55 protein-coding genes (1 of these 55 only partly in view) are annotated in these 56,856 nt (G+C 59.9%); 19 read left to right on the forward strand and 36 right to left on the reverse strand.

Annotated elements, in window-relative coordinates:
* Positions 1–420: 420 nt before the first annotated feature.
* From FHT85_RS29075 to FHT85_RS29095, 5 genes are all read right to left on the reverse strand, one after another.
* A complete protein-coding gene (locus FHT85_RS29075) occupies positions 421–1,428 on the reverse strand; it encodes an amidohydrolase family protein (RefSeq protein WP_183774822.1) in 1,008 nt (335 codons plus the stop codon).
* Between the two features lie 136 nt (positions 1,429–1,564).
* Positions 1,565–2,254: a type 1 glutamine amidotransferase domain-containing protein gene (locus FHT85_RS29080; RefSeq protein WP_183774824.1), complete on the reverse strand. Its 690-nt coding sequence runs from the start codon at positions 2,252–2,254 to the stop codon at positions 1,565–1,567.
* 11 nt (positions 2,255–2,265) lie between these two features.
* A complete protein-coding gene (locus FHT85_RS29085; protein WP_183774826.1) occupies positions 2,266–3,315 on the reverse strand; it encodes an NAD(P)-dependent alcohol dehydrogenase in 1,050 nt (349 codons plus the stop codon).
* A gap of 94 nt (positions 3,316–3,409) precedes the next feature.
* A complete protein-coding gene (locus FHT85_RS29090) occupies positions 3,410–3,709 on the reverse strand; it encodes a superoxide dismutase (RefSeq protein WP_112401036.1) in 300 nt (99 codons plus the stop codon).
* Positions 3,710–3,734: 25 nt separating this feature from the next.
* Positions 3,735–4,304, reverse strand: a complete 570-nt coding sequence (locus tag FHT85_RS29095) for a flavodoxin family protein (RefSeq protein WP_112401037.1) — start codon at positions 4,302–4,304, stop codon at positions 3,735–3,737.
* A gap of 202 nt (positions 4,305–4,506) precedes the next feature.
* On the opposite strand from FHT85_RS29095, the gene FHT85_RS29100 reads away from it, so the two are divergent.
* A complete protein-coding gene (locus tag FHT85_RS29100; protein ID WP_183774828.1) occupies positions 4,507–5,421 on the forward strand; it encodes a LysR family transcriptional regulator in 915 nt (304 codons plus the stop codon).
* Positions 5,422–5,435: 14 nt separating this feature from the next.
* Here FHT85_RS29100 and FHT85_RS29105 read toward each other — a convergent pair whose 3' ends face one another.
* The gene (locus tag FHT85_RS29105) at positions 5,436–6,329 is read right to left on the reverse strand and encodes a LysR family transcriptional regulator (protein WP_183774831.1); all 894 of its coding nucleotides are present in this window, start codon (positions 6,327–6,329) and stop codon (positions 5,436–5,438) included.
* Between the two features lie 130 nt (positions 6,330–6,459).
* Entirely contained in the window at positions 6,460–7,254 is a 795-nt protein-coding gene (locus tag FHT85_RS29110) for a carboxymuconolactone decarboxylase family protein (RefSeq protein WP_183774834.1), read from the reverse strand.
* Here FHT85_RS29110 and FHT85_RS29115 point away from each other — a divergent pair.
* Entirely contained in the window at positions 7,214–7,351 is a 138-nt protein-coding gene (locus tag FHT85_RS29115) for a hypothetical protein (protein WP_183774980.1), read from the forward strand. The two genes, FHT85_RS29110 and FHT85_RS29115, sit on opposite strands and share 41 nt — an antisense overlap.
* A gap of 50 nt (positions 7,352–7,401) precedes the next feature.
* Here FHT85_RS29115 and FHT85_RS29120 read toward each other — a convergent pair whose 3' ends face one another.
* From FHT85_RS29120 to FHT85_RS29130, 3 genes are all read right to left on the reverse strand, one after another.
* Positions 7,402–8,385, reverse strand: a complete 984-nt coding sequence (locus tag FHT85_RS29120) for an aldo/keto reductase (RefSeq protein WP_183774837.1) — start codon at positions 8,383–8,385, stop codon at positions 7,402–7,404.
* A gap of 115 nt (positions 8,386–8,500) precedes the next feature.
* Positions 8,501–8,878: a DUF2255 family protein gene (locus tag FHT85_RS29125; RefSeq protein ID WP_112401042.1), complete on the reverse strand. Its 378-nt coding sequence runs from the start codon at positions 8,876–8,878 to the stop codon at positions 8,501–8,503.
* A gap of 245 nt (positions 8,879–9,123) precedes the next feature.
* Positions 9,124–9,492 (reverse strand): winged helix-turn-helix transcriptional regulator, encoded by a 369-nt coding sequence (locus FHT85_RS29130; RefSeq protein ID WP_112401043.1) that lies wholly within the window; start codon positions 9,490–9,492, stop codon positions 9,124–9,126.
* A gap of 159 nt (positions 9,493–9,651) precedes the next feature.
* Here FHT85_RS29130 and FHT85_RS29135 point away from each other — a divergent pair, with 159 nt between their 5' ends.
* On the forward strand, positions 9,652–10,770 hold the full coding sequence (locus tag FHT85_RS29135) for an alkene reductase (protein ID WP_246780146.1): 1,119 nt from the start codon (positions 9,652–9,654) through the stop codon (positions 10,768–10,770).
* A gap of 287 nt (positions 10,771–11,057) precedes the next feature.
* Here FHT85_RS29135 and FHT85_RS29140 read toward each other — a convergent pair whose 3' ends face one another.
* The 4 genes from FHT85_RS29140 to FHT85_RS29155 form a co-directional block, all read right to left on the reverse strand.
* The gene (locus tag FHT85_RS29140) at positions 11,058–11,804 is read right to left on the reverse strand and encodes a gamma-glutamylcyclotransferase (protein WP_246780147.1); all 747 of its coding nucleotides are present in this window, start codon (positions 11,802–11,804) and stop codon (positions 11,058–11,060) included.
* A gap of 35 nt (positions 11,805–11,839) precedes the next feature.
* Positions 11,840–13,153 carry an LLM class flavin-dependent oxidoreductase gene (locus tag FHT85_RS29145; RefSeq protein ID WP_183774840.1) on the reverse strand — a complete coding sequence of 438 codons (1,314 nt, stop codon included), beginning with the start codon at positions 13,151–13,153 and terminating at the stop codon, positions 11,840–11,842.
* 20 nt (positions 13,154–13,173) lie between these two features.
* Complete coding sequence (locus tag FHT85_RS29150; RefSeq protein WP_183774843.1) at positions 13,174–14,181, reverse strand: LLM class flavin-dependent oxidoreductase; 1,008 nt, start codon at positions 14,179–14,181, stop codon at positions 13,174–13,176.
* 62 nt (positions 14,182–14,243) lie between these two features.
* Positions 14,244–14,870: a GNAT family N-acetyltransferase gene (locus tag FHT85_RS29155; protein ID WP_183774846.1), complete on the reverse strand. Its 627-nt coding sequence runs from the start codon at positions 14,868–14,870 to the stop codon at positions 14,244–14,246.
* A 240-nt stretch (positions 14,871–15,110) separates the two neighbouring features.
* On the opposite strand from FHT85_RS29155, the gene FHT85_RS29160 reads away from it, so the two are divergent.
* The 7 genes from FHT85_RS29160 to FHT85_RS29190 all read left to right on the forward strand — a co-directional run bounded on the left by FHT85_RS29160 (position 15,111) and on the right by FHT85_RS29190 (position 24,453).
* Positions 15,111–16,112: an LLM class flavin-dependent oxidoreductase gene (locus tag FHT85_RS29160; RefSeq protein ID WP_183774849.1), complete on the forward strand. Its 1,002-nt coding sequence runs from the start codon at positions 15,111–15,113 to the stop codon at positions 16,110–16,112.
* 37 nt (positions 16,113–16,149) lie between these two features.
* A complete protein-coding gene (locus tag FHT85_RS29165; protein ID WP_312861373.1) occupies positions 16,150–17,787 on the forward strand; it encodes an ABC transporter substrate-binding protein in 1,638 nt (545 codons plus the stop codon).
* A gap of 37 nt (positions 17,788–17,824) precedes the next feature.
* Positions 17,825–19,447, forward strand: coding sequence for an ABC transporter substrate-binding protein (locus FHT85_RS29170; protein WP_183774855.1), 1,623 nt, complete (start codon positions 17,825–17,827; stop codon positions 19,445–19,447).
* Between the two features lie 63 nt (positions 19,448–19,510).
* Positions 19,511–20,527 carry an ABC transporter permease gene (locus tag FHT85_RS29175; RefSeq protein WP_183774858.1) on the forward strand — a complete coding sequence of 339 codons (1,017 nt, stop codon included), beginning with the start codon at positions 19,511–19,513 and terminating at the stop codon, positions 20,525–20,527.
* Positions 20,524–21,393 (forward strand): ABC transporter permease, encoded by an 870-nt coding sequence (locus FHT85_RS29180; protein WP_183774861.1) that lies wholly within the window; start codon positions 20,524–20,526, stop codon positions 21,391–21,393. The genes FHT85_RS29175 and FHT85_RS29180 overlap by 4 nt, the downstream gene beginning before the upstream one ends.
* On the forward strand, positions 21,387–23,054 hold the full coding sequence (locus FHT85_RS29185) for a dipeptide ABC transporter ATP-binding protein (RefSeq protein WP_409527361.1): 1,668 nt from the start codon (positions 21,387–21,389) through the stop codon (positions 23,052–23,054). Before FHT85_RS29180 ends, FHT85_RS29185 begins: the two co-directional genes overlap by 7 nt.
* Before the next feature lie 58 nt (positions 23,055–23,112).
* Positions 23,113–24,453: an NtaA/DmoA family FMN-dependent monooxygenase gene (locus FHT85_RS29190; RefSeq protein ID WP_183774866.1), complete on the forward strand. Its 1,341-nt coding sequence runs from the start codon at positions 23,113–23,115 to the stop codon at positions 24,451–24,453.
* Positions 24,454–24,537: 84 nt separating this feature from the next.
* Here the strand turns inward: FHT85_RS29190 and FHT85_RS29195 are convergent, their stop codons facing one another.
* From FHT85_RS29195 to FHT85_RS29205, 3 genes are all read right to left on the reverse strand, one after another.
* A complete protein-coding gene (locus FHT85_RS29195; RefSeq protein WP_183774869.1) occupies positions 24,538–25,728 on the reverse strand; it encodes a cystathionine beta-lyase in 1,191 nt (396 codons plus the stop codon).
* Positions 25,725–25,886: a hypothetical protein gene (locus tag FHT85_RS29200; protein WP_183774872.1), complete on the reverse strand. Its 162-nt coding sequence runs from the start codon at positions 25,884–25,886 to the stop codon at positions 25,725–25,727. Before FHT85_RS29200 ends, FHT85_RS29195 begins: the two co-directional genes overlap by 4 nt.
* Before the next feature lie 72 nt (positions 25,887–25,958).
* Positions 25,959–26,099 carry a hypothetical protein gene (locus FHT85_RS29205; protein WP_183774875.1) on the reverse strand — a complete coding sequence of 47 codons (141 nt, stop codon included), beginning with the start codon at positions 26,097–26,099 and terminating at the stop codon, positions 25,959–25,961.
* 391 nt (positions 26,100–26,490) lie between these two features.
* On the opposite strand from FHT85_RS29205, the gene FHT85_RS29210 reads away from it, so the two are divergent.
* Positions 26,491–26,805: a hypothetical protein gene (locus FHT85_RS29210; RefSeq protein ID WP_183774878.1), complete on the forward strand. Its 315-nt coding sequence runs from the start codon at positions 26,491–26,493 to the stop codon at positions 26,803–26,805.
* A gap of 170 nt (positions 26,806–26,975) precedes the next feature.
* Here FHT85_RS29210 and FHT85_RS29215 read toward each other — a convergent pair whose 3' ends face one another.
* From FHT85_RS29215 to FHT85_RS29265, 11 genes are all read right to left on the reverse strand, one after another.
* Positions 26,976–27,599 carry a helix-turn-helix domain-containing protein gene (locus FHT85_RS29215; protein WP_183774880.1) on the reverse strand — a complete coding sequence of 208 codons (624 nt, stop codon included), beginning with the start codon at positions 27,597–27,599 and terminating at the stop codon, positions 26,976–26,978.
* A complete protein-coding gene (locus FHT85_RS29220; protein WP_183774882.1) occupies positions 27,589–27,768 on the reverse strand; it encodes a hypothetical protein in 180 nt (59 codons plus the stop codon). The genes FHT85_RS29215 and FHT85_RS29220 overlap by 11 nt, the downstream gene beginning before the upstream one ends.
* A 179-nt stretch (positions 27,769–27,947) precedes the next feature.
* Positions 27,948–29,633: an ABC transporter ATP-binding protein gene (locus FHT85_RS29225; protein ID WP_183774884.1), complete on the reverse strand. Its 1,686-nt coding sequence runs from the start codon at positions 29,631–29,633 to the stop codon at positions 27,948–27,950.
* Positions 29,630–30,499, reverse strand: a complete 870-nt coding sequence (locus FHT85_RS29230) for an ABC transporter permease (protein WP_310234968.1) — start codon at positions 30,497–30,499, stop codon at positions 29,630–29,632. Before FHT85_RS29230 ends, FHT85_RS29225 begins: the two co-directional genes overlap by 4 nt.
* Positions 30,496–31,467: an ABC transporter permease gene (locus tag FHT85_RS29235; protein WP_409527360.1), complete on the reverse strand. Its 972-nt coding sequence runs from the start codon at positions 31,465–31,467 to the stop codon at positions 30,496–30,498. The genes FHT85_RS29230 and FHT85_RS29235 overlap by 4 nt, the downstream gene beginning before the upstream one ends.
* Complete coding sequence (locus tag FHT85_RS29240; RefSeq protein ID WP_183774887.1) at positions 31,427–33,058, reverse strand: ABC transporter substrate-binding protein; 1,632 nt, start codon at positions 33,056–33,058, stop codon at positions 31,427–31,429. The genes FHT85_RS29235 and FHT85_RS29240 overlap by 41 nt, the downstream gene beginning before the upstream one ends.
* A 238-nt stretch (positions 33,059–33,296) precedes the next feature.
* Positions 33,297–34,073, reverse strand: coding sequence for an ABC transporter permease (locus FHT85_RS29245; protein WP_183774889.1), 777 nt, complete (start codon positions 34,071–34,073; stop codon positions 33,297–33,299).
* 2 nt (positions 34,074–34,075) lie between these two features.
* Positions 34,076–34,894 (reverse strand): ABC transporter permease, encoded by an 819-nt coding sequence (locus FHT85_RS29250; RefSeq protein ID WP_183774891.1) that lies wholly within the window; start codon positions 34,892–34,894, stop codon positions 34,076–34,078.
* A 31-nt stretch (positions 34,895–34,925) separates the two neighbouring features.
* A complete protein-coding gene (locus FHT85_RS29255) occupies positions 34,926–36,002 on the reverse strand; it encodes an ABC transporter substrate-binding protein (RefSeq protein ID WP_183774894.1) in 1,077 nt (358 codons plus the stop codon).
* 14 nt (positions 36,003–36,016) lie between these two features.
* Positions 36,017–36,847, reverse strand: coding sequence for an ABC transporter ATP-binding protein (locus FHT85_RS29260; RefSeq protein ID WP_183774897.1), 831 nt, complete (start codon positions 36,845–36,847; stop codon positions 36,017–36,019).
* Positions 36,848–36,853: 6 nt separating this feature from the next.
* Positions 36,854–38,209 carry an LLM class flavin-dependent oxidoreductase gene (locus FHT85_RS29265; protein WP_183774900.1) on the reverse strand — a complete coding sequence of 452 codons (1,356 nt, stop codon included), beginning with the start codon at positions 38,207–38,209 and terminating at the stop codon, positions 36,854–36,856.
* Between the two features lie 309 nt (positions 38,210–38,518).
* Here FHT85_RS29265 and FHT85_RS29270 point away from each other — a divergent pair, with 309 nt between their 5' ends.
* From FHT85_RS29270 to FHT85_RS29295, 6 genes are read left to right on the forward strand one after another with little or no spacing between them, the layout of a single operon-like run.
* Positions 38,519–39,697, forward strand: a complete 1,179-nt coding sequence (locus FHT85_RS29270) for an acyl-CoA dehydrogenase family protein (RefSeq protein WP_183774903.1) — start codon at positions 38,519–38,521, stop codon at positions 39,695–39,697.
* 11 nt (positions 39,698–39,708) lie between these two features.
* Positions 39,709–41,064, forward strand: coding sequence for an LLM class flavin-dependent oxidoreductase (locus tag FHT85_RS29275; RefSeq protein WP_183774905.1), 1,356 nt, complete (start codon positions 39,709–39,711; stop codon positions 41,062–41,064).
* An 11-nt stretch (positions 41,065–41,075) separates the two neighbouring features.
* Positions 41,076–41,414: a DUF3088 domain-containing protein gene (locus FHT85_RS29280; RefSeq protein ID WP_183774907.1), complete on the forward strand. Its 339-nt coding sequence runs from the start codon at positions 41,076–41,078 to the stop codon at positions 41,412–41,414.
* Between the two features lie 14 nt (positions 41,415–41,428).
* Positions 41,429–42,649, forward strand: coding sequence for an acyl-CoA dehydrogenase family protein (locus FHT85_RS29285; protein WP_183774909.1), 1,221 nt, complete (start codon positions 41,429–41,431; stop codon positions 42,647–42,649).
* Positions 42,646–43,974: an LLM class flavin-dependent oxidoreductase gene (locus FHT85_RS29290; protein ID WP_183774911.1), complete on the forward strand. Its 1,329-nt coding sequence runs from the start codon at positions 42,646–42,648 to the stop codon at positions 43,972–43,974. Before FHT85_RS29285 ends, FHT85_RS29290 begins: the two co-directional genes overlap by 4 nt.
* Positions 43,975–43,986: 12 nt before the next feature.
* On the forward strand, positions 43,987–44,835 hold the full coding sequence (locus FHT85_RS29295; RefSeq protein ID WP_183774912.1) for an NADPH-dependent oxidoreductase: 849 nt from the start codon (positions 43,987–43,989) through the stop codon (positions 44,833–44,835).
* Between the two features lie 8 nt (positions 44,836–44,843).
* Here FHT85_RS29295 and FHT85_RS29300 read toward each other — a convergent pair whose 3' ends face one another.
* Complete coding sequence (locus FHT85_RS29300) at positions 44,844–45,854, reverse strand: LysR substrate-binding domain-containing protein (RefSeq protein ID WP_183774914.1); 1,011 nt, start codon at positions 45,852–45,854, stop codon at positions 44,844–44,846.
* Between the two features lie 315 nt (positions 45,855–46,169).
* Here FHT85_RS29300 and FHT85_RS29305 point away from each other — a divergent pair, with 315 nt between their 5' ends.
* Positions 46,170–47,786: an ABC transporter substrate-binding protein gene (locus tag FHT85_RS29305; protein WP_183774916.1), complete on the forward strand. Its 1,617-nt coding sequence runs from the start codon at positions 46,170–46,172 to the stop codon at positions 47,784–47,786.
* 62 nt (positions 47,787–47,848) lie between these two features.
* On the opposite strand, the gene FHT85_RS29310 is transcribed toward FHT85_RS29305, so the two are convergent.
* From FHT85_RS29310 to FHT85_RS29340, 7 genes are all read right to left on the reverse strand, one after another.
* Entirely contained in the window at positions 47,849–49,270 is a 1,422-nt protein-coding gene (locus FHT85_RS29310) for an FAD/NAD(P)-binding protein (RefSeq protein WP_183774919.1), read from the reverse strand.
* Between the two features lie 3 nt (positions 49,271–49,273).
* The gene (locus FHT85_RS29315; protein ID WP_183774922.1) at positions 49,274–50,509 is read right to left on the reverse strand and encodes an acyl-CoA dehydrogenase family protein; all 1,236 of its coding nucleotides are present in this window, start codon (positions 50,507–50,509) and stop codon (positions 49,274–49,276) included.
* 62 nt (positions 50,510–50,571) lie between these two features.
* Positions 50,572–51,630 carry an aldo/keto reductase gene (locus FHT85_RS29320; protein ID WP_183774925.1) on the reverse strand — a complete coding sequence of 353 codons (1,059 nt, stop codon included), beginning with the start codon at positions 51,628–51,630 and terminating at the stop codon, positions 50,572–50,574.
* A 14-nt stretch (positions 51,631–51,644) separates the two neighbouring features.
* Positions 51,645–52,580, reverse strand: coding sequence for an ABC transporter ATP-binding protein (locus FHT85_RS29325; protein ID WP_183774928.1), 936 nt, complete (start codon positions 52,578–52,580; stop codon positions 51,645–51,647).
* Positions 52,558–53,553, reverse strand: a complete 996-nt coding sequence (locus FHT85_RS29330; protein WP_183774931.1) for an ABC transporter ATP-binding protein — start codon at positions 53,551–53,553, stop codon at positions 52,558–52,560. Before FHT85_RS29330 ends, FHT85_RS29325 begins: the two co-directional genes overlap by 23 nt.
* Positions 53,550–54,554 (reverse strand): ABC transporter permease, encoded by a 1,005-nt coding sequence (locus FHT85_RS29335; RefSeq protein WP_183774933.1) that lies wholly within the window; start codon positions 54,552–54,554, stop codon positions 53,550–53,552. The genes FHT85_RS29330 and FHT85_RS29335 overlap by 4 nt, the downstream gene beginning before the upstream one ends.
* Entirely contained in the window at positions 54,551–55,540 is a 990-nt protein-coding gene (locus FHT85_RS29340; protein WP_183774936.1) for an ABC transporter permease, read from the reverse strand. The genes FHT85_RS29335 and FHT85_RS29340 overlap by 4 nt, the downstream gene beginning before the upstream one ends.
* 288 nt (positions 55,541–55,828) lie before the next feature.
* Here FHT85_RS29340 and FHT85_RS29345 point away from each other — a divergent pair, with 288 nt between their 5' ends.
* Positions 55,829–56,856: the 5' portion of an ABC transporter substrate-binding protein gene (locus FHT85_RS29345; RefSeq protein WP_183774938.1), read on the forward strand. The gene runs 577 nt beyond the window's last position; only the first 1,028 of its 1,605 coding nucleotides appear in the window; it begins with the start codon at positions 55,829–55,831; its stop codon lies beyond the right edge, outside the window.

Raw genomic sequence — 56,856 nt, forward strand, 5'->3', positions numbered from 1 at the left:
CTATAGAATCTTGCAAATGAAGTAATAACAGATATTATTATGTCGCGTTTCTAAATTGATTACTTTGTCTCATCTCTAAATAGCTGTGACATTAGCCGGCGAACTACTTACGGCCAATTTTTAAGTGAGATATGCTAATGATTTCAATGGTTTCACTTTGGAAACTTTGGCACGTCTCGATGCTATACGCAGATCACCCTCACCGATGCCTGCATCACTTAGCGGCGGCGAAAGTTTCGATAAACGAGATGGCCCGCCAACTTGGGTGTGAAGGTGGCCTATTTCCGCCCCAGGTACCTCTCAGTTGTCCCTTTTCTGAAGAGCCAAATCACGATCTCTGTGCTGTGCCTTTCGTTCAGCTCGACATGGATAGAGACGCATCAGGTTCAGTGCTTGCCTGACCGTCCGTATTGCTGTTAGTCAGATACCTGGATGGAGCGGAGCCCGAATCTCGGCACCGACCGCGGTCAAGCGCTCCCAGTTCCGATGGGCGAATTTCGCTTTGTTGGTATCATCGAACGCCAGCCCCGCTAGGAAACCGCGTGCATCACCTCCGGAACGATATTGGTAGGGATAATCCGTTGAAAACAGAATGCGATCGATGCCGACAACATCGACCGCCTGCTGTAAGTACGATGGGCTGAACATGCCGCTCGCGGTCACATAGAGATTGTTTCGAACGTATTCGATGAACGGCCGCTGGAGCTGGGACACCCGGTCAAGCATGACGAGCCGCTCAAGATAGAAGAGCACCAGCTCGCCCCAGTGTCCCAGAATTACCTGGAGGTTGGGATAGCGGTCGAAGACACCTCCCAGGATGAGGCGCACGAACTGGATACCCGCCTCGAAATGCCATCCGAGCGCGAAGGTGGACAGGGCGAGATCGACGGGAGCGCCGAAGCCCGTATAATAGGAGCCGCGCACGCTCGTTTGCGGAATTTGCGGGTGGATCAGGAGCGGCACATGGAGCTCGGCCGCGCAGGCGAATGTGGGTTCGAAGATCGAATGATCCAGATTCTTGTCGCCAACCCGTCCGAAAAGAACGGCACCCTTACAGCCGAGTTGCTCGACGGATCGGCGCAACTCCAACGCCGCCGCGTCTGCCTCTGCGGATGGCAAAGCCGCCATCGCCTGAAAGCGCGATGGATTGGCAGCCACTGCCCCCGCCAGCAGATCATTGGCACGGCGCGCGAGATCGACGCCGTAACTGCCTAAATTGTTGAGACCCGGTGTAGTCAGGGAGAGAACCTGAACATCGACGCCCGTCTCATCCATCAGCGCCAATCGCTGCTCTCCGAGATCTGCGAGCCGCTCGCCGATTACACCCGGATTGAGGGCGAGCGTCCCGTCATCCGCGCCGGGTATGGTCTTCCACGCATCCTTCACCTCATCGGGAAGGACATGCTCCTCGATCGCGATGATCTTCATCCCTGAAACCCTTCAGTTATTGTCATCTGCGGCGCCAGACGATGCGCCATGTTTCATCATGCCGCGTGGATGTGAGAATAAGCCAATCGCCTCGCGTAAGGGTTCCGTTGCTGGACCGAAGATACGGAGATCTGCCTTATTGCTTCACAGCCAACTGATCGACGAGAGCTTGGCCCACGCCATGGGCGGATGCCGGGTTCTGGCCCGTGATCAGGCGGCCATCGGTGACGACGTTCTCCGACCAGTTGGGCGCAGCCTGATGCAGCGCCCCGCGCTGCTTGAGAGTGGTGGCAAGGAGATATGGCACCACCTTGGTGTATTTGACTTCGGCCTCTTCCTCGTCGGTAAAGGAGGCAAGCTTCTTGCCAGCGACGAGATAGCTGCCGTCGGACAGTGTCGCATTCACCAGCGCGGCCGGGCCGTGGCAGACCGCCGAGACGATGCCGCCCGCCTCCCAGATTTCACGGATGACATTTTGCACGGCCTTGTCTTCCGCAAAGTCCCACATCGTGCCGTGGCCTCCGGCAAAGAAGACTGCCGAGTAGCGAGATGGATCGAGATCCTTCAGGATCAGCGAGTCGGCAAGCGTGCTGCGGAAGTCCTTGTCCTTCCAATAATGGGCGTTGGCGGCATCGGATAGATCGAAGAAGTCGATCGGCGGATGGCCACCACGTATCGAGGCGATTTCGTATGGGATTCCTGCATTATCGAAGACCTCGAGGGGATGGGTGAGTTCGACCATGGCAAAGCCGGTCGGTTCGCCGCTGTCACCACGGATCGGATGGCTGGTCACCACACACAGGATGGGCTTGATCGTGTTTGTCATATTGGGTTTCCTCAGGATTTGAGCGAAGCCATGTCGATGACGAAGCGATACTTCACGTCGCTCTTCAACATGCGCTCATAGGCTTCGTTGATCTTCTGTATGGGGATGATCTCTATGTCCGAGACGATGCCGTGCTGCCCGCAGAAATCGAGCATCTCTTGCGTTTCCGGCACGCCACCGATGAAGGAGCCGGAGATCGCGCGACGGCCGCGCACCAGCCCCCCGGCGTTTACCGGCGTGCCAAGTGGTCCGAGATAGCCAACGAGGACGAGCACGCCTTCCAGCGTCAATGTCGGCATGTAGGGATTGACGTCATGATCGTAAGGGATCGTGTCTATAATGACGTCGAAGTGACCGACAACAGCTTCCATCTGCTGCGCATCGCTTGACAGCACGACATGGTCCGCGCCGAGACGGAAGGCATCTTCCTCCTTCCCGGCGGAACGCGTGAACAGGGTGACATCGGCCACGAGCGCCTTGGCAAGCTTCAGAGCCATATGTCCGAGTCCGCCCAGGCCGATGACCGCGACCTTGCTGTCCTTGCCGACATTCCAGCGATGCAGCGGCGACCAGGTGGTGATGCCCGCGCAAAGCAACGGTGCGGCGCCCGCCGGATCGAGCCGGCCTGGCAACGACAATACGAACTTGTCCCGCACGACGATCGAGTCGGAATAGCCGCCATAAGTCGGCGTACCATCCTGACGATCACTGCTCGCGTAGCTAAAGGTCGGCCCCTCGACACAGTCCTGTTCCCAGCCTTTGAGGCAAGGCTTGCAGCGCTGGCAAGAATCGACCATGCAACCGACCCCGACCATGTCGCCAGCCTTGAAGCGGGACACGCCCGTTCCGACCTCACGCACCCGCCCGATAATTTCGTGGCCCGGCACGATGGGGTAGCTTGTAAAGCCAAAGTGGTTGCGGACCATATGGACGTCGGTATGACAGACGCCGCAATAGAGAACATCGATAACAACGTCATCCGATCGCGGCGCGCGACGTTCGAAGGCACAGCGCTCGAGCGGTTCGGTGGCAGATAGAGCTGCAAAGCCTATTGTGTTCATAATCGCTTGTTCCGAGTTGTCGTGCCGGTGCGCGAGCTATCGGTCCCAGCCCCTTGGTTTTTTGGCGCTCGCAGTGCCGGAGGCGCTTGCGGGGCTAGGCGTTGCCGGGGGCGAACAGCGATTCCCAGTTTGTAAAGGCACCGAGCGGGATTACTTCCCAATCGATCAGGCCGGCCTTGGCGAGGGGGAATTCGGCAAGTGCCGTTTTGGCTACATCAACGGAGGCGGCTTCCGCGATAATAGCAACACCGGGTCGGTCCTGCCGGAAATAGATGTCACGGATGATGCCGCCCTTATACATCTGCCACGCATGGCGCGCCTCATCCTGCATATGCGGCTGATATTTCTCCAGCGAGGCGCCGGGCTGCGGAACGTCGAGACAAAGCAATTTCATAGGGGACTCCTTAGTTACGTTATGATTAGGCCGGCTGAAACCGGCTGGCGGTCTCTGCCACGCGCCGGCCGAGGTACTGAGCCGTCTTCAAATCGCTATCGGTCAGAGCGACGTCGGGCGGCTGGTCCACGTTCGACTGGGTCATGACCCCCAGCCAGCTTCCCAGCCGGTTGAGGTCGTCCACGCTGCCGGTGCTGCTGCTGTTGCCCGGCATCATATCGAGGCCGACCCAGATCATGCCGTGCTGGGCCGCGAACAGCGCCATCGATATGAGCGAGTTCAGCTTGTCGCCGTGCTGAGCTCCGGAATTGGTAAAGCCGGCCGCGATCTTGTTGCGCCACTTCTGAGCCGACCACGCCGCCTTGGTCGAATCCTCGAAGAACTGCTTGAGCTTCGCGCTGATCAGGCCGTTATAAGTCGGCGATCCAAAGATGATGGCATCGCTCCGCTGAAGCGCTTCCCAGTCCATCGGCCCGTCCGCGACCGCAATCAGTTTCGCCTCGGCCCGTTCTACTTCACCAATCCCGGCCGCCACTGCCTCGGCAACGCGCGCGGTGTGACCGAAGCCACTGTCGTATACGATTGAAATCAACAACTTGCTTGCCTTCCTGCAAGGAGAATACGCATGACGACAGAACTATCAGTGCCGGGCGTGCCGAGCCTTGATGCCCTGAAAAGTCGCTTGCCTGATCTCTTCCTTACAGTAGAATGGCATTCAGCAGTGGCGATTGTTTTTCACTTGTTTATTTCCCAAAATTCCGCAATCGCGTCACGAAAGTGTCTGAAAAGGTTTCGCCATGCGAGACAGGTTTGACGGTATAGAAGTGTTTGTGGAGGCGGTCGAAGCTGGAGGGTTCAAACGCGCGGCCGATCGGCTCGCCCTCACGCCTTCGGCAGTCGGCAAAGCCATTGCGCGCCTGGAAGAGCGTCTGGGCGTCCGTCTGTTTCAGCGAACGACGCGCATGCAATGTCTGACGGAAGACGGTCAGCAATATTACGAGCGGTGCCTGCGCGCCATTGAGGAATTGCGCACGGGCGAATCCCTTCTGGAAACCGGACGGCGCGAGGTCGTCGGCAAGCTTCGCGTATCGCTGCCGGTATTGTTCGGCCGTTACTGCGTTGCGCCCATTCTGCGTGCCTATGCACGCCAGCATCCGAAGCTCGAACTCGAGCTCAGCTTCAATGATCGCCAGGTTGATATGATCGCCGACGGCTTCGACCTTGCGGTGCGCAACGGCGCGCTTGGCAATGGGACGTCGTTGCGCGCTCGGCGGCTCGTCGGCCAGCGCAAGGCGCTGTGTGCGTCTCCCGCATATCTTGCGGAACGCGGACAGCCGCATTCCCTTGCCGAGTTGAGGGATCACGACATGCTCGCCTATTGGCGCAACGATTATGCGTTACCCTGGCGGCTTCCGGACGTATCGGGGGACCTCGTTGATGTGCCCGTCAGTTCCAGACTCCGTTTCGATGATCTTGAAGCCATCACAGATGCTGCGGTCGAAGGCATGGGACTTGCGTGGCAGCCCCACTGGCTCATCAGCGATCACATACGCGCTGGCAGACTGGTTGAACTTTGGACGGACAGGCCAAGTGCGACGATCGAAGCCTATGCCGTCTGGCCGGCTGCACAGCATCTGCCGTTACGGTCCAGGCTAGCGATCGACGCTCTTGCGAGCGAATTGCCGAAACGGTTCGGTCAGGAGGCCGCTTAATTCATCCAGCCGCGTCAGCCAGAATGGCGTAACGCGTTCACCAGAAGGGAAAAGGCCGGCGAGGATTGACGGCGGCTGGGATAATAGAGGTGAAACCCCTCCCAATAGGGCGAATAGTCCTCGAGAAACCGATGAAGGCGCCCCGTCTTGAGATATGCCCTGGCGATATCCTCCGGAACATAGGCAAAACCGAAACCGTCGAGCGCCGCCTCGAGAACGTTATAGATCGTGTTGAAGACGAGTTGCCCGTCCACCCTGACCTTGATTTCGCGCCCTTCCTCCTCGAATTCCCAGGCGTAGAGACCGCCATATGTTGGAAGCCGAAGATTGATACAGCGATGCTGGGTCAACTCTTTTGGATGTCCGGGGATATCCCGAGAGGCAAAATAGGACTCCGCGGCGACCACCGCGAAGCGCACATCCGGGCCGATCCGAACGGAGATCATGTCCTTGGCGATCTGTTCGCCAAAACGTACCCCTGCGTCGTAACGATCGCTGACGATGTCCTGCAAACCGTAATTTACATCAAGTTCGAGCCTGATGTCCGGGTATTGACGGAGAAAGGAGCGAAGCTTCGGCCAGATGTAATGCTGGATCTGATAGTCCCCGGCGGTCAGCCGGACGGTTCCGGCAGGCCTTTCGCGCAGGGCGTTGAGCCCATCGATCGCCGTTTCGATTTCGTCAAAAAGCGGACCGATGCTGATCAGCATCCGCTCGCCGGCTTCCGTCGCCGAGACACTGCGCGTCGTCCTCGTCAGAAGCCGCACCCCGAGCCGCTCCTCGAGCTGACGGATCGTGTGGCTAAGCGCCGACTGCGAAACGCCGAGTTTAGCAGCCGCTTTCGTGAAACTGCGCTCTCTCGCTACCAGCAGGAACACCATCAGGTCATTGATGTTCTGACGTTCCACTCATGATTCCCTGTCATGACCGCATGCTCACTTATAAAACACATGGCCACAAAATAGTAGCAGCCCCGATTGGAACCGCGACGCGGCCGATCACCTTCGCCGTGCATACCGGCGGCCACCACTTCGGAATTCATTTCGCCCGGTTGCGCAGAACCTCGCCGACAACGGCCGTGGCGGAGAAAGCGTTTGGCCATCCGGCATAGAAGGCGGTGTGAGCCACGATTTCTCCGGCTTCTTCGGCCGTGAGGCCGTTATCCATAGCTCGGTTGAGATGATACGTAATTTGGGCGCTGTGCCCTAAGGCAATCAGCGAGCTTACAGTCACAAGGCTCCGGTCTCGTGGAGCAAGACCCGGCCGCTGCCAGAGATCACGAAACAGCGTATCGGCGGTAAATTGCACCAGTCCTGGCGAAATCTGCCCGATGTTTTTCTCGACGGCCTCGGCGCGCCGCTGCTCCACCTCCTCATTCAACGGCAGCAATTGCGGCGAGGCCGCAGGGAGCTGATCGGCGGCAATGTTCCCTGCAGAAAACACCTCTTTTGTCTCGGCGATCGCAGACATGGCGTTCGACCAACCGGAGTAGAAGGCAAGATGAGTGATGATCTCCGACAGCTCAGCCGGAGTAATGCCGTTATCGAGCGCGACATCTGCGTAGTGCTTGAGGTCGATGGTTTGGTTTCGGGCAATCAGCACGGAGAGCGTGACGATGCTGCGATCGCGCCGCGAAAGCTCCGGCCGCTGCCAAAGGTTTCCAATCACATCTTCGTCCGCATAGCGGGCAAGAGCCGGCGATACGGAGCGGATGTCGCTGAGCGATAGCGACGAAGCCCTTACCGGCATAGCTCCGCCTCCCCCACCTTCCTGAGCAAAGAGAGGCTCACCCATGGTGAGCGAGATCGCTGTGGCCGCCAAGATCCGTTTCATTGCCATTCCTTTCAATTCGATTGTTGTCGAGTATCGCGTCGAGCGCGTCTCCATCCCTGTGAACACGGCTTCGGCGGCGCTTTGCGATGCTCTTTGAGACCCGCCACATGTTCGACTGAGGCGGCTCGACATTCAGACCAATGACACCTAGAGCCCCGAACGGCGCAGCATGGCCTCAGGATAGCGGGCGCCCTGGATCACGATATTAGCCTTTTCGATCTCATCGAGATCGGACCTATCCAGAGCGACGTTCAACGCTCCGATATTCTCTTCGAAGCGCTCCAGCTTCCGTGTGCCGAACAGAGGAACAATCCAGGGCTTCTGCGCCAGCAGCCAGGCAAGCGCGACCTGCGCCGGTGTCGCACTGTGCTTCGAGCCGATCTTGCGGATCAGGTCGATCAGCTTCTGGTTGGCAGTGCGCGCCTCCTCGGAGAAGCGCGGTATGTTGGCCCGGATATCGGTGCTATCGAATGTCGTGCTGACGTCGATCTTGCCCGTCAAGAACCCCTTGCCGAGCGGGCTGAAGGGAACGAGCCCGATACCGAGTTCCTCGATCGTCGGAATGATTTCCTCTTCCGGTTCGCGGGTCCAGAGCGAATATTCGCTCTGCAGCGCGGCAACCGGCTGCACCGCATGTGCTCGGCGAATGGATTGTGCGCCGGCTTCTGACAGGCCAAACCACAGCACCTTGCCTTCGGCGATCAGGTCCTTCACCGTTCCCGCAACATCTTCCATCGGCACGTCCGGGTCAACCCGATGCTGGTAAGAGAGGTCGATATGGTCGGTGCGTAGCCGTTTCAGGCTCCCTTCGATGGAGCTGCGTATCTGCGCCGGCCTGCTGTTGACGCCGCCGCGATGCCGGCCGGTTTCCTGGTCGATATCCCAGCCGAATTTCGTCGCGATCTTGACCTTATCGCGAACCGGAGCAAGCGCCTCGCCCACCATCTCCTCATTGGTCCACGGGCCATAGACCTCGGCGGTGTCGAAAAAATCCATGCCGCGTTCGACCGCGGTTCGGATAAGAGCAATCATTTCCGCCCGGTCGGGAAGCTCGCGGGCTTTGCCGTAACCCATGGCGCCCAGCGACAGGGCGGACACTTCGAGACCTTGCCCCAGTTTGCGCTTAATCATGTTGCAGCTCCTTCCTTGGAGTTGGTGTTCGACGGCCGACATCATCAAGATGCGGATGAGGCGCCGTGCTTCTCAGGATTGCGCGCCACGAACGTTGCGCGACCCGACCACGTCCTCAGCGCTTCTCCTGGGGGTCGATCCTCATGGTCGCCGCGCGTGCCCGGGCGCTGATCATAGGCGCCAGATACGGGCTGTTGCCGTATTTTGCGCGATAGGCGTCGTCGATGCGGTCGTTGATCGGCCCGTCGACCGGCTCGAAGGCGACGTCCCGCGTCATGCCGGCGGCAATAATCCGGCCGGCTTTCTGATGAAGCGCGGCCTGATACCAGCGCGACTTCTGACCGTGGTAACCACGCACATAGAGACTGCCATCTACCACGACCTCCCAGATCCATGTCGGGGTGCCGTAGGTGGCGCCATCCTCGCGAAATGGTGCGATCTTCAGATCGTCCGCCTGATCGATTTTCCCAAGCTCTTCCTGTGACCAGTTCATGGCCATCCCTCATTAATTATTCGCCAGTCAACAACCGTATTCGCGGGACAGAAGCCCATGGAAGCCGTCGATACTCCTGCAGACGGCCGAGGCGGACTTGTTTTCGTCGAAGCCTCAAACCGCCCAATGATCTCGGCGTTCCACTCTCGTAGTCACGAGCCCAGTTGAATATAGCGCGGGTGCCATCGTTCGATTAGGCGCAGTAATTCGCATGGGCTTATGAGCGTGGCTAATCAATGGAGACTCTACGGGTGCTGATTGAAGTCAGCTCGCGCTTTGAGGACATCACCCTGATGCGTAAGGGACCACTCGATCAAGGTCATAACGGGGGTTATCAAGGTTTGGCCCAGCGGTGTCAGCTGATACTCCACCTTAGGAGGAATTGTTGCGAAGATTTTCCGGGAAACCAGGCCATCCTTCTCCAAGCTCCTCAAGGTCAAAGTCAGCATGCGCTGTGAAACCTGACCGATAGTACGCTTCAACTCGTTGAACCGCATGGGACCGGCGACGAGATGTGCGATGATCAACATGCTCCACTTGTCGCCTATGCGGCTCAACAACTCCCTTGTGAAGGGTGTGCAGTTGGGCTGCTGCCGGATGTTACTGAGTGACATGAATGTGCCTTCTTGCGGGGGCCGAAACGGTATGTAAGGTAGCCTCGGTTACTATCTGTAACTGAAATTCAATTAACCCGACAATGGGATCACATCGAAGGTCACAACCTCGGACCGCCGTCAGCGGTGCGGGGTCTGCCTGCGCGCCCGTTGCCGTGAATGGAATATTCCGAAGGAACGCAGATGCCCAACTCACTTCTCTCGCCATACGTCCTGGATGATCTTGTGCTGAAAAACCGGATGGTGATGGCTCCCATGACCCGAAGCCGTGCGATAGAGGGAAATATCAGCCATCCACTGGCACCGGTTTACTATGCACAGCGGGCGACTGCTGGACTGATCATCACTGAAGCCACCCAAGTCAGTCCGCAAGGGGTCGGTTATATAAAAACACCGGGAATTCATTCGGCGGAACAGGTTGCCGCTTGGCGCCAGGTCACGGAGGCGGTCCATCAGGCCGGTGGTAAGATTTTCGCTCAGCTCTGGCATGTTGGCCGTATTTCCCACACCGAGTTTCACGAAGGCGCGCCTCCTGTTGCACCGTCGGCTCTGCAAGCTGACGCTGAAGTGTTCATCTCGAGTGGACGCGTCGCTGCTTCCATGCCGCGCGCCTTGGAAACAGCGGAAATCTCCTCGGTCGTAGAGCAATTCCGCAAAGCAGCACGAAACGCGGATGATGCCGGTTTCGATGGGGTGGAGCTTCACGGTGCCTCTGGTTACCTGCTGGATCAGTTTCTTCGCGATGGATCCAATATCCGAGAGGATCGCTATGGCGGCACGCTAATCAATCGAGCCCGTTTCCCGATCGAAGTTGCCGCTGCAGTGGCGGATGTTCTCGGAAGCGGCCGTGTCGGTTATCGTATTGGACCGAATGATGGCGTCCATGGCATGAAAGACTCCGATCCAGTACGAACTTTTACTTACCTGGCCACTGAACTCGACCGGGTCGGAATTGCTTATCTGCATGTCGTTGAACCGATTGCCGGTGACGATGCTTTGCCACCGGACACCGTTCGGGTCGCACCTTATCTCCGGTCCGTATTCTCTCGGACTTTGATACTTAACGGCGGTTACGATTTTGCTCTCGGAGAAGCGGCGATCCGAAATGGTAATGCCGATCTAATCTCCTTTGGCGTACCGTTCCTCGCCAACCCGGATCTTCCCGAACGCTTTAAACGTAGTGCTCCATTGAACGCCCCCAACTACCCAACGTTCTATCAACCAAGTGAAGACGCGGCGGAAGGTTACACGGACTACCCGATGCTTGCCGTGCAGTAATGCTGCGGCTTCGATTTTTTCGAGACGCGCGGCTGACCTTGCCCCCAAAGTTTGGAAAATTCCAGTTCTAGATGGCTTAATTTAACGGGGCAAGTTCACAGCCAGCGAAAATCGAATCCTATGATGTGAAGGGATCTGAACGCATGACGCCGACCGGGACAGGTTAATTGCCTGATTGAACAGACTTTCTTGGATAAGGTTCTATTATGGAGCTTTCTTGCTTTTCTACAGGAGTTCAGCTCCGCCATCCGGTCAAATGCCTCCGATCCAACCGTGCCTACTCCCGCTCATGACGCGACACGGCTTGCTACGCCTTCCGCTGCGTGGATCATTCTAAGCTCGCGGGCAACCAGCTTTTGAAGCCTCCATAGGTTGAGGTCCCGAATCCCCCAAGCTTCGAGATGTTTCACTGTCAAATAGAGATATTCCGCACATGAGCCTCTGGCGCCGCAAGCACGTGCCAGGATACCAGCCACAGTCTCCAATGACAGCTTGGAAGTCACATAGCTTCCCCTTGGATCGGCCCAGAAGGCCAATGCTCGCACTGGACCTTGATCGGTCTGCGCCCGTACCCAGCGAATGGTGGCCGCGGCTTCAGGGGTTCCGATTTCACGACGAAGCATACGCTTGATCTGACCCAAGCGATCGCTGTCATCCAATCTGAAAGCAATCGCCTTGCAATATCCGCCCCGCTTCAATGCAAGCATGAGCCCCGGCTGTGTCAGCGATCCCCGCCAACGTGTCATTCGCAGGCAGAAGGAGCGATGCCACCCTTTGACGGCTGCCACACGCGCTTCTACGGCATCGAAATCAGGCTTCCAGATCAACGAGCCATAAGCGAAGACCCAAAGCGCATCGCCCTGCGACTCCTGATGGAGCCGCTCGGCCAGTTCGTCCAGCTCAGCTTCCGTGATTGGTATACGCAGCGGATCCGGTCCCGGATCGATCTCATTTCGCAAACTCAGAGCGACGAGCTCATCCGTCAAATCCATCTGGGATTGATCGATTACGGCTTTGACGCCACCGTCAATCATCTCTCATCCACCTCCGCGGCCGGCAATCCACCATTTCATCCCACCGCCGCCAAGCCGGTTGGCACTGCTTCCGATGACGGGCCGGCCAGACCGAGATTGGAACGCAGCGTTTCTCCCTGGTACTCCGTACGATAGACGCCCCGCTCCTGCAGGAGCGGCACGACTTTCTCGGCGAATTCATCAAAGCCGCCGGGTGTCAAATGAGGCGCAAAGACAAATCCATCGGCCGCATCGGCCTGTACATGCCGATCGATCTCGTCCGCGATGCTCTCCGGGGTTCCGACGAAATGCTGGCGCGCTGTGACGCGAATGGCCAATTGGCGAATGCTCAACCGATCGCGAGCGGCAATCTCACGCCAGTGGCGCGCTGTCTCCAATCGGCTTTTGATATCCTGATTGTTTGCGCGTCCCTGGGCCAGGCGCGAGCCGGAGACGTCGGGCTCGATCTCGGGCAACGGCCCATCCGGATCGTAGTTCGATAAGTCGCGGTTCCAGACCTGTTCGAGAAATGCGATGGCATTCTTCGGACTGACCTGCTGCAGGCGGATCGCGTGCAGCTTCTCCTCGGCATCGTTCTTCGTATCACCGATCACGAAATGGGCGCCGGGGAGAATCTTGAGGGCGTCGGGACTGCGGCCATATTTCGCCAATCGCTTTTTCACATCCGCGTAGAAGGCCTGACCCGCCTCGATCGAGCCGTGACGGGAGTAAATGAGGTCAGCGTGGCTAGCTGCCAATTCTCTGCCTTCATCCGAATCTCCGGCCTGTGCGATCACCGGGGTGCCTTGCGGCAAGGGCGCCAGTTGCGACCGTCCGGCGATATCGAAATGCTTGGAGTGAACCGAAAACGCACCGCCACGCCATATCGCCCGTGCCGCTTCGATGAATTCGCGAGCACGCTCGTAACGCTCACCATGCGGCAGGTGATCGCCGCGGCGAAAATTCGCGCCGGTAAAGGCGCCCGGCGAGGTCACGACATTCCAACCGGCGCGGCCACCGGACAATAGATCGAGCGTCGCCAATTGGCGCGCGAGCGGGTAAGGCTCGTTGAAGGTGGTCGTCAGCGTGCCGATCAGGCCGACATGCTCCGTAATGGACGCAAGGGCTGTCAGGATCGCCAGCGTATTAGGCCGGCCGGCCACGTCCAGCTCATGGAAACGACCCTTCTGCTCGCGGATGCGCAACCCCTCGGCCAGGAAGATGAAATCGAATTTGCCGCGTTCCACGGTCTCGGCGAAATGCCGGAATGACGAAAATTCGATCTGGCTTCCTGCCGCCGGATCGCTCCAGACGGTGAAATTGTTGACGCCTGGAAACTGGGCGCCGAGAATGACCTGCTTCTTCGCCATGAACTTCACTCCTTTAAAACTCAAGCCGCTGCCGTGAACCGGTTGGTCGCCGCCGGCAGAGCAAACCGATCTCTCAGTGAACCATTTGCGGGCGAACGGAGGAGAAGAGCCGCTCTCAAGACGGGCAGAAGCTCGTTGCTGAGATAGGCCACCTGTTGCGTGGGATCGCTAAGCAATAGGCGAATACCGCTGACGCCTGATCGGGCCAGCCCGGCGATTTGTGCGGCCAGATCAGCGGTTGATTGCCGCCCGGCTTCGAGGGTGATATCGGCAACAAAGACTACTGCCTTGCTGGCGGCGGAGCTGCGGATTTTCTCCACCGCGTCGCCGATACTTGCTGCCTCCAAGTGCAGAAAGACAACGTCAGCCGCAGCGGCGATGAGGGGATCTTCGTCCTTACGGTAGGTCACGGCGGTTACAGGCTGACCTTGCGGCGGCCGAGGTGTAATGGAGGGGCCGAGAATATTAAATTCCGCCCCTTCGAAATTGACGTAATGCAGCTTGGAGCCATCGAGAAAGCGCTGGCTCTCCCGGTCGCGGATGATCGCTCCATCCTCCCAGCTATCCCATAGACGCTGAATGGCCTCGATCGTATCCAGGCTGTCCCGCTCTAAAGCGGTGACTTGCGCTGGCGGAAAGCCATCAAGCTCGCCGAGAGTTCGCCTCGCCTGTGCCGCCTGTACCTCAGCATATCGCTGCACAAGCAGCCCTGCCCTCCCCTCGCTCACGAAGTCCAGGGTCGCGATCGCGGTCGAGACATGAAATGGTTCGAGGAAACTGACCGGTGCACCGGCGATGATGCCGATATTGCGGCTGCGTGGCGCAAGCCAGTTGGCAAGCAGCACAGCATCGAAACCATCGCCCTCGGCGCGGGCAAATCCATCCTCGAGCGTTACATAGTCAACCACATTGTCTATCCGCGCGATGAGTGCCTGCCAATGATCGCGCTGGAGTTCACGATTGCTGGCCGAACGTGTGGCGACATCAAACCCGATGCCGACAGTCAGGCCGTTTGCATTGGTAGTCATATAAGCTCCTGTCTGGTCATGATTTAAAGTCGGGCCGATCGTATCCCTGGTCTTCTGAGACCTCAGGCCGCGGAGGCTTGGTATGCCGCCAGCCGTTCGGTGATCTTCTGCTCCTGCCCGGCCTTCAGCGCCGACACGCGCGCTGTGGCCTCCTCGAAGGAGGCCGCGGGCGGGTAGATCGGCGTCGAACCGATCTCGCCTGCCTTCGCGCCGATCAGCTTTTCAAATGGCAGGGAGCGATAATAGACGGGATCCACGGTCGTATCGAAAAGCGGACGATAGCCGAGGGAGACATAAAGTGCGACCGCCTCAGGCTGGCGAAAGCCGGTCGACAGATAGGCGCGGGTATAGCCGAGTTGAGCGGCGCTTTCCTCAAGCGCAATCACGATTTGTCGAGCGAGCCCCTGACGACGTAGCGCCGGATGTGTCCATATGCGTTTGAGCTCGGCCGTCTCGTCATCATGGCTCATGAAGGCACCGCCTGCGATGGTTTCGCCATCGCATTGCAATAAGAGAAAATCGCCGAGCGGCGGAGAAAACAACGCGACTGGATAACGCAGGATTTCCGTGCGTGCGCCACCCGGGCGGCTGGCGGCGCCGTACCGGCCATCATACTCGCTGACAAGCCCTTCGATCAGCGGTTGAGCCGCCGGCTCCAGAAGAGAAGAACGGACGATGATATCGGTCACGGGGACGCCTCCAAATGATGGCCTGAAGGCTGCTGGAGATAGTCTGAATCGGGTCCGATCCGTTGCTCTCTCAATGCCGCTCAGTGTTTCGCGCACCTAAGATGCAGATTGCCGGAGGGCTTCGCACGGCATGATCTTTCATTGTGCAGCCGACGATTGAAACATCATTGCTCGATTCCATAGTCTATTAAAAATATAGATTATAGCAATTAACGTTGCCGTACATTGCCAAGAGGACAGATGTCTTACGCCCTGAGTTTTCTCGACAAGAGTCCGATTGATGGATCCGAGCGTGCGTCACAAGCATTGCAGCGTAGTTTGGCCCTTGCCAAGCGCGCTGAAGAGCTGGGCTACCGCCGCTTCTGGGTGGCTGAGCACCATAATTCCCCAAAACTCGCAAGCTCCTCACCGGAAGTATTGATCGGCCACCTGCTGGCACATACCAGACGCATCCGCATAGGTTCCGGTGGCGTAATGCTGCAGCATTACAGCGCCTATAAGGTTGCCGAGAACTTCAATCTGCTGGCAGCCCTGGCGCCGGGACGCGTCGATCTTGGGGTCGGCAAGGCGCCGGGCGGGCTTCCGCTTTCGACCGGGGCTCTCCAAAAAGCATATGATCCCGCGCGCAAGCCATCATTCGAAGCGCAATTGGCGGAGCTGGATGGCTTCTTGCGGCACGAACAGGGCGCGGAAGGCAAAGCAGAGGACCTTGCCGCTTTTCCCGCGCCCGACGAGCCGCCCGGCCGCTTCCTGCTCGGCGCAAGTCCCGACAGCGCGAGATTGGCCGCTCGTCTCGGCTGGGGCTTTGTCTATGCGGGTCACATCCATGGTGACGACGAAGCGATCTCGCAATCGCTGTCGGCGTATCGACAGGCGGGTGGCAAGACTGCGCTGCTCGCAGTTAGCGTAGTCACGGCGCAAACGACCTCGCTTGCCGAGGGTCTCGTGGGCGACACTCGCCGGTTCCACCTGGAAATCAAGGATGGACAAAGCGTCAATGTCGGCAGCCGCGAGCAGGCACTCGAATATGTCCGCCAGGCAGGTGCGACCGACTATCGGATCGAAGAGAGAAGCCCGCGCGTCATTCGGGGAACGCCGGCCGATGTCCATCTGGAGCTGCAGCGCCTCCACAAGGGGTTCGGCATCGAAGAATTTGTGATCGACTGCCCGGTTTCCGAAGGTGCGCACCGCCTCAGCACGATCGAATTGCTGGCCGGCACGCGCAAGGCCGCTGCAGCCTGATTGCGAGCCGGTCCAAAATGACATGGGAAAGAATTGCGTGATAACCAGAAGAGATTTCCTGAAGAGCTCAGCGATTGCTGCTCTGTCTCTGTCCACCGGACTGCAAGCGACTGAAACGCTGGCAGATGACAAGCCCGCGCGCGGAGGGTCCCTGATCTGGGGCGTCGAGACGGAACCGACCACGCTCAATCCGCATCTGAACGGTCAGGCCAAGACGAAACTCGTCCTGCGCAATGCCTACGAATGCCTTCTCGCCCGCTCCCCGGATGGCGGTTATGTGCCATGGCTGGCGAAAGACTATACAGTATCTCAGGATGGCAGGACCTATACCTTCAATCTTCGCGATGACGTAAGTTTCAGCGATGGAGAGAAATTCGACGCTGCAGCCGTCGTCACGAATTTCCAGAAACTGAGGAAGCCAATCTATTCCGGCAGTATCAGTGCCGGTCACGTCTCCCACATTTCCGAGGCAATCGCGCACGATGCCCATACCGTCGTGCTCACGGTTAACGACATCTATGCGCCTTTCCTGGATGGCGCGACCAGCATCGAGATCATCTCGCCGAAATCATTCTCATCACCGCAGCTGAAGGCAGGCGGGCCTGACATTGCAGGCACCGGCCCTTTCATCCTCGATCGCTATGTCAAAGGTCAGGAAATCCGTTTCATTCGAAACGCGGCCTATAATTGGGCTCCCGGCAATGCCGGTCACCAGGGGCCGGCCTATCTCGATGAAGTAGTCTATCGCTTTCTACCCGAATCCGCGGTCCGCACCGGAGCGCTGACCTCGGGCCAGGTGCATGTCATCGAGGGCATTTCAGGCAACGACGCAGCACTCTTTCGCGAAAATCCCGATTTCACCTATCAAAGCGCGCTGAATACCGGCACGCCCTACACGCTTTACCTGAATGTCACCAACACCCCGACGAGCGACGTCAAGATACGCAAGGCCTTTCTTGCGGCGATCGATGTCGAGCGGATCATTCAGTCCGTCTATCGTGGCGAACGCAAGCGCGCATGGGGCGTTCTGACACCTGCGGACACCGATTTCTACGACAGAAGCATCGAGGGCAGCGACGGCTTCGACATCGATCTTGCCAACAGATTGCTCGACGAGGCCGGCTGGACGAGCAGAGACGGCGATGGCTCCCGAACGAAGGACGGTAAACGGCTGACGATCGAGATCGTCCAGTCGCGAGCGACCTTGCGCGATCAGCGCGACGTTCTTCTCGAGGCCGTCCAGGCGCAGGCCAGACAGAATGCCGGCATCGACGTCGTCTTGCGCTATGTCGACGCCGGAACCTATGCGAACAGGCAGAACGACGGCCAATACGGCATCATCCCGAATTCGACCACGACGCAGGAAAACGGCCTCACCCTCTATTTTCACTATCTGCCGCGTGAGAAGGGCGGATCGATCAATTACAGCCGCACCGTGGCGCGTGAAATATCCGCCTGGCTTGCCGAGGCCGCCTCTACACTCGACGTCAAGAAGCGCTTCGAGATCTATTCGGCATTGCAGCGTTTCGCCCTCCGCGAACAGGCGCTCGGCCTACCGCTCTATGTTCCCGAAGATCAGATTGCAGCAACGGCTGCCGTCAAGGGAGCTGGATTCCGTCCCTTCAAGCGCCTTCCCGAAAACGCCTACGACATCTGGCTCGATCAACCAGCCTGAGCCGCGGCTATTGATTACTTCAAGGAGATACTCGGAAATGCTTATGCGCAGATATTTTCTCGGCCTGACGGCAGCCATGCTTGTGACGGGGGCGCTGCCAAGCCTTGGTATGGCTGGGGACGGCACGGCGGTCAGTGGCGGCAAGTTGACATGGGGCGTCGAGACGGAACCGGCCACGCTCAATCCGCAGCTCAACGGGCAGGACAAGACCAAGCTGCTGCTGCGCAACGCCTATGAGTCGCTGCTGGCGCGGACTGCAGATGGCGGCTACGTTCCCTGGCTTGCGACCGAATACAAGATCTCCGACGACGGCAAGACCTACACGTTCAAGCTTCGTGACAATGTCACCTTCACCGACGGGCAGAAGCTCGATGCGCAGGCTGTCATCACCAACTTCACCAAGCTCAAGGACGCGGCCTATAGCGGCAGCGTGAGCGCCGGCCCGGTCTCACGTATCGTCGAAGCGAAGGCACTGGACGACCATACCGTCTCCTTCACGTTGAACCAGGTCTATGCCCCCTTTCTCGATTATGCCGCGAGCCTGGAAATCCTTTCGCCCGCGGCCTTCAATTCGACGCAGCTGAAATCCGGCGGACCGGAGATCGCAGGGACCGGCCCCTTCATCCTGAAGCGCTACGCCAAGGGGCAGGACATTCAGTTCGTCAAGAATCCCGCTTACAACTGGGCACCCAAGACATCGGCTCATCAGGGACCGGCCTATCTGGATGAGGTAACCTACCGCTTCCTGTCCGAATCCTCCGTCCGGACCGGAGCGCTTACTTCCGGTCAGGTCGACGTGATCGAAGGGATTGCCGGCAACGATGCAAGCCTTTTCAAGGGCAATTCGGACTTCAGCTATCAGACGGCCCTCAATACCGGCACGCCCTATTCGCTGTTCCTCAACGTCACCTGGGGACCGACCCAGGATCTCAAGGTGCGCAAGGCTCTGATATCAGCGATCGACGTCGATGCGGTGCTGAAGGCCGTCTATCGCGGAGAGCGCGCGCGCGCGTGGGGCATCACGTCGCCGATCGATCCGCAATTCTACGACAAGAGCATCGAGGCGGCATATAAACCCGATCCCAAGGCGGCAAACACGCTTCTTGACGAAGCTGGCTGGACCGCCCGGGATGCCGATGGCTTCAGAACGAAAGACGGAAAGCGGTTGACCATCGAGGTCATCCAGGCTCAGGCGACGGTACGCGATCAGCGCGATGTGCTGCTACAGGCCCTGCAGGCGCAGGCACGCCAGAATGCCGGCATCGATCTCAAGATCGTCTTCGTGGACGCAGGCACCTATACCGATCGGCGCAAGACCGGTCAGTTCGGCTCGATCGCCAATTCCAACACACCGACGGATGCGATCGACATAGAGTATCACTACCTGCCCCTCGATAAGGGCGGCAGCATCAACTATAGCCGCGCCTTCGCGCCGGAGCTGTCACAGTGGCTGAACGAGGCGGCTTCGACGCTGGACCAGAAGAAGCGCTTCGATCTCTATTCGAAGCTGCAGCGCTTCGCCATTCTCGATCAGGCCTATGCGCTGCCGCTCTACGAGCCCGAGGATCAAGTGGCGGCGGCAAGCTATGTGAAGGGCATCAGCTTCCGGCCCTTCAAGCAATTACCGGAGAGCGCCTACGATATCTGGCGCAGCGAGTGAACCGTACCGTCAACACATCCCCGGCAACGCAAGTGGTCGGGGACGGTGGAGGAGTGACCGAGCATGAGTGCTGACAATACGACGGCTTTCGAGCAGAGCCCTTCGGCCTGGTTTTCACGCAGGCGCCGCCTGAAGCGCAACAGCCTGGCATCGCAGATCCTCGTGCGGATTGGATCGGCCATCGCGGTCCTGTGGGCCGCGGTGACGCTAAGCTTCATCAGCATTCATCTGGCGCCGGGCGATATTATCAGCCTGTTGATCGGTGAGCAATTGCGAACGCCGGAGATAGAAGCGGCGATCCGCCTCGAATGGGGATTGGATAAGCCGTTGCAGTCGCAATATCTGACCTATCTCCTGCGGGTTCTGCACGGCGATTTCGGACGGTCCTATATCCTGCAGACGGATGTTTCCGGCCTCGTCCTGTCGCAGATGCTGCCGACATTGAAGCTTACTGCGGCCGCTCTCGTCGTCGCCGTGGTCTTTGCCGTTGCCAGTGCCCTGCTGACGGCCGGCCGGCGGCTGCCGCGCAGCATCGCAGGCAGTCTTGAGCTTATTCTCATCTCGACGCCGTCCTTCTGGCTCGGCATCGTGCTCTTGTTCATATTCTCCTTCACCTTGAAGATCTTTCCGGTCGCCGGCGACCGGACGTTTTCGGCGCTGGTCCTGCCGGCCCTGTCGCTTGGCCTATCGCTCGGAGCCGTCATCGGACAGGTACTGCGCCAAGGGCTCGAACGGGCCTTGGAAGAACCCTTCATGCTGACGGTCAAGAGCTGGGGCGCCAATGACTTCGTGCTGAGGCTGCGTCACGGCCTGCGGCACGCCGCACTTCCCGCCGTAACACTTGCCGGTTGGCTCGTCGGCAATCTGCTGTCGGGCGCCGTCATCACCGAAGCGGTGTTTGGCAGGCCCGGGCTTGGGCGGATTACCGTCGACGCCGTGCTGGCGCATGACCTGCCCGTCGTACTCGCCGTCGCCATCCTGTCGGCCTTCACCTACGTCGTTCTCAGCACGCTGGTCGACGTGCTCTACCTTCTGCTCGATCCCCGACTGCGCAATCAGAATGCGGAGGCCGGCCATTGAGCGTCTCCTCTTCTCCCGAACAGGAAGCCGATCCGCGCCAACAGCGACTTTATTGGCGCGTCGCAAATCCAGGGCTTACCCTTTCGGCAATTTTCATACTGCTGGTGGTGATCGCAACCATCTGGCCGCAAGTTCTGACTGCCGCCAATCCGATTGCCGCCGATCCCTTGCAGGCACAGCTGCCGCCGTCGATGCAACATTGGTTCGGCACGGATCATCTCGGCAGAGATGTCTTCTCGCGTGTTGTCTATGGCGCGCGTTACTCCATCCTCATCGGCGTCAGCGCCGTGGCCATCGCCGCGATTGTCGGAACCTTTCTCGGGCTTCTCTCGGGCCTTGTCCGCGGTCTCGTCGATGAGGCCATCTCGCGCTTTCTGGACGTGATTTCGTCGTTCCCGGACCTGCTTTTGGCTCTCGTGCTGATCTCGTTTACAGGACCCGGCACGATCAACCTCATCTTCGCGCTCGGCCTTGCCTCCGTGCCGCGCTTTGCAAGGGTCGTGCGCGCGCAGACCTTCGTGATCGCCAAAAGCGGCTATGTCGAGCAGGCAAGGACATTTGGCCTCGGACGCAGCGTGCTGGTGGTGCGCCACATCCTCCCGCATGCCCTGGCCCAGGTACCCATCCTGGCCACGATCGGCCTCGGCACGACCATCATACAGGCTGCCGGCTTGAGCTTTCTCGGCATGGGGCCGCAGCCGCCCGCCCCCGAATGGGGCGCGATGCTGGCGGAAGCCCGCAATTATCTGCGCGTCGCCTGGTGGATCGGCGTCTGGCCCGGCCTTGCCATCACACTGACGGTCATCTCCATAAGCGTGCTTGGGAGACGCTGGCAGCTTGCGTTTGAAGGCAGGAGACCATCGTGACCCCGGTACTCGACATTCGCAACCTGACGATCGGCTTTCCGCGGGATGGCGACGACAACAGGATAGTCCACGGCATCGATCTGACGATCGACAAAGGCGAAGCGGTCGCGCTGGTTGGAGAATCCGGCTCTGGCAAATCGGTAACCGCCCGCTCCATCATTGGCCTCACCGGCTCGAATGCGGCCGTTCACACCGACCGTTTCAATATCGACGGAAACGACGTCCGCGATTTCGACGAGAGGCAATGGCAGCGCCTTCGCGGCGAGAAGATCGGCTTCGTTCTTCAGGATGCACTCGTCTCCCTCGATCCTCTCAGACGGATTTCGCAGCAATTGTCGGATGCCTTCGGCGGGAGCAGCCTCTTTCGCCGTGAGGATCATCGCGAAGACAGCCGGCTATTGCTGCAGTCAGTCGGCATTCCCGATCCGGAGCGACGCCTGCCGCAATACCCGCACCAGCTTTCCGGCGGTTTGCGTCAGCGCACACTCATCGCCACGGCGATAGCCAGACGCCCATCCCTGTTGATCGCCGACGAGCCGACGACCGCGCTCGATGCGACGGTGCAAAAGCAGATCCTTGATCTGCTCCTCGAACGACGCAAGGCCGGTCACACGCTTCTCTTGATCAGCCATGATCTCGCCGTCGTCTCCCATCTTGCCGATCGCGTGCTCGTCATGAACAACGGCCGGATCGTCGAGGAAGGTTCGACCGAGCAGATACTAAGGAGACCTCGCCACCCTTATACACAACAGCTGCTGGATGCCGTGCCTTCGGCCGCGTCCAAGGGATTCCGGCTGTCATCTGTTCCCGTGACAAGCGCCGCAACCGAGCAGCCGCCAACTGCTCCCCGGCCGAATGCGCGGCAACGCGTCCCCCTGCCCGCAAAGACGATCGATCGCAACAATCACATTCTGTCGGCTCGCAATCTCGTCAAACGCTATGGCGGGTCGGCCGGCATCTTTGCCGTCAACGACGTCTCCTTCGATCTTGCTGCAGGTGAAGCCCTGGGCATCGTCGGTGAATCCGGTTCCGGCAAAACAACGGTCGCGAAGATCGTCCTCGGATTGGTCGAGCCGGATCGTGGGTCGGTACGCCTTGACGGCGGCGGCTGGAGCAACATCCCCGAACATGCGCGTCGCGCCAGACGCTCCAGCATGCAGCTTATTGCCCAGGACGCGCTCAGTTCCTTCGATCCTCGCTATACGGTCGAGAAGATTATCGGCGAAAGCCTCGATAGCGCCGGCATTTTCGGCACAGACCGCCGCGAGCGGGTGCTTGAGGTGCTGGATGCCGTTCGTCTAAGCGCCGCCTTCCTGAAGCGCTATCCACGCGAGCTCTCCGGAGGCCAACGCCAGCGCGTCGCGATCGCGCGCGCCTTCGCGCCGCGCCCGCGGCTTCTCGTGGCCGACGAGCCGGTCAGTGCGCTCGATGTATCGGTGCAGGCGCAGGTTCTCGATCTCCTGGCCGAACTGCAAGCGGCATCCGGAACGTCTCTCCTCTTCATCTCCCACGATCTCGGTGTCGTCCATCACCTGACGGACCGTGTTCTCGTGATGAAGGAGGGACGCATCGTCGAAGCAGGCGCCGTGGAGGATGTCTTCACCAAACCACATCACAGCTACACCCGCACGCTCCTGGAAGCGATACCGGCCCTGCCGTGAGATGCGCAAGTCAAACACCGGCGCAGACCGGAATTCTAAACGATCAAGGAAATTCGCAATGACCAACAATCGTCCCCGTCGCCTGAAGACATTGACCGGAGCAAGCAGCATCATTTCCGCAGGAAACGACACAAGCCCCGTCGCCGGCATCAAGCGTGCAGTCGAACTGGCCCGCAAGGCGGAAGGAGAAAAGATCACCGGGCTGTTCACGGCCGACCTGCTTCACATCGACCCGGCGGGACTTGCCGGAACCGCCGGCATCCAGGAGCCGATCATTGCCCTTGCCGCCTTGAGCCAGGTAACCTCACACATCGGCCTGATTGCCACCGTCTCGACGACCTTTCACTATCCCTACAATCTGGCGCGCCAGATCGGCACGCTGGACCATGCAAGCGGCGGACGTGCCGGGTGGAACGCCGTGACCTCCTCGGTAGGCGAGGAGAATTTCGGCGAGACATTGCCAAGCCCGGAGGAGCGCTACGAGCGGGCCGCTGAATTCATCGAGATCGTCAATGCGCTCTATGACGCCAATGAACGCAACGCCGCCGAGCGCAAGGCGTCCGGGGCGATTGGCATCGACCCGGCGAAATTCCATCCGATCAACTATCGCGGCAAGCATTTCAAGGTCGACGGTCCCCTAAACGTGCCGCCTTTGCCACAGGGTCGCCCCGTCCAGTTTCAGGCGGGGCAGTCGGAAGCGGGTGTCACCGTCGGCGCGCGATATGCCGAGGTGGTCTATACCTCCCAGCCCAAGCTCGAGGATGCCATCGCCTTTGCCGCGGAACTGCGGCGTCGCGCGACAAGTTTCGGGCGTACGGCCGGCCTGCCCTTCATCATGAACTCCTTCCACTCGGTGATCGGCGATTCCGATGCAGATGTCGCAAGACGCCTGAAGGAAAAGCACGAGCGAATCGACTACGAACAAGGCCGCCTGAAACTGGCGGATATGCTGGGCGGCGATCTCGATCTTTCCGACCTGCCACTGGACAAGCCCTTGCCGGAAACGCTGCTGCCTGAGGTCACCAGCATAAACCGGCGGCGTGGGCGCGTGGAAATTTTCCGCCGCTATGCGCGCGAAGGGCTGACCTTGCGGCAGCTCATCATTCAGGCGCAAGAAACCGGCCACTGGTCGGTGGCTGGCACGCCCGAGCAACTCGCCGATGCGATCGAGGAGCGCTTTCGAGCCGGTATTCTTGATGTTCTCTCCCTGCACGGTTTCGGCAATCCGGACCAAGAGGATCGGCTGGTGAACGGGCTGCTGCCGGAATTGCGGCGGCGGTCGATCATCGACACCGATTATGTCGGGGACGATTTCCGCTCGAATCTGGAGCTGCCGCCCTACGTAAGCGCGAACGGTGCCTTGAGCCCGGCCAAGCGCCTGATACAAGGCGCGTTTTAGATCGCAAGCCATCCGCAGCGCCTTGCTGCCGGCAACGCGGACGAAGCTTGCAAGCGAGCCTGCCCTCTTGGCGAGACAAGCCGCTCAGACCGTTGAGGCGGCAGCGAAGGCATGCTCCAGGTCAGCAATCAGATCCTCGACATCCTCCAACCCGATCTGGAGCCGGATGACGGGTCCTTCCGTGGGAGCCGGCGCAATGCGACGATCGCTGAGATCGACATGCAGGGCGAGGCTCTGATATCCGCCCCAGGAATAGCCAAGGCCGAACAATGAGAGCGCATCGAGAAATCTCTGCGCCTTCAGCTTGAAGTCCTCTCCTCGACCTGATGCCAGCACGAAGGAAAACACGCCGCCGGCTCCCTTGAAGTCACGACGCCAAATCTGGTGCCCGGGGAAGCTTTCAAGAGCGGGATGGAGAACACGAACGACATCGCCTCGCCCTTCCAGCCATTTGGCGACGACAAGGCTGCTTGCTTGATGACGCTCCAGCCGAACGCCCATGGTGCGTAAGCCGCGAAGAACCTGGTACGCGTCATCGGGCGTGCCGCAAAAGCCGAGCGCGCCATTGGCGCGTTTCAGCGCGCGCCAATGGCTGGCGTTCGCCGAAATCGTCCCCATCAGCACATCGGCGTGACCGGCGGGGTATTTGGTCGAAGCCTGGATGGACACGTCGACGCCCGCATCGAGGGGCTTGAAGAAAAGCGGCGTTGCCCACGTATTGTCCATGGTGACGACCGCACCGCGTCGATGCGCCACCTCGACGGTGGCGGGAATATCCTGCATTTCAAAAGTGTTCGATCCGGGCGCCTCGGTGTGGACCAGCTTCGTATTGGCCTTGAACAGGATCTCGATGTCTCGACCGATCGAAGGATCGTAATACTGAACATCGACGCCGAAACGCGAGAGCATGGTGTCGCAAAACTGCCGGACATTGCCATAGACGGAATCGACGATCAGAGCGTGATCTCCAGGAGAGAGATAGGCCAGCAGCGCGGTGGTGACGGCTGCAAGACCGGACGGGACCAGGATCGTGCCAGCTGCGCCTTCGAGTTCGTTGATCGCATCGCAAAGCGCATCGGTCGTTGGCGTGCCTCGCGTCGCATAGGTGTATTTTTGACCGTGCACGTCCATCGTTTGCGCATCCGGAAACAGAACCGTCGACGCATGAACCTTCGGTGGATTGATGAAACCGTGATAGTCGAAGGGATCGTAGCCTGCGCGGGCAAGCTGGGTATTGGGACCTGTCGCGTTGACCGGATCGTTGCCTTTGGTCATTGTGCCTGCTCCGTCGAGGTCGATAAGTAGCGTTCACCGGTATCGGGCACGATGGCGACGATGCGGGCACCGAGATCACGCATTCTGCGATAGTTGCGAAGCTCCAAGAGCGGCGTATTGCCTATCAGCTTTGAGAAGCTCTGGTATGTTTTCGTCACGCGATGCGTCTCCGATGTCTGTCGGGAAGGATTAAGGGCCGAGAGGAGGGCGTGACAGTGCGCCCCCGACCTTCAGACGATGCGCAGCAGCAGAAATAGCGACATGAAGACCGTAAGGCCCACCAAGGCAACCTGCGCAATCGCCCAGGATCCAAGACCCACCGGGCGGCTCTGCTGCGTTGTAAGCGAGGCAAGATAGAGGACGGTATCCATATGGGCTCCTGATTGCGGCGTCCGGCCCGAAGCCAACAAACGGCATCGATACGGCGAACTCTCATCCAATGCGGAGACAATATCTATAAATCTAGTAGATTAAAGGAATAGGTTTCCGTCATAGCGGTTCGAATCGACAAAATGAATTTCCTCGCCCTGCCTCTCGGTTGCGACCATCGCGCCGCGAAGCGGACTCCCACGAAGAACGGCAGCGTCTGCTATAGCGGATATAACTCTGCAATAACAACGATACCGATCAAATCAACAGAGGCGTCTCTATTCTATTGGAGGAAAGAATATTAAAATAATTTTCTGTATTGAACGGCAAATTTAGTTGGCATAACTCAACTTTCATTGAAGGCCAGAACGCGGCCGATTTCCGGAGACGACGATGATGAACCCTGCAATGAACATGATGCCGATGATGAACCCCATGATGAGCAACATGCCGATGATGGGCGCGATGCCAATGATGAATGCCATGATGAACCCGATGATGATGCCCATGATGCAGATGATGATGGGCAAGATGACCTGCAAGATGACGCCGAAGGGCATGGTCTGCGAGATAATGCCGATGGAAGGCATGGACAAGGACATGTTCATGGAATGCTGCAAGCGCATGATGTCCATGATGTCGTCGGGTATGCCGATGATGATGATGTGCGGCAACATGATGATGTGCTGCATGATGGAAGCTGCCTGATACTATCAGGCAGATGCGAGCATAAGAGCTCGGCTCACCGCTGATACATATCACGCAGAGCCGCCCGGTGGCTTTGCGTGATATACACAAAAGCAATGACCTGTCGCGGCGGGAGCGAATCTAGGTCATCGCGATTGCTCAGGATTACTTCTTCAGCCGTACGCCCAAATTCAGCCGCGAACTTCCTCGACGTAGGTAGTGACCAAATAGAGCACCGCCTCGTTGCCTGTCATGTTGCGATAGCTGTGCGCGACATCCGCCTCGAATATGATGGCGTCCCCCTCCCCGAGAATCTGCGGCGCATGCCGGCCGGCAACGACCTCGACCGTACCGCGCGATACGACGAGATTTTCCACGGTGCCGGGCCGATGCGGCTCGGCTGTTTCGGCGTGATGGGGAGCAATTCGCAGCTCGTAGAACTCGACCTTGCGCTCGCTCTCATACGGAAAGAGCGCCCTGGTCTGAAACCGTCCGTCGGATGCGGAAAGGACCTTTGCTTTCGCGTGGGTCAGCACATGCAGAGCGGTTTCATGTGGCTCGGCTATCAATGAGCCGCAGGATACCTCGAGCGCAGCGGCGATTTTCCATAAAATAGCAACGGTGGGGCTGCTCTTGCCGGTTTCGATTTGCCCGAGCATGGCCCTGCTGACTCCCGATATCTTGGCAAGCCGATCAAGCGAATAGCCCCGGCGCGTCCTCAGGCGACGTAGATTCTGGCCGGTCAATGTCGATATTTCATCGATTGCCTCTGACCTGGAAATCAGATCCAGCGGCCCGCCCGCCTCAACCACCATAGGTTTGATTGCCGAACGGCATGACAGGAATAAAGCCAACAAAAGGCACCCACATCAGGAACGGCTGTGCAGGCCAGCTTGCGCCGACCTGTGGCGTTACAACGGAGGTTTTCTCCCGGGCATCGCGATAAGCCTGGAAGTCGATGACGTTGGCAGCCTGACGGGACATTCTAGTTCCTCAAATTCAACGCCATAAATCTATTATTTCAATGGACTACTGTAGAGAGAGCTGTACCCAATCTTGGTAAGCGCAGCGGAATGTTTTTGCGGAAGGGCGCGATCGTGACGAAAGCCCTGCCCAACAGACATCCGCGCGCTTGAGAAGTCGATCGCGCGCATATTCACCATCTAGGTATCGCCAAATCTCGGTACGGAGGCGATGAGTTCGCGCGTATAGGCATGCTGGGGCCGCTCGAACACCTCTTTGACCGATCCGGACTCGACGATCGCTCCATGCTTCATAACGACGATCCGGTGGCTGATATGTTGGATCACCCCGAGATCATGCGAAATGAAGATCATCGACAGGCCGAACCTTGCCTGCAGATCGACCAGCAGATCCAAAACCTGGGCTTGCGTCGTAACGTCAAGCGCTGAAACGGGCTCGTCACAAACCAGAAGCTTCGGCGTGGCGGCGAGTGCCTGGGCAATCGACACGCGCTGGCGCTGTCCACCGGAAAGCGCCGTCGGCCTGCGAGCAAGCAGATCCGCCGGCAGCCCGACCAGATTCATTAGTTCGACGATCTTCTCTCGGCGTTGCGATCTGCCAAGCCCGCCATAGAGCAGCAAGGGTTGCTCTATGATCCGCTCGACGGTGAAGCGTGGATTGAAGGAGCTTAGCGGATCCTGGCTGATCGTCTGCATTCCGGCTCTAAGCGGCCGGCGCAGCCGCTCGGAAAGCGCGCTCCAGGGTCGCCCTTCAAACAGCACTTCTCCGGCATCAGGATGCTGCAGCGCAAGCGCGATCTTGCCAAGCGTCGTCTTGCCCGAACCGGATTCGCCGACCACGCCCAGCGTCTCCCCGCGATCGATATGAAGCGATACATTGCTGACCGCTCGCAGCAGGCTGCCATCCGCGCGCCGGAAGCTCATCGATACGTTGCCGATCTCCAAAAGGCGCTCGCCCGAGCGAACAGGTTGGCGCGGCGGCAAGGGCACATCCGGAGCGCTCAGCCGCCGACCGCGCTTGGCGGTTGTCGGCACGGCGGCAAGGAGCTGCCGGGTATAGTCGTGCCGGGGATCGGAGAGGAGGAGGCGAGCCGGGCCTGTCTCCACCACCCGGCCCCTTTGCATCACGGCGACCCGATCGGCCAGCTGCGCGGCCACAGCTAGATCATGCGTGATCAGGAGGATGCCATGACCGGCGGCAGCCAGCTCCCTGAAGATGGCGAGCACTCTCTTCTGAACGCTGACGTCCAGTGCCGTCGTCGGCTCGTCGGCAATGAGCAGGCGCGGCTGGCCGCCAAGTGCGGAGGCGATCAACGCTCTTTGCCGCAACCCACCCGACAATTGATGCGCATATTGCTCCATCCGCGATTCCGGCTCGGGAACACCGACGCGCTCCAGCAATTGCGCGACATGCTGCGATACGAGCGAGCGCGGCACCAGACGATGCGCGAGAATGGGTTCGGCGATTTCCCGACCTATGGTCCTCAGGGGATCAAGCGACACAAGCGCGTCCTGGAGGATAAAGCCGATTTCACGCCCCCGCACATGTCGCCACGCTTTCTCCGACAGTCCGAGAAGATCCAATGGCCGCCCATCATGCGCGATCAGCTCGATCTTGCTGGCTTTTGCGGTTGAACGCGGTCCCGTTAGACCGACAAGCGCCCGGGCCGTCACCGATTTTCCGGAGCCGGATTCGCCAACCAATGCAAGAATCTCGCCGGGCGCAATCTGCAGCGACAGGTCGCGAACCGCGTCCACGTGCCCTTGCGAGGTCTGGAAGGCCACATTCAGGCCTTCGACCGCAAGCAGCGGGGACGGCGCGGAATCCGCGGTCTGAAAGTTCTGCAGACTGGTCTGGATATTCATCGCAGATCTCCCGTTGCAAGAAGGGTTTGCAGCCGGCGGCCGAGCAAGGTGATCGAGATGACGGAAAGCGCGACGACGGTTGCCGGCAAAAGACTGGTCCAGGGCGCGATATCGAGAAAATTGCGACCATTGGCGAGGAGCGCGCCCCATTCGGCCTCCGGCGGCACCACCCCTAGCCCGAGAAAGCTCAGGGCCGATGCCGATAGCACCGAACTTCCGACACCAATCGTTGCAAGGATGAGCAGCGGCCGGATGGCATTGGGCACGATATGCCGGCTGACAATCGTCCACGGATGCTCGCCAAGTGCCACGGCATGCTCGACATAACCCGACAGCTTGATTTGAAGCACTTGTGAACGGATCAGTCGCGCATAGCCGGCAATACTCGCAAGCCCGACAGCCAGCAACGTATTGGCAGGCCCGCGGCCAAGAACGGCAATCACCAAAAGCGCAAGCAGCATTTCCGGAAAGGCGAGCAGGATATCGATAATCCGCAATAGAAGCCGGCTGATCGGTCGTGGAGCGAGCGCAGCCGTCGTACCCAGCACGATCCCGCCGATACTCGCAATCAGTGTCGCGCCAATGCCAATGGTCAGGGATTGCGAGGTTCCATGGACCACGCGCGAAAACAGATCCCGGCCGAGTTCGTCCGTTCCGAACCAGTGCCCGGCATCGGGCGGCAACAGAATGGCATTCGGGTCGACTGCCTCCGGATCGAACGAGGAAAGCCATTGCGGCGCCCAGACCGCTACGCCAAGCACAATTACAAAGACGAAGGGAACAAGCAGCCCAAAAGACAGCCAGATCGGTCGCCGGCGCATGATACGGCGTTCCCGCCCGTTCTCGGCTAGAACGATATCGCTCACAGGCTTGCCCTCCGTAGACGTGGATCGATCAGAAGGTAGAAGGCATCAACCAGCAGATTGACGATGACGAACACAAGCGCGGACAGCATCACAAGACCAAGGATCAGCGGCATGTCGCGGGTCTTGATCGCCTGAAGCGTGATCTGCCCAATTCCCGAACGGCCGAACACCGTCTCGGTCAGGATCGAGCCGCCGAGAGTGCCGGCGAGCAACGTGCCGGTAAGGGTCGATGCCGCCAGCGCGGCGTGCCGCAAGCCATGTTTGACACGCAAGACCGTCTCGCCGACGCCACGTGTCCGGACAGTCAGCGAAAACGGTTGGGAGAGCGCCTCTTCCAAGCCGTCACGCAAGACCTGACTTAAAAGTGCGGCTAGCGGCAGGCTCAAAGCGATGGCGGGCAGCACAAGCGCTGACAGCCCGTCATTGCCGGTGACCGGAAACCATTCAAGCTTGAAACTGAAGATCGTCAGCAGGACGATGCCGATCCAGTAGACGGGCGTACTCAGAAGAATCAATTCTACCCCCGAGGACAACAGCGTCAGGCCCTTACGACGGCCCGCCGTCGCCAGGGCTACGCTGATCGCCAGAACAAGAGCAAGTACGATCGCGCTCCCAGCAAGCTGCAATGTCGGCCCCGCCGCTTCATAGATCACCTCGGAAACAGGTTGCCTGTACTGGTAGCTTTCTCCGAAATCGCCGCTCAGAGCCTTACCGATGTAATGCGCATATTGCAGCGCCAGTGGCTTATCGAGACCATATTGATGCACCAATGCGGCCCGTTCTGCCTCATCGACGACGTTTTCTCCGCCAGCCAGTATCGCGACGGGATCGCCGGGAATGAGCTTCACCGCAATAAAGGCAATCGTTGCCGCGCCCCAAAGTACGGCAACAATCACCCCGGTCCGCCGCACAGCGGTTTGGAAAAGCTTAGCGGTCCAGCCAGGCATCGTAGAAATTCGGTTTCGCATTGGTGGCCCAAGAAATACCATGCAGGCTCTTTGAAGCGCCGAGCTGATAGGCCGCCACGAAAAGCGGCACGGCATAGGCCTGCTCGATCACTTCCTTCTGTATCTCAGCATAGAGCTTTTTGCGCTCGGTATCCGATGCGCCAACCGCCTTGGTCAGCTTTTCGTCGAGGCTTTTGACGCGCGACGCATTCTGTCCGGCAGGCGGAATATAGGCTGAATGGAATACCGTCCGCAGGATATCGGGCTCGGCGCGCACATAGAAGAAGGACACGAGATCGTAGTCGTTGGCGTTGGCGCGTGCCGTCCAGCCGCCGGCATCGACGGGGTCGAGCTGCAGATCGAAACCCGCTTGCCGAACCTGATACTGAACGGCCTGCGCCAGGGTCACTTCCGTCGCGGCGAGCGAGGTGCTGTCGTAGACATAATGCAGGGTCAGCCGGCCGCCGTCCTTCTTGCGGACACCATCGGCGTCCTTCTGCGACCAGCCCGCCTCATCAAGCAGCCGGTTGGCCTTTGCCAGATCGAAGCCCCATGAGCTGGAAATGTCGTGGTCGTAATAGAGCGTCGAGGGGCCGAGGATATTGTCGGCCGGCTTCAAGGTTCCGAAGAAGGCAGCCTTGACCGCGGCGGGGCCATTGACGGCGCTCTGGAACGCCTGCCGCACCTTCAAGTCCTGAAATGGTCCCTTCGAGGTGTTCAGGAAATAGGCGCTGTTGACGCCCGGATTTTCCCGCGTCACCACCTGCAGCTTGCCATTACCCTGAACGGAGCGATAATTTGCCGGTGGCACGGCATCGATCGCCTGCAGCTGACCGCTTGCCAGTGCACCGAGACGCACGGAAGCCTCCGGCAGATATTTGAAGACGATCTGATCGAAATGGGCCGGCCCTTTATGCGCGGCATAGCCAGGACCCCAACTGTAGTCCGCCCGGCGGCTCAGCTTGCTGCCGCTGCCCTTGGTAAAATTGTCGAGCACGTAAGGACCCGATCCGACGACCGTATTCGTCGTGCTCTGCGCCTTCTGGAGATAGGTCGATGATTGGATGCCGAGATAGGGAAGGCTCAACCCCTGCAGCAGGGGCGCGAATGATTGGCGATAGCGGATCACGACCGTACGGCTATCCGGCACCTCGATCTTGTCGATAGGTCCGAGCAGCGATTTGGCGTAGCTCGATGTCGTCTTCGGATCGAGAATGCGATCGAAATTGTATTTGACCGCGGCTGCATCGAGCGGAGTGCCGTCGCTGAATGTCACGCCCTGACGCAGATGGAAAGTATAGACGGTATTGTCGCCGTTGATGTCCCAGCTTTCTGCCAGCCACGGCGTGAACTTGTTGTCCTCGGCCTGCCCGACGAGCGAGTCGACGACATTGCGGGTAATCAATGCCGTGACCGAGTTGCCCGTGATCGACGGGTCGATAATGGAGGCATCCGTTGCCAGTCCGACGTTGAGAACACCACCATCGATCGGCTTTGTCGTTTCGGATGCGGCATTCGCTGCGGTCCCGATCATCGCCAAAAGAGAAAATGCAAGGGCGATGCCGCTTTTGCCTCGCTTCGCACCATTCACGCTGAAATATCTCTCGCTCATATCCCGTCCTTAATATTGGTCGCTGCCGCTCCGATCATCCGCTTCTGGAGGAGAACGGGGGTCGCGCGGTCTGAACGGGATTATAATTGTCTATAAAAATTATAGACTAAAGGTATCGTGATGCGTTTATGAACAAGGAGGCAGAAATCCGTTTCATAAATGCAGGTATGCTGCTGCAGCGCGATGCCGGCGGCTGACACAGTAACAACTGCCTGCCCATAACTATTGACAGCACAACCTACGTGGTCTGCTTAGGTCGCCAGCGCAGCAGATAAGCCTCCAGCCCATAGGCAAGGCGATTGAGGGTGAAGCCGACCACGCCCAATATCAGGACGCCGACCATGACCATGGCCATGTCGAACCGCTCCCGTCCGGCGATGACCAGCCCGCCGATGCCCGGGCCGACAGCCAGGAAATATTCTGCGCCGACCGTTGCCAGCCAGGCATAGATGAGGCCCAGATGGACGCCGGTGGCGATCGACGGCATTGCCGCCGGAATATAGATCCGCAATGCCTTCTGCCGCGCATTGAACCTTAGCGCCCTTGCGACCTCGAGCAGTTCGGCCGGCGCCTCCCTCATCCCGTCATAGGTATTGAGAACGATAGGAATGAAGGCGGCGAGCGCGACGAAGACGATCTTCGCCTGTTCGCCAAAGCCGAACCAGACCGAAATCAGTGGTATCCAGGCCAGAAGGGAGATCTGCTTCAGTCCGTTGAAGGTCGGCATGATGAGGCGGTCGGCAAGCTGCGAGAGCGCCAGCAGGCTCGCAAAAGCGACACCGAGCACGCATCCAATCAGGAAGCCGGCAATATTGCGCATCAGGCTGAAACCCAGTTCGCCGACAAGATCATTGCCGATCAGCTCACGCTTAGCCGTAGCGACGACATCCTCCAGTGACGGCAGAAAGCGCGCATCCACGAGACCCGTCCGGCTTGAAACCTCCCAGGCCACAAGGAGAAGGATCGGCAAGGTTATGCCTCGGCGGAAACGAACGAGGCGGCTTGCTCTTGCCATTGTCAAAGCTCCTGCCGCTTCCACCGCTGGATCAGCAGTTCGGTGCGATCCAGCCCCTTGTCCATGACGAAGCCGACAAGTCCGATGGCAATCATCGCGACGATGACGGTATCGAGCCAGAACATCTGCCGCCCCCAGACCAGAAGATAGCCGAGCCCTTCGGAAGAGGCGAGCAACTCGACACCGACAAGCGATGTCCAGGAATGGGTAAGGCCATAACGGATACCGGTGAATATGGAGGGAACGGCAGCCGGCAGCACGATCAGACGCAGGGTTTGCCAGCGGCTGAAGCGCAGCGCTCTGCCGACCTCGAGATATTTCGGGGAGACGTCGCGGATCCCGGCGAGCGTGTTCATCGTCATCGGCACGATGGCGCCCTTGGCGATGATGATGATCTTCAAGGTCTCTTCGATGCCGACAAGCAGCATCAAGAGCGGAATCCATCCGAGCGTCGGGATCTGCGCGAAGGCGAGGAAGAGCGGCTTCACATAGTCCTCGACCGTTTCGGAAAGCCCCATGGCGATGCCGAGCAACAGGCCAAGCCCGGCGCCTATGGCAAAGCCGATGACGACGCGTCCAAGGCTGACCCCGGTGTGATAGAGAAGCTCGCCGCTGAGGATCATGTCGCGGCCGGTCTGGTAGACATAGGCTGGCGGCGGCAGGATCTGCTCCGGCAGCCAGCCCCTGGCGGAGGCTACCCACCAGAGGCCAAACAGGCCAAGCGGAAAGATCAGGCCGGTCACGAGGACGGCAACGCGCTGGAGCCTTGCTGGCGATAGCGGCAAGCCGGCCCGACCGGTAGTCTCGACAACAGCGCTCACGTCAGTCTCCTAGTCTCGATCGCGTCTCCGATCAGGAGGCAACCGGCTTTCCGTCTGCACCATAGGGCTGCCAGAATTTCGTCAGCCCGAGCTTTTCCAGCGCATTGTTGAGATATTTAGGTTCGAACCAGCCGTTGAGATCGACATCGCGGCGGATCAGGCCGTATTCCTTGCTCTTGACCGCCTGCTCCTTGTACTGCGAGACTAGGAGATCGTCGATCAGTGGCGAGTTGCGATAGGTGAGCGTATCGTTGCGGAAATATTCCTCCAGGATCGGAACGGGCGTGCCCGACTTGTGCCAGAGTTCGAAGAGGGCCGCACGGTTCTGCTCTTCCGACGACCACTGCGCCGCTTTGACGAACGCGTCGACGACACGCTGCGTGATCTCCGGATGGGCGTCGATGAAGGCCCCGCGGCCGATGATGCCCGCATTACGCCCGAAGCGCGGATCGTCACCCTTCGTCGTATAGATGACATCGGCGCTGTCCTTCGCCGCGAGATTGATGAGCTGCGTGTCACCGAACGCCGCATCTATGTCCTTGCTGGTCAGGGCCGCGACCGTGCCGGCAGTATCCAGATTGACGACCTGGATGTCACGCTCGGTCAATCCGTGTGCCTGCAAGATCTTGATTGCGGAGAGGTGGCCGTTGGTACCGCGCTGCAGCGCGACCCTGCGGCCCTTCAGATCCTCGATCTTCTTGATGCCGGATCCCTTGGCGACGGCAAGATAGAGCGGCTTGCGCGCGCCGCTCGCCAGCAGAAACTTCGTCTTCAGGCCGGTTGCCCGCCCGATCAGTGCGGGAAGATCGCCCTGATAGGCAAAGTCGAGCTGGTCGTTGGCAAAGCCTTCATTGACCGCCGGGCCAGCGCCCTTGAAGAAGGTCCATTCGATCTTGACGTTCGGATCGTTGGCGAATTCCTTTTCCAGAAATTCGCCGGCGCGCGCCGTCGCGGCCGACGTTCCCTCGGCATAGGGTTTGTTGTCGACGCCGATCGCGGCGTAGCCGACGTGAATGACGAGGGGATCCTGCGCCCAGGCCGAGGCGGATAACAGGCTCAGGGCGACCGCCGCACCGGCGACCAAGCGGGAAATAATGGACAGTTTCATCTGTTGCTCCGTGATTATTCTGCGGCGACGACGGCGGGCCGGGTTTCAACCGCCGGACCTGTGATGCTCGATAGCGGGCGAGGCGTTGACGTCGTGGCGTTGAGGCTCTCAAGAACCCGATTGCGGATTTCGACCAGCTGGGGAGAGGTGCGATCGCGTGGGCGCGGCAAGTCCACCGGGACGACGTCTCGGATGCGGCCTGGTCGAGGCGACATAACGACGACGCGGTCACCGAGATAAACGGCTTCCTCGACATCATGCGTCACCAGAACCATGGTGATGCGTTCCTTCGCCCAGATCGTCTGCAACTCGTCCTGCAATCTTGCCTTGGTGATGGCATCGAGCGCCCCGAAGGGCTCATCGAGAAACAGGACATTCGGGCGATTGACCAATCCCCGCGCGATACCGGCGCGCTGGGCCATCCCGCCGGAAAGCTGGTGCGGATAGGCGTTGGCGAAGCCGGAGAGGCCGACGAGTTCGAGATGGGATTCGACGAGCCTGTTCTTCTCTGCCTTGGGCAGCCCGGAATTCTCCAGCCCGAGCGCAATATTGCGGGCGACGGTCAGCCAGGGGAAAAGCCTCGGCTCCTGAAAGACGATGCCGCGCTCGAGGCTCGGCTCCTTGACCGGCCGTCCGGCATGGCCGACGAAACCGGCGGTCGGCAGATCAAGGCCGGCTCCTAAACGCAGCAAAGTCGACTTCCCGCAACCGCTCGCCCCAACGATGGTGACGAACTCGCCCTCGGCAATATCGAGGCTGACATCGTCGAGAGCGGTCAATATCTCGCCATTCACCTTGAACTGGCGGGTGACGTGGCTGATTTGGAGATGCAGGGAATTGCCCATAGCCGATTACTCCGCAGCAACGGCATGCCGCGCCGGATGTAGAGGCACTCTCAATCCGAGATTTTCCCGCAGCGTCAAACCTTCGTAATCGCTACGGAAAAGGCCGCGGCGCCGCAGTTCCGGCAGCACGTGCTCGACGAAATCATAAAGACCAGTCGGCAGCTGCGGCGGCATGACATTGAAGCCGTCGGCCGCACCCGTCTTGAACCACTCCTCCATCTGATCGGCAATTTCAGTCGGGGTTCCGACGATCTGCCAGTGCCCGCGCGCGCCGGCGATGCGGAGATAAAGTTCCCGGATCGTCAAGTTTTCGCGCCTGGCGAGATCGAGCAGCAATTTCTGGCGGCTCTTGCTGCCATTGGTCTCAGGCAGAGCCGGAATGGGACCGTCGAGCGGATATTGGGAGAGATCGACACCGCTTGCCATGCCATTCAGCAGGGAAAGGCCGACCACCGGATGGACAAGATCCTGCAGTTCGGCGAATTTTTGCTGCGCTTCCCCGCGCGTTCTGCCGACGACCGGGAAGATGCCGGGCATGATCTTGAGGTCATCTCGGTCCCTGCCGTATTTCGCAAGGCGGCCCTTGATATCCGCGTAGAAGGCCCTCGCATCCTCGATGGTCTGATGGGCGGTAAAGACGACTTCCGCTGTACGGGCGGCAAGCTCCCTTCCCGGCTCGGAGGAGCCCGCCTGCACGAGCACCGGGTGGCCCTGCGGCGTGCGCGACACGTTCAGAGGCCCCCGCACCTTGAAGTGCTTACCCTTGTGATTGAGGATGTGCTGTTTTCGCGGATCATAATAGATGCCGCTTTGCCTGTTGCGGGGGAAAGCATCCTCCTCCCAGGTGTCCCAAAGGCCAAGAACGACATCCGCGAATTCTTCGGCCCGTTCGTAGCGTTCGGCATGGGCGTAATGTTCATCCCTGCCGAAATTATGCGCTTCATGATCGCTGGAGGACGTGACAAGGTTCCAACCGGCGCGGCCGCCGCTGATATGATCGAGCGAGGCGAATTTGCGGGCGATGTGATAGGGCTCGTTGAAGGACGTCGAGGCGGTCGCCACGAAGCCGATATTTTTCGTCACCGCAGCCAGCGCCGATAGCAATGTGATCGGCTCGAATTGCGCGACATAGCGCTGCGCCGTACGCTGCAACGCCTCGGTATCGTCTCCGCGGGTACCGACACCATCGGCCAGGAAGACCAGATCGAATTTGGCCGCTTCGGCGATTTGCGCAAGCTCGACATAATGGGCGAAGTTGGAACCGGCATCGGCCTGCGTCAACGGATGCCGCCAGGCGGCAATGTGGTGCCCGGTCGGATAAAGGAAAGCCCCGAGCTTCAGTTGCCTTTGTCTGCCCGCCATTGTCTTCTCCATCATCGCTGCGGAAGAAAGCTAAACGTTAAATATTATAATCTATAGAAATTATATTCTATTTACCGCCGCCAGTTCGGATTTGTTCGTCACGCGACATGCCGAACCGGCGGAGACCGTTTCACGGCAACTGCTCGCAATGGCTGGAAATTGCGGTCGCCTAAGTTTTTCCGATAGAGAGGGAAAGAATTTCTTCCTACCGGATCAAATAGATATTGCTGGACTTGGGTCTGCAATCACCGAACCCTTCACGCCTCAAAGCGGCGATGCGCCGTTCAAATCCATGGGCGTGGAGCAGACATGTCGTTCCAATCAGACACATCCGATCCCCTCGTCGCAAAAGCCGTCGAGCTCCGGCAGGCCTTCGACCGGGATGCGGTCGAGCGCGACAAATTGGGTGGCAGGCCGACCGAACAGATCCGCCTGCTGAAGGAGAGCGGATTGCCTTCCGCGCAGATTCCGACCCGATATGGCGGTCGCGGCGCTTCCTGGCCCTCCATCTTGCGGGCCGTGCGGGAATTTGCCCGCACTGACGGCTCGCTCGCGCACCTCTTCGGCTACCACCACCTTCCCTTGAACCTCGTGTTGTTTCGGGGGTCGGATGTACAGCGGGAGCGGCTGCTCAGAGCCTCTGCGGCGGGCAATTTCGTCTGGGGCAATTCCGGCAACGCGATGTCGAAAACATCATCGGGACGGCGTATCGACAATGGCTGGCTGATCAACGGCAAGCGCCCTTTTTCCTCAGGCTCCCACATTGCCGACTACATTCAGATCTCCTTCGAAAATGCCGACGGCGAGCGTCTGACGGCAGCCGTGCCAGCCAACCGCCAGGGTATCGTCATCGAAGATGATTGGGACGGCATCGGCCAGCGCCAGACCGGCAGCGGCACGGTGAGTTTTCATAATCTCGAGATCGCCGACGACGAGCTTATCAGCTCGCCTGCCGTACCCCTCACCCCTTACACTTCGCTGACATCCCTGCTGCAGCAAAGCGTGCTGCTCAACGTCTTCGTCGGCAGCGCACAGGGAGCGCTGGAGGAGGGCCGAGCCTACACGGCGACATCGTCTCGGCCCTGGATCTATTCCGGCGTCGACAAGCACACCGACGACCCCTGGATCAAGCGACAGTACGGCGACCTCTACATCCGCACGCTCGCGGCCACCGAGCTTGCCGACAAAGCCGCACACAGCCTCGACAAAGCCTTCAACCAGGGAGCCGGCCTGACGCATGAAGATCGCGGGGCCGCCGCCATCGATATCGCCACAGCCAATGTCTATGCCGGCGAAGTCGGGCTTGCCGTCTCCAGCGAGATCTTCGAGGTCATGGGTGCACGCTCGGCAACGACGGCAAACGGTTTCGACCGCTTCTGGCGCAACGTGCGCACCCACACACTGCACAATCCCGCCGAATACAAGAAGCGCACGCTCGGCACATGGCTGCTGACGGGTGAGTTCCCCGTTCCGGCGATGTATCGCTGAAAGGACATCCCATGGCTAGACGCAAGGATCAGATCAAGCTCGGCGCCTTCCTGCTCTTCACCGGCCACCATGTCGCCGCCTGGCGGCATCCCGAGGCGTCCGTGGGCACCGAGTTCGAGAATTATCTGGAGCTCGCCAAACTCGCCGAGGCCGCCAAGTTCGATACCATCTTCTTTGCCGACGGCGTTGCTGCTCGTCTGAAGGACCTGGATGCAGCGAGCCGGAAGGCGCATAGCGGCATCTATCCATTCGAACCGATCACGCTACTCTCGGCCCTTGCCAGCGTCACCCGCAATATCGGCCTGATCGCCACCGCCTCGACAAGTTTTTCCGATCCCTTCAACCTAGCGCGCCAGTTCGGTTCGCTCGACCGCCTGAGCGGCGGCCGCGCCGGCTGGAACCTCGTGACCTCTTCCGATCCCGAAGCGGCCTTCAACTTCGGCCATGACGCACAGATCCTGCATGCCGACCGCTACGACCGTGCGGAAGAATTCGCCGATGTCGTGCTCGGCCTTTGGGACAGCTGGGAGGACGATGCCTTCATCCGCGATCGCGAGAGCGGTCGCTATTTCGATCCAGACAAGCTGCACCGGCTCGACCACAAAGGCCGCCATTTCAAGGTGCGCGGGCCGCTGAACATTCCGCGCTCGCCGCAGGGGCGGCCGGTTGTCGTGCAGGCCGGAGCCTCGGAGCCTGGCAAGGAACTGGCTGCACGCACCGCCGAAGCGATCTTCGCCGCACAGATTACGCTTGACGAGGCAAAAGCCTTCTATGCCGACGTCAAGGGCCGGCTCGGCAAATATGGCCGCTCGCCCGACGACTTGAAGATTCTGCCGGGAATCTTTCCTGTCGTCGGGCGAAGCGAAGCGGAAGCCGAAGACAAATTCCAGGCCCTGCAGAACCTTATCCAGCCGGAAGTCGGTCTTAACCTCCTCTCGCAATTGACCGGCGTCGACTTAAGTTCCTATCCGCTTGACGGTCCCGTGCCGCCGGAGCCGCCGGTCACCAACGCCGGCAAGAGCCGCCAGGAACTGGTGCTCGATCTCGCGCGCCGCGAAAACCTGTCCATCCGGCAGCTCTATCTGCGCATCGCCGGCGCACGCGGTCATTGGCAGGTGGTGGGGACGCCCGCGCAGATCGCCGACGTCATGGAAGAGCGCTTCGAGAATTTTGGCGCCGATGGCTTCAACATCATGGCGCCGATCATGCCCGGCGGACTTGCCGATTTCATCACGCTCGTCGTGCCGGAGCTGCGTCGCCGCGGCCTGTTCCGCAGCGAATATGAAGGCACGACGCTGCGGGAAAATCTCGGGCTCAAGCGTCCGGCCAATCGTTTTTCCGCAGGCAATGCGGTCGCAGCAGAATAGGAGAAGACCAAATGGCTCGTGACAAATTGTTCCTCATTTCACCCGGCTTTGCCGATCCGAAACATCCAGGCGTCAGCTTCGTCTGCCCCTTTTGCAACGCGATCGAGGGACTGCTCGCCTCATTCCCGGATCTTGCCGCGGCGATCGATGTCGAAAGGGTTGCCTTCCTGCGGCCGCGGGAGAAGGTGATCAAGGTTGCCGGCGAGGAAAACCAGTCGCTGCCGCTTCTGATCCTTGCGGACAACCCGCCAGCCGACGCCGGCGAGTGGAACGGCACGCGCTTCATCAATTCGACCGATCGCATTCTCGAGCTGCTTGCCGAACGGCACGGCTTTCCACGCCTGCATTAGGGATGGGGCCTGCCATGACCATAAAGCCAGATGGCTTCGAGCCGCCCCACCCTCCGCCCTCCCTCTTCGAGGCCGACACATCAAACCCCCATCTCGCCAAGGCCGTCGAGCTGCGGGACATATTCGCCCGCGATGCCATCGAGAGAGATCAATCCGGCGGCAGGCCCGAGGCGCAGATCAAGCTCCTCAAGGAGAGCGGCCTCGTCAATCTGGTGATCCCGAAGGAATTCGGCGGCGCCGGCGAACCCTACTCCACTGCCATGCGGATCGTGCGCGAATTCGCCAAAGTCGACGGTTCGCTCGGCCATCTCTATGGCTATCATTTCAGCCCGCTGCAAAACGCCGTTACCACGCTCCACGATGAGCGATCCCAGGACATCCTGCGCCGCTCTGCGGCTGGTCGCTGGTTCTGGGGCAATACGACGAACAGCTTTTCCAAGAGCCTCTTCGGCCGGCAGGAGGCGGGGAAGGTCGTCCTCAACGGCTTCAGGCCATTCGCCTCAGGTTCACATGTCGCCGACTATCTGATGGTCGCCTGGGAAGATGAGGACACCAACAAGCGGAGCTTTGCCTATATGCCGGCCGATCGCAACGGCATCACCATCACCGACGATTGGGACGGGATCGGCCAGCGACAGACGGGAAGCGGCCGCGTTCTCTACAAGGATGTCGAGATCGACCGGAGCGAGATCCTGCCTGACAGGCCACAGGTTCCGATCGCCCTGTTGGCACCCCTGCAGCAGCAGAGCGTCCTTCTCAACGTCTTCGTCGGTTCCGCGCAAGGGGCATTGGCGGCGGCGCGCGATTATACGGTCACGAAATCGCGCCCGTGGATCTATTCCGGCGTCGAGCGTCATTCCGACGATCCGTGGATCAAGAGACAGTATGGCGAGCTGTGGATCAAGGTACAGGCGGCAACGGCGCTTGCCGATCGGGCGCTCTCGGCCGTCGATGCCGTCTATGCGAAAGGGCACGATTTGACGGCAGAGGAGCGCGGTGAGGCCGCAATCGCGGTCGCCTCCGCCAATGTGCTTGCCGGCCGGGTTGCCCTTGAGGTGACAAGCGAGATCTTCGAAGTCATGGGCGCACGGTCCGCCGTCAGGCCGCTCGGGTTCGACCGCTTCTGGCGCAATGTGCGCATTCACACGCTGCACAATCCCGCTGAATACAAGACCCGCAATGTCGGAACATGGTTCCTGGGCGGCGAGTTTCCGGAACCGGGGATATTCCAATGAGCAGGAAACGCGAGCTTCACCTCAATATCAACATACTGCATTCCGGCTTTTCGCCGGCCGCCTGGCGCATGCAGGGAAGCGACCCACGCGCATCCTTCGATATCAATCACTATATCAATGTCGCCCGGATCGCCGAGCGCGGCACTTTCGACGCGATCTTTCTCGCCGATCAGGCCGCTATCTCCGATCGCGTCGATTTCCGGCCGCTGACATCTCTCGAGCCGACCATCGTGCTGGCCTCGGTCGCGGCCCATACCGAGCATATCGGCCTGATCGCGACGGCTTCCACCACCTATAACGAGCCCTATAATATCGCTCGCCGCTTCGCGACCCTCGATCACGCCAGCGGCGGCCGCGTCGGCTGGAACATCGTCACCAGCGCCGATCTCTCGCAAAGCCGGAATTTCGGCCTGGAAAAGCCGGTCGCGCATCACAGCCGCTATGAGCGCGCGGAGGAATTTACATCGGTCGTCAAGGCCCTGTGGGACAGCTGGGAGGAAGACGCCTTTATCGGCGATGTCGAAAGCGGTCGGTTCGTCGACACAACGAAGGTCCATCCGATCGCCCATCGCGGCAAGCATTTCTCCGTTCATGGCCCGCACAACGTCCCACGCCCGCCGCAGGGGCATCCTGTCATCGTACAGGCGGGCGGCTCGGATGATGGGCGGGAGCTGGCAGCCCGGCACGCCGAAGCGGTGTTCTCGGCCTCGCAATCTCTAGAGGAGTCGTTCGATTACGCCCGCGACCTCCGAACGAGAGCCGCTCGCTACGGTCGCGCTCCGGACAGCCTTTTGGTGCTCGCCGGCCTCGCGACGATCATCGGCAGCACCGAGGCAGAAGCCAGGCGGCGGCAAGAGGAGCTGCGCGAACTCATTCCGCTGGAATACAGTCTTGCGCGCCTATCCGGCGTCCTGCAGGTCGATCAGAGCAGGCTGAAGCTCGATGAGCCGCTGCCCGACGATATTCCCTTGCCGGCCGACGGAGGGCATACCTTTTTCCGGGCAACGTTTGCTCTTGCCCAGCGCGAGAAATTGACCGTGCGAGGCCTCATCCGCGCCTTGAACGGCGGCACCGGACACCGCACCATCGTCGGCACGCCCGAGGCAGTTGCCGATGATATCGAAAGATGGTTCGTGGCTGCGGCTGCCGATGGCTTCAACCTGATGCCCGATGTGCTGCCGCATGGCCTGGAGGTCTTCGTCGATGAGGTAGTGCCCATCCTGCGCCGCCGCGGTCTATTCAGGAAGGAATATACCGGCCATACCCTGCGTGATCACTTGGGTCTTTCCCGGCCCGCCAACCCCTATGCCATTGCCGCCGAGTAAAGGAGAAACGATATGACGCCAGTTGCGACCGCCAAGTTTCCAGATGATGACCGGCTTGCCGCTCTTGTCAGGGAGCGCTACCGCAACAGCCAGCATATCGGCGCGGATTGGAGCGAAACGATCGAGACGCTGCTGTCCCATCGAAGCGTACGCGACTATCTGCCGAAAGCGGTTCCGGACGATATACTCCACCTTGCAATCGCCGCGGCGCAATCGGCGCCAAGCTCATCCAATCTGCAGGCCTGGAGCGTCATTGCCGTCAGGGACGAGGTGCGCAAAGCCAAGCTGAACGCGGTTGCCGGGACACAGAGGCAGATCACGCAGGCGCCGTTGCTGCTGATCTGGCTTGCGGATCTTTCGAGGCCACGCCGCATCGCGGCGGATCAAGGGTCTGCCGCCGATGGCCTCGACTATGTCGAAAGCTTCCTGCTCGGCGTCATCGACGCTGCCCTCGCCGCGCAGAACGCCGTCGTCTCCCTGGAATCGCAGGGGCTTGGCACCTGCTATATCGGCGCGATCCGCAACGATCCCGAAACCGTGGCGCGCGAGCTGGAATTGCCGGAGGGCGTGTTTCCCGTGTTCGGGTTGACGGTAGGCTATCCCGATCCGGCCGCACCGGCCGCCGTCAAGCCGCGGCTGCCGCAGACGACCGTGCTGCATCATGAGCACTACGATCGCAGCCGCAGGTCTGACGATCTGCGCCACTACAATACGATCTTGCAGGATTTTCAGGCCGAACAGCGCATGCCGCGCATAGACTGGACTGCCCAAGTGAAAAACCGCATCGGCACCGTCGAAGCCTTGAAGGGGCGCCATCTGCTCGGCGTGGCGGCCCGCCGCCTCGGCTTCAGGCTGAAATAATCGGCCGGCTATTCGGCGGCGGCAATGTCGAGCCTGCGCAATATGTTGCGCGACAGGATGTCGCCGATTGTCCGCAGGGCCTTGACCTCCGCCTGAAGCCAGTTGCGGAACAATTCGACGCGCATGAGACGCTCCTTGGCGGGCGTCGTGACGAAGAAATAGGAAAAGTTCACGGCTTGCGAGCCGCCGAACGGCGCGACAAGACGCCCGGCCTTCAGCTCGGCCTCGGCCAGACGAACTTTACCGAGACCAAGTCCCTGCCCCGCCAGTGCGGCATCGATGACGAGCGATGATTGATTGAGACGGAAACCGCCCTGCGGCAAACGCAGGGATAATCCTTCAGCCCGCAGCCAGCCATTCCAATCCGGGCAGGAATGATCATGCTCGGCGCCGTCCTCGTGCAGCAGAGGCACGCCTTCGATCGCCTGTGGGCCGTTCCATAGCCAATGCCGCTCGGCAAATTCGGGGCTGCAGATCGGCACGACGGCCTCGGAGAAAAGGTGATCGACGACAAGCCCGGGATAAACGCCGCTGCCATACCGGATGGCGCAATCTGTGTCGCCTGTGTTCAGATCGGTCAAATGCGTCGAGGCATCGACCAGAATCTCCAGGCCGGGGGCCGCTTGCCTCAGACCGTCCAATCTCGGGATCAGCCATTTGCTGGCAAAGGATGGCGCGACCGATACGCGGATCGGAAGATCGTGATCGCTGGCGATGAATTGCGTCATCGTCGCCAGAACCACATCGAATGCGTTTGTCAGTCCGGGTACGAGTGCCAGGCCGGCGGCCGTCAACTGGAGTTGACCACGGACCCTGTGAAACAGCGATTGCCCCAGATAGTCCTCAAGAAGCCGGATCTGCTGGCCGACGGCGGCCGAGGTGACGTGCAATTCCTCCGCAGCACCAAGGAAACTCAGATGCCGCGCAGTCGCAACGAAGGCGCGCAGCGAGGTCAATGGCGGCAGTCGCGCCAAGGTCGGCTGGATGGATTTTCTCCGTGTGTCGGCAATCGTGCTCATAATCCGATTGCAGCACAATCGGCCATCTCAAGACGAGAACGAGCTTTGCGTTTACCGGCAAGCGGATGGACATTTTCTTCCATGCCTGGACGGCATGGGGGAAGCAAAAACTAAAAATGCAAAATAGTCTATATTTTTGATAGACAAAGATGTGGCCGGGCCGCTTCGGGGCATCCGGCGAAGCTTTTCTTTCTCGGGCGATCAGAAAAACATTCTTCCGTTTTGCAGGCCGGGCACCCGAAGATGCGCCGATCGCGGACATCTCCGCCAACGGTTCACCAAAGGACCGATCCGTTCAGCCGGCAAGGAAAGCGAATGACCATCAACCGCCGCCGTTTCAATCAACTGCTTCTGCTCTCGACCGCAGCAACCTTTCTGCCAACCGCGGCGACCCGCGCGGCCGAAACACCGCCGCGCGGCGGCACGCTTAATTTCATCGTCGAGCCCGAACCGCCGACCATCCTGGCACTCGCCCATACCGCCGGCGGTACGCAGAAGATCAGCCCGAAGATCACCGAGGGCCTGCTCACCTACGATTTCGGTCTTCTGCCGAAGCCGCAGCTCGCGACCGAATGGTCGGTGGCCTCAGACGGTCTCACCTATACGTTCAAGCTCAGATCCAACGTCAAATGGCACGACGGCAAGCCCTTCACCTCGGCCGACGTCGCCTATTCGATCGAACTCCTGAAGCAGGTTCATCCGCGCGGACGAGGCACGTTTGCCAATGTCATCGCGGTCGACACGCCAGACCCCCTAACGGCAATATTCCGTCTCTCCAAGCCAGCACCTTACCTCCTGAAGGCGCTCTATGCGGCCGAATCTCCGATCGTGCCGAGACACATCTACGAAGGCGTCAAGATCGCCGATGTTCCGACCAATCCGAACGGTAGTGCCCCTATCGGCACCGGTCCCTTCGTGTTCCGGGACTGGGTGCGCGGCTCGCATATCATCCTGGAGCGCAATCCCGATTATTGGGATGCCGGCAAACCCTATCTCGACCAGGTCGTGGTTCGTTTCGTGCCTGATGGCGCCGCTCGAGCAGCCGGCTTCGAAACCGGTGAATTCGATCTTGGCAGCGATAATCCCATTCCGCTCGCCGATCTCGAGCGCATCAAGGCGCTGCCGAATATCGGTATCGATTCCCGCGGTTACGAGACGAAAGGCGACCAGACGCAGCTCATCCTCAATCTCGACAATGAATATTTGAAGGACGTCCGCGTGCGTCGCGCGATCGCGCATGCGATCGACCTCAACGTCATCCTCAATACGGTCTGGTATGGCTATGGCCACGTCTCGCCAACGCCCGTCAGCACCTTCCTGCCGCAATATCTCAATACCGCGATCAAGCCCTATGCCTTCGATCTCAAGGCGGCCGAGCAATTGCTTGATGAAGCCGGCTATAAGCGAAATGGCGGGGGCACTCGGTTTGCGCTTCGCCTGACGCACAATTCCTACAATGAAGGCTTCAAGCGCGTTGCCGAATATCTAAAGCAGAACCTCGCGCGCATCGGTATCGACGCGAGGATCGATTCCTACGACTTCTCGACTTACATCCAGAAGGTCTATACCGAGCGCGCCTTCGACCTGACGGCGGAATATCTCGGCAACCAGTTCGATCCGACGCTCGGCGTGCAACGCATCTACTGGTCGAAGAACTTCAAGCTCGGATTGCCTTTCTCCAACGCCAGCCACTATCAGAACCCGGAGGTCGACCGGCTGCTCGAGACGGCTTCAATCGAAGTCGACGAGGCAAAGCGCAAGCAGGAATTCAATGACTTCCAGAAGATCATCGCCGACGAGCTTCCGGTCATCAATCTAATCTCGCTCGAAAACGTCACCGTCTTCAACAAGCGCGTCAAAAATCACACGATCGGCGCGGAAGGCGTGCAGTCGAATTTCGCCGATGTCTATATCAAGGAAGGCGAAGGCTGACACTAAGAAGCAGCCCGTTCTGCTTGAGGGCGCGATGCGGCGCCCCCCTCTTTTATGTCGGCTTACGAGGCGGCAAGGGCAAGCGGCGTCAGCTTGCCGAGAATACGATCGGCGAGCGCAATCGCCTGCACCCGCTGTTCCGAGATCGAGCTTGACTCCCAGGCAACACCGCGCAGCGGATGACCGATGGCGCTGATGTTGCGGTGAACACGCCCCTCTTCCGAAATGACATCCCCTTGCTCCGTGGCATCGATGCCGAAGCCGGTGCTGTGCGGGCGAACCTCTCCGCTTTCGATGAGGCTTCTGACGAAGGGATCGGAAATGCGTCGCCAGTCATGCAACTGGTGGCCACGGCAGTCGATGACGCCCCCGAAAGAATGGGACTCGGTACCCGAGCGTGTTTTCAACGTCGCCGCGATCAAGCGGCCGGCGGGCTTCGTAGCCTGCAATCGCGCGGGCCGGTGCCGGAGCCGGCCTTCGGCAATCGCCTTGGAGACGGCACGATAGCTGTCAGGCGCGGCACGATGCGCCGTCACGTCCCAGAATGCCCGCAGGTGACGGGCAAACCGCAATCTCTCGGTATCGTCAGCCTTTTGCCACAACGGCAAAATGTAAGGACGGATGGCGAGCGGCAGCGCCTGCCAATCCTTGGCCTCGGCCGCCAATGCGCGACGCTCTGCCTTGACGATCGAGAGCAAGGACCGCGCGGTGGTCGGCAGCGGTCTTTCCGCGAGGAAATCACGCTCCAGCGCGGCATTGCGCCGATCTTCTATGAACTGGCCACGCCTGGATATGACCTGATAGTGGCCCTGGAAGCCTCGCGCTTCCATGCTCGCGACCGCGTCGACCATCGACAGGCTGGAGCCGATGAGCAAGATCTCGTCTGTTTCCACCAGGCGATCGAGGGCTGCGGCATCCCACGGAGATGCCGCAAAACCGGGATGACGGGCGATGGATGCTTCCTGTCGCGCAAGATCGGGCCGGAAGACGCCGAGGGCCAGAACCACCTCGTCCGCTTCGATAGCCGCGCCTTCACTTGTCGTGATCTCCACTCTGTGCGGAGCGGACGCCAGGCTGCTCGCCGCGGCCCTGACATGCCGGAATGTCGATCCGGAGCGTGCTGTCGATATCGCCCGGCGCAGCTCATCGCGGACATAGGTTCCATAAAGGTGGCGCGGCGGAAAACTGCCTGCGATATCGGCAGGCGGCGTCCAGCCGTAACGTAACGCGTTCTCCGCCAGCCAATGAGTGAGATGGTCGGGCTCTTCCGGATGAAGCGAAAAGGTACCGGCGGGGCCATTGACGAGATGCACGGCCTCGGTCGTGCTATAGGCGACCCCACGCCCAAGCTCCTCGCGGGGCTCCAATATCGTAATCGAAAGCGGCACCTCCGTCTTGTCGAGCAGCTTGATCGCCGTTAACGCGCCGGCAAAGCCGCCGCCGACGATAACGACGGAATGATGGGAATGCGGGTCTATGTGCATGGCTCAGAAGACCTTGCCTTCCTCCAGATGCGTTGTGGTGCCGTTGATGTAGTAATCGCCCACCACCCGCGCCTTGTGCAGCAAAGGGTTATGGTTCAGCACCGTGCGAATGTTTCGCCAATGGCGATCGAGATTGAGATGGCGCGACGTCGCTGAGCCACCGCCGAGCTCGAAGACATTGGTTGCCGCAGCCAGTGCGAGCTGCGATGCGACGATCTGGGTACGCGCCGTCGTCAGCGCGCTTTCGACCAAAGCCGTCTCCAGCATCTGCGGATCGTCGCCTGCAAAGGCCGCGGCCGTCCGATCGAGCGCGCGGGCGCTCTCGCGGATCAGCGTATCGACGGCAAAGGAGTTTGCCGCGATCTCGCCTAATATCTTCTGAACGAAAGGATCGGCATTGGCCGTCTCGGCGGCGCTGTGGGCTGCCGAGCGCGCCTGTCTGCGTACATAGTCCGTGCCTTCGTTCAGCGCGCCGCGCACGGCACCCGCCATCGAGGCGGCGAGATGAAGCTGGCGCAGCGTAGACACGTGCCTGCCGACCAGCGTGTTCAGCCCACGCCTCGAAATCTCGTGCGGCAACACTTCCACGTCGTCGAGCAGCACGCCGCCGCTTGCCGTCAGACGCTGACCCATGCCGTCCCAATCGTCGAGGATGCTGATCCCCTTACGGTCGACGGGCAAAAGCACGCTGACGAGTTGGTCGTCATCATCCTTGGCGCTGAATGAGGCGAAATCGGCAAATGCGGTGCCTGTCGCGTACCATTTTCGCCCGTTGAGCCTATAGCTATCGCCCGTTTTCGTTAGCCGCGTCGTGACTTCGCCGGGACGTTTTGTTCCCTGCTCCGTGTGTGCGCCGCCGAAAAGCTTACCGCCCAGCACGCGGGCAAGCTGCGTGCGATCGACGGCGCTCGTCGGATTGAGAAGCAATGTCTCGGTAAAATTAAAATGGCTTCGAAGCGCGTGCGCGACATTGGAATCGGCTGCCCCGATCGTCATTACCATCTCGATATAGTCGAGCACCGATCCGCCCGGCCCGCCGAGCGCCTTCGGTATGCGCAAAGCACCAAGGCCGGCCTCCTTGAAGAGCTTGAAAGCCTCATGCGGCAACTCGCGTTCGAGGTCGCGGCGCGCGGCCTCTTTGGCAATCTCCTCGACAAGGTCGGGTACTCTTGCGAGCAATGTCGCGCGATTGGTTTCAACGAGAGCCGAGGATACGACTGATGAGGCTGCTGTGGGCATGAAAGGCTCTCTTCGCGCCGGAAGGAAAAGGCCCTGCCTGAACAGGGCCTCGAGATTGGTCGTTACGCGACGGCGCGGGCAAGCGGCACGACGTTTTCGGCATCGCCGGCAACACTCACCGGAACCCGGCCTTCGACCGGATGGCTCGGATCGTTAAAGCCCGGTGTCGATGGGTGGCCTGTAGTAACCAGGCGATCGACCAGGGCTTCATCCTCGGCGGTCAGCTTGACATCGAGGGCACTCAAATAGCTATCCCAGTGCTCTTCCGTACGCGGCCCGGTGATCGCCGACGTGATCAGCCTGTTGTTCAGCACCCAGGCGATGGCGAATGCGGTCGGCGTGATCTTCTTCGCGGCGGCGTGCGTGGCAATTTCCTTGGCGATGGCGATGGATTCCGGCCGCCATTCGGTTTCGAGGATGCGCTTGTCGCCGCGACCGGCACGCGTGTCGGCGGCAGGCTCCTTGCCCGGCTCATATTTTCCGGTCAGAACACCGCGCGCCAATGGCGAATAGGACACGACACCAAGACCATAATGATAGGCGGCCGGAAGCTGCTCTGCTTCGGCGGTGCGGTTGACGATGTTGTAGAGCGGCTGGCTCGCGACCGGCCGATCGATGCCGAGCTGGTCGGCAAGATGCGAAATCTCAGCGATGCGCCAGCCGCGGAAATTCGAGACACCGAAATAGCGCAATTTGCCGGCGCGAATGAGATCGGCAATCGCACGCACCGGCTCTTCCAGCGGCGCATCGAAAACGGCGCGGTGGAAATAGAGGATGTCGATGTAATCGGTGTTGAGGCGGCGCAAGGAGTTCTCGACCGTTTCGATCACCCACTTGCGCGAATGACCGCCAAGATTGGGGCCTTTCGTGTGCGAGTTGACGAACTTCGTCGCAAGCACCCAATGATCGCGGCTTGTCTTGATGCCGCGACCGACCACCTCTTCCGACTTGCCGTCATGATAGACATCGGCCGTGTCGATGAAGTTGATCCCCTGATCGTGAGCCTTGTCGATGATACGGAAGGCGACGTCGTCGGGCGTCGGGCCGCCGAACATCATGGTCCCAAGGGTGAGAGGCGATACCTTCAGCGCGCTGCGCCCGAGATAACGATAATCGATCATGTCATTTCTCCATTTCATTGTGCGTGATGGCAGGCGACGGTATGGCCGCTGCCCATTTGCCGATAGGCCGGATCGTCGCTCCGGCAGATGTCTGTTGCGAGCGGGCAGCGCGTATGAAAGCGACAGCCGGACGGCGGGTTGTGCGGGCTCGGCAGATCGCCGGTGATCGGTGCCGCCTGCTTGCGCCGCGACGGATCAGGCACGGCGGCAAGCAGCGCCTGCGTGTAGGGATGCTTGGCATCGCTCCAGAGCCTTGCTGTCGGGGCGCTTTCGACGATGCGGCCGAGATACATGACCAGCACGCGATCGGCGAAATAGCGCACGACCGAAAGATCGTGGGAGATGAAGAGATAAGAAAGCGACAGTTCCGTCTTCATCTCGACGAGAAGGTTGAGGATCTGTGCCTGGATCGACAGATCGAGCGCGGACACGGGCTCATCGCAGATGACAAGCTCAGGCTGCAGGATCAAAGCCCGGGCAATGCCGATGCGCTGGCGCTGGCCGCCGGAAAACTCATGCGGATAGCGATCGAGCGAATCCGAGGGCAGGCCGACATGGGCAATCATCGAGGCGGCAATAGCATCGCGGCTCTTGCGATCCCCGATGCCGTGGACGGCGAGCGGCGCCGTCAGGATCGAACGGATCGTCTGGCGCGGATTGAGCGAGGCAAACGGATCCTGGAAGATCATCTGGATATGCTGGCGGATCGCCTGCAATTCCTTGCCCGACATCGCAGCGACATCGTGCCCCTTGAAGGTGACCCGGCCGGAGGTGGGATCGACGAGGCGCATCAGGGATTTGCCAAGCGTCGACTTGCCGCAGCCGGATTCACCGACCAGCGCTACGGTCTCGCCCTCGAGGATCTCGAGCGAGACATCGTCGACCGCCCGCACCGTTCCAGCCGCAGCTGGATAATGCGTGGAAAGCCTATCGACCGACAGAAGCGACATGGGCTCTCTCCGCAAGGACTGGAACATAGGGACATGCCACTTCGCGGCTGGCTGAAACTGCGACAAGCGCCGGCACGGACTGCCCGCAGGCCGCTCGCGCCACCGGACAGCGCGGTCGGAAGGAACAGCCCTGTTCGCCGGTTGCCGAAACGATCGAGCCGCGAATTTCCGTCAATGGCCCATCGCGATAGTGATAGTCGGCCTTCAATCGCGGCGAAGCTGCGAGCAGCCCCTGCGTATAGGGATGATAGGGCGTCTCGAATAAGGCATCAGGCAGGCCCTGTTCGATCTTTCGTCCCGCATACATCACGACGACCCGGTCGGCCCATTGCGCGACGATACCGAGGTCGTGCGTGATGAGGATGACCGCCATGTTGAGCTGGCTGCGCAGGCGATCGAGCAATTGCAGCACCTGTGCCTGGATCGTCACGTCGAGCGCCGTGGTCGCCTCGTCGGCAATCAGAAGCCGGGGATTGCAGGCAACCGCAATGGCGATCATGACGCGCTGGCGCATGCCACCCGAAAGCTGGTGCGGATAGTCGTCGATACGTTTGGCCGCCTCTGGAATGCTGACGAGATCCAGCAGATCGATCGCGCGCTGGCGCGCCTGCTTACCGCTCAGTTTTTCATGAATGCGCAGGACTTCGACGATCTGGTTGCCGATTGTCAGCACGGGATTGAGAGATGTCATCGGCTCCTGAAAAATCATGGCGATGTCGTGCCCGCGAATGCTCCGCATCTCGCGTTCGCGCAATTTCAGGAGGTCGCGGCCGTCGAACAGGATTTCGCCCGCCGTCTTCGCGTGCCGGGGCAGGAGACCCATGAGGCCGAGCGCAGTCAGCGACTTGCCCGAGCCCGACTCGCCGACAACAGCCAGCATCTCGCCGGCCGCCGCGGTGAAACTGACGCCTTTGACGGGCTGAGCGCTACCGAAGCCGACCGAGAAATCGCGGACGTCGAGAAGTCCCGTCATCGACGCTCCTCCGAAAAACGCGGGTTAAGGGCATCGTTCAGGCCATCGCCAATGAGATTGAGCGACAGAACCGTGAAGACGATGGCAAGACCCGGCAAGGCGGTGAGATACCAGGCGGTGCGGATGACATCGCGCCCCGCGCCGATCATCGAACCCCAGGAGACGCGATTGGGATCGCCAAGCCCCATGAAGGACAGCGCCGATTCCATCAGGATCGCGCTCGCCACCATGACGGACGATGTGACGATCAGGGGCGGCAAAGCATTCGGAAGGATTTCCCGAAAAATGATGCGGGCATGGCCGAAGCCGAGGCTGCGGGCGGCGAGAACATAGTCTTTCTCCTTTATGCCGCGAAACTCGGCGCGTGTCAGACGCGCGACCGTCGGCCAACTGACCAGTGCGATCGCGACCGTCACCGTCATCGTGGTCGGTTGTGCGATTGCCACCAGCACGATAAGCAGGACGAAACTCGGCATAGTCTGGAAGATCTCGATGAGCTTGACGAGGAGGTCATCGACTATGCCGCCGAAATAGCCGGCAAGCGCGCCGATCGTCACGCCGACGCCCAGGCCTAGCAGGGTCGCGGCGATGCCGACGGTCAACGAGATCTGGGCACCATGAAGAATGCCCGCCAGCACATCGCGCCCCATGGAATCCGTTCCCAACGGATAGGCCGGATTTTGGCCCGGCCAAAGGAAGGGTCGCGCCACCATTTCCAGGGGATCACCAGGATAGAGGATCGGCGCAAGCAGGGCCGCAAACACGATGGCGGCCAGAACAGCAATGCCGAAAAGCGCGTTGGGGTTGGAAAGAAAGATCCTGAGCTCACGCCGACGCCCCTGCCAGCGCGGGGCCGAAACAGCCGTCGTGCGGGCATCGGGTGCATGGATGTGGGTCCAACGGCGTTCGGGAACGGGTGTGATCCTTGCCGCCGTTTCGGGCTCCTCGGCACTGAAATCGCGCGCCGTGTCCGCATAAATCTTGAGTTCTTGCGCTTTCATCGGTTTGCTCCGATCCGCGGGTCGAGCCATGCTTGCAGAAGGTCCACAGCAGCGTTGGCAATGATGACGAGAAGTGACGAGAGCAACAGGATGCCAAGCAGAACGCTGAAGTCACGAGCCATGACGGCCTCGAAAGCCAACCGTCCGAGGCCGGGCCAGCTATAGACCGTCTCGACGACGACGGCGCCGCCAAGCATGCCGCCGAAGTGCATTCCAGCCATTGTCGTGATCGGGATCAGCGCGTTGCGCAACACATGCCGTGTCGTCAGCTTGAACGGAGAAACGCCCTTTGCCCGCGCCGTGCGCACGAAATCCTGCGACTTGACCTCAAGCATGGCGGCGCGCGTCAATCTTGCATAGATCGCGAGGTAGAAGAGTGCGAGCGATATGGCCGGCAGCACCATGTACCGCGCCCTATCGAGCAGCGCCGGCAAGCCGGTGAGCCGCGAACCAATGGTGCTGTCGCCGCCGCTCGGCAGCCAGCCGAGCTTGACGGAAAACAGCAGGATCAGCATCAGCCCGATCCAGAAACCCGGGATCGAATAGAAGAGGAGCGAGACGATCGAGATCAACCGATCCGGCAGCCGCCCGGCAAATGTTGCCATCAGCGATCCGAGGATCAGGCCGATCGCAATCGCGGCGGCGAGCGCAGCTACCATCAGTGTCAGGGTACCCGGCAATCGCTGGCCGATCAGGTCGGCGACAGGCATGCCGTAGCGCGGCGAAAAGCCGAGACTGAAATGCGCAAGATTGTTCAAATAGTTCGCGAGCTGCACGAAGATCGGATTGTCGAGGCCGAAGCGCTCGCGCAGCGCCGCCATCGTCTCGACCGTTGCCGAGCCGGCTTCGGCTGCCATGACATCGGCCGCATCTCCTGGCGCCAGCTTGAGCAGGAAGAAATTCAGGACGACGATGCCAAGCATCGTCGGCACCGCCTGCACGGCCGTCCGGCGTAGCGTTCGTCCTATCCGCATGTAAGCCGACATCGAAACTCCTCGGCAGCGCCACCGAATTTTCAAGCGCTGCATCGCAATAGTAGTTGACTAAATCTGTAGGTTTTGTCAAATCGATATCGGTAGATATTTCTGAAATTTCTCAAATCGACGATGTAAATTAGAATACATTTGCAGCAATCGGAAATTTGCGCATCAATCTTCCTAAGAAGTGAACTTAAGGCAACAAAGCAACCTACGAGAACCGCTTCCTTCGAGAACATAAAACCAGCAACCGTTCAGGCTCGGTAGCGCCCCCTTAGACAGACGAGGCAACTTCAGATGACCAGACTTTCCACAATTACACGTCGGAGTTTCCTGCTCTCATCGGCAGCGCTCGGTGCGATCGCCGTAACCGGAACAGCCGTCCATGCGGCTCCGTCGCGTGGCGGCACCGCGACCCTTCTGCTTTCGGCCGAGCCGCCGGTTCTGACGACGATCGCCCATACGGCTTTCAACTCGGTCTACGTCTCGCCGAAGGTTACAGAGGGGCTGCTGACCTATGATTTCGATCTCAATCCGCAGCCGTTGCTCGCCAAACAATGGTCCATCAGCGATGACGGGCTGCGCTACACCTTCAGGCTGCGCGAGGGCGTCAAATGGCACGACGGCAAGCCTTTTACCGCCGATGACGTCGTCTTCTCGATCAAGACGCTCAAGGATGTCCACCCGCGCGGGCGCAATACCTTTCTGAACCTCGTCGAGATCGAAACACCCGATCCTCTGACCGCGATCCTGGTTCTCTCCAAGCCGGCCCCCTATCTGATTACTGCGCTCGCCGCATCGGAATCGCCAATCGTTCCCCGCCATCTCTACGAAGGCACGAAGGTCGCCGAAAATCCGGTCAATCTGGCGCCGGTCGGCACCGGGCCGTTCAAGTTCAAGGAATGGGTGCGCGGCAGCCACATCGTCTATGAGCGCAATCCCAATTATTGGGACCAGCCTCGTCCCTACCTCGACCAGCTAATCGTCCGCTTCATTCCCGACGCGGCCGCGCGCTCCATCGCGATTGAGACCGGCGAGATCGATCTGGCGCCATCTACGCCCGTTCCGCTCAGCGATCTCGATCGCCTCAAGGGCGTGGCGAGCCTCGCCTTCGAAACAAGGGGTTATCAATATTCGAATGGCGTCAGCCGTATCGAATTCAACCTGGAAAGGCCAGTGTTCAAGGATGTCCGCGTTCGGCGGGCCTTCGCGCATGTCATCGACCGAAAGGTGATCCGCAACACCATCAACTACGGCTATGGCGAACCGATTCCCGGCCCGATCAATCCCAATCTGGCGAAATGGTTTGTCGCCGATCTCAAGAC

The organism is Rhizobium sp. BK312 (assembly GCF_014193605.1).
In the GTDB taxonomy this organism is placed as follows: Bacteria; Pseudomonadota; Alphaproteobacteria; order Rhizobiales; family Rhizobiaceae; genus Rhizobium.

Excerpts from the sequence above, each read along its gene's own strand:
- FHT85_RS29255 (WP_183774894.1), bottom strand. The coding sequence starts at position 36,002 with ATGAAACTGTCCATTATTTCCCGCTTGGTCGCCGGTGCGGCGGTCGCC.
- FHT85_RS29320 (WP_183774925.1), bottom strand. The coding sequence starts at position 51,630 with ATGATCGATTATCGTTATCTCGGGCGCAGCGCGCTGAAGGTATCGCCT.
- FHT85_RS29140 (WP_246780147.1), bottom strand. The coding sequence starts at position 11,804 with ATGATTGACGGTGGCGTCAAAGCCGTAATCGATCAATCCCAGATGGAT.
- FHT85_RS29190 (WP_183774866.1), top strand. The coding sequence starts at position 23,113 with ATGACCAACAATCGTCCCCGTCGCCTGAAGACATTGACCGGAGCAAGC.
- FHT85_RS29290 (WP_183774911.1), top strand. The coding sequence starts at position 42,646 with ATGAGCAGGAAACGCGAGCTTCACCTCAATATCAACATACTGCATTCC.
- FHT85_RS29260 (WP_183774897.1), bottom strand. The coding sequence starts at position 36,847 with ATGGGCAATTCCCTGCATCTCCAAATCAGCCACGTCACCCGCCAGTTC.
- FHT85_RS29215 (WP_183774880.1), bottom strand. The coding sequence starts at position 27,599 with ATGGTGGTTGAGGCGGGCGGGCCGCTGGATCTGATTTCCAGGTCAGAG.
- FHT85_RS29125 (WP_112401042.1), bottom strand. The coding sequence starts at position 8,878 with ATGAACTGGTCACAGGAAGAGCTTGGGAAAATCGATCAGGCGGACGAT.
- FHT85_RS29170 (WP_183774855.1), top strand. The coding sequence starts at position 17,825 with ATGCTTATGCGCAGATATTTTCTCGGCCTGACGGCAGCCATGCTTGTG.
- FHT85_RS29295 (WP_183774912.1), top strand. The coding sequence starts at position 43,987 with ATGACGCCAGTTGCGACCGCCAAGTTTCCAGATGATGACCGGCTTGCC.
- FHT85_RS29330 (WP_183774931.1), bottom strand. The coding sequence starts at position 53,553 with ATGACGGGACTTCTCGACGTCCGCGATTTCTCGGTCGGCTTCGGTAGC.
- FHT85_RS29265 (WP_183774900.1), bottom strand. The coding sequence starts at position 38,209 with ATGGCGGGCAGACAAAGGCAACTGAAGCTCGGGGCTTTCCTTTATCCG.
- FHT85_RS29175 (WP_183774858.1), top strand. The coding sequence starts at position 19,511 with ATGAGTGCTGACAATACGACGGCTTTCGAGCAGAGCCCTTCGGCCTGG.
- FHT85_RS29090 (WP_112401036.1), bottom strand. The coding sequence starts at position 3,709 with ATGAAATTGCTTTGTCTCGACGTTCCGCAGCCCGGCGCCTCGCTGGAG.
- FHT85_RS29280 (WP_183774907.1), top strand. The coding sequence starts at position 41,076 with ATGGCTCGTGACAAATTGTTCCTCATTTCACCCGGCTTTGCCGATCCG.
- FHT85_RS29210 (WP_183774878.1), top strand. The coding sequence starts at position 26,491 with ATGATGAACCCTGCAATGAACATGATGCCGATGATGAACCCCATGATG.
- FHT85_RS29305 (WP_183774916.1), top strand. The coding sequence starts at position 46,170 with ATGACCATCAACCGCCGCCGTTTCAATCAACTGCTTCTGCTCTCGACC.
- FHT85_RS29085 (WP_183774826.1), bottom strand. The coding sequence starts at position 3,315 with ATGAACACAATAGGCTTTGCAGCTCTATCTGCCACCGAACCGCTCGAG.
- FHT85_RS29275 (WP_183774905.1), top strand. The coding sequence starts at position 39,709 with ATGGCTAGACGCAAGGATCAGATCAAGCTCGGCGCCTTCCTGCTCTTC.
- FHT85_RS29300 (WP_183774914.1), bottom strand. The coding sequence starts at position 45,854 with ATGAGCACGATTGCCGACACACGGAGAAAATCCATCCAGCCGACCTTG.
- FHT85_RS29130 (WP_112401043.1), bottom strand. The coding sequence starts at position 9,492 with ATGTCACTCAGTAACATCCGGCAGCAGCCCAACTGCACACCCTTCACA.
- FHT85_RS29335 (WP_183774933.1), bottom strand. The coding sequence starts at position 54,554 with ATGAAAGCGCAAGAACTCAAGATTTATGCGGACACGGCGCGCGATTTC.
- FHT85_RS29270 (WP_183774903.1), top strand. The coding sequence starts at position 38,519 with ATGTCGTTCCAATCAGACACATCCGATCCCCTCGTCGCAAAAGCCGTC.
- FHT85_RS29120 (WP_183774837.1), bottom strand. The coding sequence starts at position 8,385 with ATGATTAAGCGCAAACTGGGGCAAGGTCTCGAAGTGTCCGCCCTGTCG.
- FHT85_RS29145 (WP_183774840.1), bottom strand. The coding sequence starts at position 13,153 with ATGGCGAAGAAGCAGGTCATTCTCGGCGCCCAGTTTCCAGGCGTCAAC.
- FHT85_RS29340 (WP_183774936.1), bottom strand. The coding sequence starts at position 55,540 with ATGTCGGCTTACATGCGGATAGGACGAACGCTACGCCGGACGGCCGTG.
- FHT85_RS29075 (WP_183774822.1), bottom strand. The coding sequence starts at position 1,428 with ATGAAGATCATCGCGATCGAGGAGCATGTCCTTCCCGATGAGGTGAAG.
- FHT85_RS29325 (WP_183774928.1), bottom strand. The coding sequence starts at position 52,580 with ATGTCGCTTCTGTCGGTCGATAGGCTTTCCACGCATTATCCAGCTGCG.
- FHT85_RS29195 (WP_183774869.1), bottom strand. The coding sequence starts at position 25,728 with ATGACCAAAGGCAACGATCCGGTCAACGCGACAGGTCCCAATACCCAG.
- FHT85_RS29080 (WP_183774824.1), bottom strand. The coding sequence starts at position 2,254 with ATGACAAACACGATCAAGCCCATCCTGTGTGTGGTGACCAGCCATCCG.
- FHT85_RS29245 (WP_183774889.1), bottom strand. The coding sequence starts at position 34,073 with ATGGCAAGAGCAAGCCGCCTCGTTCGTTTCCGCCGAGGCATAACCTTG.
- FHT85_RS29115 (WP_183774980.1), top strand. The coding sequence starts at position 7,214 with ATGGTGAGCGAGATCGCTGTGGCCGCCAAGATCCGTTTCATTGCCATT.
- FHT85_RS29235 (WP_409527360.1), bottom strand. The coding sequence starts at position 31,467 with ATGCGAAACCGAATTTCTACGATGCCTGGCTGGACCGCTAAGCTTTTC.
- FHT85_RS29310 (WP_183774919.1), bottom strand. The coding sequence starts at position 49,270 with ATGCACATAGACCCGCATTCCCATCATTCCGTCGTTATCGTCGGCGGC.
- FHT85_RS29225 (WP_183774884.1), bottom strand. The coding sequence starts at position 29,633 with ATGAATATCCAGACCAGTCTGCAGAACTTTCAGACCGCGGATTCCGCG.
- FHT85_RS29315 (WP_183774922.1), bottom strand. The coding sequence starts at position 50,509 with ATGCCCACAGCAGCCTCATCAGTCGTATCCTCGGCTCTCGTTGAAACC.
- FHT85_RS29110 (WP_183774834.1), bottom strand. The coding sequence starts at position 7,254 with ATGAAACGGATCTTGGCGGCCACAGCGATCTCGCTCACCATGGGTGAG.
- FHT85_RS29240 (WP_183774887.1), bottom strand. The coding sequence starts at position 33,058 with ATGAGCGAGAGATATTTCAGCGTGAATGGTGCGAAGCGAGGCAAAAGC.
- FHT85_RS29100 (WP_183774828.1), top strand. The coding sequence starts at position 4,507 with ATGCGAGACAGGTTTGACGGTATAGAAGTGTTTGTGGAGGCGGTCGAA.
- FHT85_RS29135 (WP_246780146.1), top strand. The coding sequence starts at position 9,652 with ATGGAATATTCCGAAGGAACGCAGATGCCCAACTCACTTCTCTCGCCA.
- FHT85_RS29285 (WP_183774909.1), top strand. The coding sequence starts at position 41,429 with ATGACCATAAAGCCAGATGGCTTCGAGCCGCCCCACCCTCCGCCCTCC.
- FHT85_RS29220 (WP_183774882.1), bottom strand. The coding sequence starts at position 27,768 with ATGTCCCGTCAGGCTGCCAACGTCATCGACTTCCAGGCTTATCGCGAT.
- FHT85_RS29150 (WP_183774843.1), bottom strand. The coding sequence starts at position 14,181 with ATGACTACCAATGCAAACGGCCTGACTGTCGGCATCGGGTTTGATGTC.
- FHT85_RS29205 (WP_183774875.1), bottom strand. The coding sequence starts at position 26,099 with ATGGATACCGTCCTCTATCTTGCCTCGCTTACAACGCAGCAGAGCCGC.
- FHT85_RS29160 (WP_183774849.1), top strand. The coding sequence starts at position 15,111 with ATGTCTTACGCCCTGAGTTTTCTCGACAAGAGTCCGATTGATGGATCC.